Below are 55214 nucleotides of genomic sequence, written 5' to 3'. Positions count from 1 at the left end.
CTATGAACGACGGCGCCCTCGCGAAGGTCACCGGCTCCCCGCTCGGGCAGATCCTGATCCTGCTCTCCCTCGGCCTGTACGCGGCCGGGTTCGTCGTCATCCGCCGCCTCGGCAAGATCGAAGTGTGAGGGCCCGAGCTGTGACTGTGAGGTCTGAGCTGTGATGTGGGCACTGCTGCCGGCCGCGTTGTCGGGGCTGGCCGTCCTGGGCGCCTTCCTCGGCGTACGCATGTACCGCTCCGAGACGAAACTCCCCGACGACCTGGCCCTCGCCCTGGAGGTCGGCTCCTCCCGCGTCTCCGCCGCCGACTCGGCCGTGGACCGCCTCGGCATGCGCTTCGCCCCGGCCGTGCTCCGCCTCATGGGCCCGAAGCGGGTCGACGCCAAGCGCCGCAAGATCGACCAGGCGGGCAACCCGGGCGGCCTGACCGTCGACCGGTACGCGGCCCGCCGCGCCGTCTACGGCATCTTCGGCGCGCTCTGCGCCCTGTCCCTGTTCGGCGGCGGCGTACCCCTCCTCGGCTTCTGCGCCCTCGCGTTCGGCCTGTTCGCCGCGGACGCGCTGATCTGGCAGGCGGTACGGGAGCGCAAGGACGAGATCGAACGCATACTTCCGGACTTTCTCGACGTACTGGCCGTCGTCGTCTCCGCAGGACTCGGCTTCCGCCAGGCCCTGGAACGGGTCGCGGAGCGGTACGAGGGGCCGTGGGCGGACGAACTCGCCATCACCCTGCGGCAGATGGACATGGGCGTCTCCCGCCGCCAGGCCTTCGAGGAACTGCGCAGACGCAACACCAGCGAACAGGTCGGCCAGTTCGTCACCGCCCTCCAGCAGGGCGAGGAGCTGGGCGCCCCGATCGCCGAGACGCTCATCCAGATCGCGGCCGACATGCGCCGCACCGACGCCCAGAACGCCCGCCGCCGCGCCGCCAAGACGGTCCCCAAAACCACGCTCGTCACGCTGATCTTCATGGTCCCGGCGACGCTGATCCTGATCGTCTGCGGAATGTTCCTCGGCTCGGACACGGACTTCTTCACGATGCTCGGAGGCTGAGGATGTTGCCGTACGGCAGGTGCTGGGCCAGTCTCGAATTGGCATCAACTCGACGGCCCCGCTTCGCGGTTGCAACGGGCTGTGCGAGAGTCTCTGCGAGGCGTATCCGGTCCACGCACGGGGGAGGAGACCGCACATGAACCAGGCGGCACACCGCCGTGACCGGAGTTGGCTCCGGGCCCCCTCTGGAAATCACCGGATTTCGGCGTACGTTTCTCCTGTACGGGCGGAGTGGGCCCGAAGGGCCGGAGGGGAAAGCCATGTCGAGGATCCGCACCTGGAAGAACGCGGTCATCACGCGCATGCGCGGAGAGAAGTCCGACGCGGGGGCGGGGTTCGTCGAGTACGCGGGGTTGTTGATCCTGATCGCGGCGATCGTTACTGCGGTTATGGGGTTGGGGTTGGACGAGACGATCTCGTCGGCGATCGGCGACGCCGTGAACGAGATCACCGGCGGCGGCTGAGCCGTCGTTCCCTGCGCGACGACCGGGGCTCGACGATTCCGCTGTACATCTGGCTGGTCGGCGTGCTCCTTTTCGTGGCGTTCATCTTCTTCGTCTTCGCCAAAGGGGCCGTGGCGCGCAACGGCGCCCAGTCCGCTGCCGACGCAGCGGCTCTCGCAGCGGCGCAAGAGGTGCGTGACGAACTCACGGACGGTTTCCTGGACGGTCTCGAATCCGGCGACTGGGAAGAGTGGCTGGAGGGCGAGGAGTTCCTCGGCGACGGCCGCGCGGCCGCTGTCGACCTGGCGTCCGCCAATGATGCGACCCTTACCGACCTCGGCACCGGCACTCTGGACGGAAAGCCCTCCTTCGAGGCCGGAGTCGAGACCAATTACGCGGTCGGCGACTCCCTGATCCCCGGCACGGAGAACATCCGCGCCAAGGCCAGGGCGACCGCTGTGATCGAACCCCGCTGCACCGTCGACGTGGACATCGACCCGTCGAAAAAGGTGAAGTTCATGTGCGACGGCAGCGGCGACTGGGAGATTGACCCGAAGGACCCGGGGGATGTCGAACTCCCCGAGGCCAAGGACCTGTTCGCCGTCCATCTGGCCGACTGACGTCTACGAAGGAGTCTCGATGAAGGCCCGTAGGGCTCTGACCGCAGCGGCGCTCGCGACCGGCCTGGTGCTCACGCTGGCAGGGTGCGGTGGTGAGGACGGCAGCGGAAAGAAGAGGGCAAGCTCCGAGTCGACATCGGCCGCGAAGAACGACGACGGTGACAAGAAGCCGTCGCACGAGCCGACCGAGGAGAAGGTCCTCGCCGAGGTGTCCAACAGCGATGCCCGGCTCGTCATCACCTCGGCCGTCCGCGATCAGGGCGGATTCCTCACGGTGTCCGGAACGGTGACGAACGCCGGCGGAAAGTTCTGGAACCCCTCGCAGTGGCGGGGCGACGAGAAGGAACTCAACGCCAACGGCGCCTCCATGGCCGGCGCCGCCCTCGTGGACAAGGCGGGCAAGAAGCGTTACCTGATCCTGCGCGACACAGACGGACGCTGCCTCTGCACGCAGTTCACCGGCGGCCTCAAGCCGAACGAGGAGAAGTCCTTCTTCGCCCAATTCCCCGCCCCACCCGAATCCACCACCGACATCACGTTCCAGATCGCGGACATGCCCCCCGCCGACATCCAGATCACCGAGGGCGAGTGAGCGCCCATGCCCTCCACCTCGCGCACCCTCGCCGTCATCACCCTGCTCGCCGCGGCGACGACGCTCCCCGTGCCCGCGTACGCGGACGACGAACCGAGCGTGCCGCCCGGGTCCGTGAGCAGTGAGCCGCCGCCGGAGGTGGACCCGGACGCGCCGGGTCTGAAGCTCGCCGACGGGGCGACGCTCGCGCCTGCCAAGGTGCTCGACATCAAGTCCGTCGTCGAGGACATGGGCGGCACCGAGCGCCGTGAGGACACCAACTCGGACGTGAAGTTCGCGCTGCAGGCGGAGGTGCTGTTCCCGAAGGACAGTGCGAAGCTCAACCCCGAGGCGGATGCGCGGATCAGGGCGATCGCCGAGGAGATCAAGGCGCAGGACTCGACGAAGGTCCGCGTGTTCGGCTTCACGGACGACCTGGGTTCGTACGCGCACGGCAAGAAGCTGTCCAAGGAGCGTGCCGACGCCGTGCACGACCAGCTCAGCAAGGACCTCGGCCCGGAGATCACCTTCGAGGTGCGCGGGTACAGCGAGGACTACCCGATCGCGGACAACTCCTCGGAGGAGGGCCGCAAGAAGAACCGCCGGGTCGAGGTGTCCTTCCCGCGCGGCACGGAGTGAGCGGCGCTCAGCGGTGGTGCTTCAGGCCCCGCCGCAGCGCCGCCTCCGACCGTTCGCGGTCGATCTCCGCGCGCTGCTCGGCGAGGTAGTCGCGGGCCGCCTCCATCTGCCGCTCGCGTTCCTCGCACGGAATCGCCTCGTACGCGCGGCGTCCCTCGGCGAGCTTCTCGCCGAGTGCGTCCGCGTACGCGCCGACGCGCATCGCCTCCCGCAGCCCGATCCGCCCGGACAGCACCTCGCGGGCCATCTCCTGCAGTGCGGGCCCGGCCTTGTCGCTGTCGGCGAGCCGCTGCAGCGTCTTGCGCAGCGCGCGGGCGCGGGCCTCGTCGCCGCCGGTCATCGTGGTGAGGTCGGCGTCGCCGATCTGCCGGTCCCGGTGTTCGTCCGTCATCGGGTCATCTCCAACTCTTCGGTACGTACGTACGTGCGTACGTACGCGAGTTCAGGCGATCGCCTTGTTCGGGTGGTCGTACGCGGCGCCGGGCACGGGGAAGTTCTTGAACGTGTCGCCCAGGTCGTTGGCGAGGTTCTCGACGGCGCTCGCGGTGAGCTGGGCGAGCTGCTGGGCCTGCGTGATGGCCTCGGTGGCGGTGCCCCACTGGCGCAGGATGTTGGCGATCTCCAGGGCGGCGAGCCCGTACCCGACGGCCGCGCCGACGCCCGTCCAGGACAGGGCCGTACCGGCGGCGATCTCCAGGCCGACGATCAGCAGCCCGTCGATGATCCCGGACAGGATGCCCTTGACGCCCTCGGCGCTCAGATACGCGGAGTGCGCCATGTGCGCGTAGGACTCCTGCAGTTTGTCGAGCGTCTCCTGCTGCTCGGTGAGCTTCTTCGCGAGCTCGTCGAAGTAGACGTACGCGGCGTCGGCGGCGTTGCCGTTCCAGGTGTTGTCGAGCGCGCTGTTGCCGGACTTCACGTTGGCGGCGACGGCTTCGCAGGCCTTGCCGACGTTCGTCCAGACCTCGCCGCACCTGAGGAAGGTCTCCCAGTCGCCGCTGTACCAGTCGATGACTTCTTCGAGCGGATTGAAACCGAAGACGAGATTGATGGCCTCGGTGACGTACCAGGTGGGGCTCATCAGATCGCCGAGATCATTGAAGATGTCGACGAGAACGCCCTGCGAGAACTCTTCCGGGGTCTCGTTCGGGGCTTTCAGAAGGCTCGAAGGATCCGAGACGTCGCTGAATCCGGACATGCGAGTCGAACTCCTGGGGAATTACGGGGAGATGGGGCCGGTGGTGTGCTCGTCGCCGCGAACTACCGTTTGCTTTCCGGGTACTTGGCGTCGAGGTCGGCCGCATTTCCGCGGTCGGTGTCCCGGTAGTACGCGGAGACCGCGGTGAGCTCGGTGCGGCAGGCGCGGAGGATCGACTCGGTCCGGGTGAGCGCCTCGCCCAGCTGCTGGACCAGGCTGTTGTGCGAGTTGGCGAGGTTGCTGATCAGGCCGTTGTCGTACCAGCCGACCTCGGTGTGGGCGTCGACGTACTTCTTCGCGGCCTGCAGGTCGTCCGCGGCGCGGCCGATCTGGGCCGAGTAGCTGCCGATGTCCCCCGGCTCGACCTTGAAATCCGTCACGTCGCCCTCGCTCGCTTTTCTCGCACGGGAAAGCCGCCGCGTAATGTGATCTTGAATGCGGTTCCCTTGTCCGGCGTTCGGTGATCAATTCACATCACGTAGCCTGCCGAACATGCTGATGAACGATATGGGCGACAACTCGCGGGCACAAGTTTGGGATCGCATTTGGAATCGAATGGCGATGCTTGCGGGCGGCATCGGCGGATTGCTGGCGTTTGCCGGAATTGCCGCGCTGGTGGCGCCGGGCGTCCCGGCCGGGGCCCGTCTCGCGGGCCTGGCACCGGTCGCCGTCGGCGGCCTCGCGATCCTCTTCGCCGTACGGGCGCACCGCGCGCGCAGCCGGAAGCTGATGGCGTGCGCGTTCGCCTGTGTCCTCGGCGGCGGCGCGCTCACCGCGATCCTGCAGAGCGCCACGGCCTGACCGCCCGCCTGTACGCGGAGCCTGTACCACCGCCCGGAGCAGCGGCCGAGATGATCCGCGGAGGGCCCTGTGAGCCGCTTACAGTGGATCGGAGGAGGAGACCATGACCGCAGAATTGCCCGACTGGATGTATCCCCCCCGTCCGAGTGGATGGGAGGCAGACGACCTCGACCACCTCTCCCAGGCGCCCCGGCACACCGAACTTATCGATGGAGCGCTGATCTTCATGATGTCCCCACAGCGGTACTGGCACTCCCGCTTCGTGGAGAACCTGACCTTCGCCCTTCGTCAAGCCGCTCCCGACGGGTTCGACGCGGTGCGGGAGATGACCGTCCGCCTGGACAAGAAGAGCAGGCCGGAGCCCGACATCCTGGTCGCCACCGTGATCTCTGAACCGGACCGGACGAGCTACCGCCCCGAGGAGGTCGCGCTCGTGGTGGAGGTCGTCTCCGAGGAGTCGGTCGACCGCGACCGCAACATCAAGCCGTTCAAGTACGCCCAGGCGGGCATCGCACACTTCTGGCGCGTGGAGGACGAGAAGGGCGAGCCGGTCGTGCACGTCTACGAGCTCGACCGCCTCACCCGTGCCTATGTGGCGACCGGCATCCACCGAGGGCGCCTCAAGGCGACGGTGCCGTTCTCGATGGACATCGACCTGGAGAGCCTGACGCCCTGACCGCAGCGGCCCTCCTGTCCGGACCTAGCGGATCTCGGTCCGGGTGCGCCGGTACGTGGACCGCCGGTCGTCGATCGCCGCGCCCGCCTCCCCGTACACGTTGTCCACGATCTGCTGCTCGCGCAGGAAGTCGTGCGGGAAACCGAGCGGGACCGCGCTCGCCTCGTCGAGGCGGCGGAGCGCGGCGTCGTCGAGGGTGACGTCGGCCGAGCCCAGATTGTCCGCGAGCTGCTCCGGCTTCGTGGCGCTGATCAGCGGGATCACCGTGCCGGGCCGGCTGCGCAGCCAGGCGAGGGCGACCTGGGCGGGGCTGGCCCCGGACTGCTCGGCCACGTCGAGGACGGCGGTGACGGTGGCCGCCTCGCGCGCGTCCTGCTCGGCCGACCCGGAACCGCCCTCGACGGCACCGCTGCCGCCCGCCGCGCTCAGCCGGCCGCTCTCGCCGCGCCGGTACTTTCCGGTCAGCTTGCCCGCGGCGAGCGGGGCCCAGGCGAGCACGGCCTGGTCGAACGCCCGCGCCTGCGGCAGGAGTTCACGTTCCGGGGTGCGTTCGAGCAGGTTGTAGCGCAGCTGCGAACCGGCGAACGAGGTCCAGCCCTTCAGCTCCGCCAGAGTGTTGGCGGTGGCGATCTCCCAGGCGGGCCAGTCGGAGACGCCGAGGTAGAGCACCTTCCCGGCGCGCACGACGTCGTCGAGGGCGCGCATCACCTCGTCGACGGGGGTGAAGTTGTCCCGCGCGTGCACCCACAGGACGTCCAGGTGGTCGGTGCGCAGCCGGCCGAGACTGTCCTCGACGGCCCGCACGAGGCTCTTGCGGTGGTTCCCGGCCGAGTTGACGTCACCGGGGTGGGTGGCGCAGGTGTACTTGCTGGCCAGTACGTACGAGTCGCGGCGCCCTTCGAGGAGTTCGCCGAGGATCGACTCGGAGCGGCCGGCGGTGTAGATGTTCGCGGTGTCGATGAAGTTGCCGCCCGCGTCGGTGTACGTGCGGAGGATCTTCGCGCTGGTCGAGGCGTCGGCCCCGAAGCCGGGGTCCCCGCCGAACGTCATGGCGCCCAGGCTCAGTTCGCTGACCCGCAGCCCGGTCCTGCCGAACAGTGTGTAACGCACCGTGTCCCTCTCGTCGCTCCTGCACGGGCTACGGACGCTAGACGCTGAAGCCCACTCGAAGGCAACCCCGCACGAACGCACCCCGCGCCTCCACGCCGAGACGCGGCAACGGCACGAGCTCGTACCCGTACTCCGGATAGACCTCCGCCATCACGTCGTACGTCCGCACGGCTTCGTCGTACGACTGCTTCCGCTCGGCGTCCTGCTGATAGATCTCGGGCCAGGGCGGGGCGATGAACACCCGCTGGTGATACCGCAGCCGACGGGCCGCGGCGTCCACGCGGGCGGGGACGGGCAGCCCTTCGAGCCGCAGATAGCCGACGAGGTCGGGGAGCCCGCGGTCGCACACGACGGGAGCGCGGCCGGCCTGCGCACGGGCCTCGCGGTACGAGCGCAGCTCCCTGCGGAACATCAGCTCGGCGAAACGGGCCCGGTCGGCCCAGGGCAACGCGTCGCCGCCGAGGGCGAGTTGCTCCTGGATCACGGCCCGCCCGGCTTCCACGCTGCGCGCGAACCCGAGTTGTTCCAGGTGGTCGACAAGAGTGCTCTTTCCCGTGCCGGGGCCGCCGGTGACGACGACGGGTCGGGTGGCCATACGTGTCCCTCCGGGTGGGGTGCGGTGTCCATCCGCCTGCAGCGCCGCCGGGGTTGCTCGCGCAGTTCCCCGCGCCCCTAACGGGGCGCACCTGGCTGTGGGCAGGCGTTCCGCAGGGCGGAACGGGTGGGCACAGCCCACCCGCGGCGGGAAAGCCGAACGACGACCTGGGAAGCCCCTCCGGCGCTTGAGGAGCGGGGGGCCGGGGGCGGAGCCCCCTGGGGGTGCCGGGGTGGCGGGTCCGGAACTACGTCGCGTCCCGCAGCCCGAGTCTCAAGTGCTCCACATGGAACAGCGCCTGTTCCAGCAGTTCCGCCACATGGTGGTCGTACAGCGCGTACACGATCGACCGCCCGCGCCGCTCCCCGGTCACGAGCCCCAGGTTCCGCAGCAGCCGCAGCTGATGGGAGCACGCGGACTGTTCGAGTCCCGCCGCCTCCGCCAGCTCGCCCACCGCGCACGGCCCTTCCTGCAGCCGCGCCAGGATGCGCAGCCGGGACGGGGTGGCCAGGGCCTGCAGTGTCGCGGCGACATCGGCCGCGCCGACGGTGTCCAGACGTGCGCGCGTGCCGGCGCGCTCCTTGTCGACTCCGTGGCCCATACGCACATCGTAGCGACCGAACCCGACCAACCATCGGAACGAATGAAGACCTGTTCATGCATGCGGGTATGGTGAGAGAGTCCTGCCCGCCGCCAAGCTGAGGGGCCACTTCGCCATGCCCTCGTCCGTACGGGAAACGACCGCCGAAGACCCGGCGCCCCCCGCCGCCCCACCGCGCGCCCCCGCCCCCGCCTCCGTACGCCGCACCAAGCTTCTCGCCCTGCCCGAGGTCCGCTGGGCCGGCGCCGCCACCCTCGCGTTCCTGCTGGCCCTGCCGCTGCATCTGGCGGGGCTGAGCGCGTGGTGGTGGGCGCCGCTGTACGCCGTGGCCTATGCGGCCGGCGGCTGGGAGCCGGCGCTCGAAGGGCTTCGCGCGCTGCGCGAACGCACCCTCGACGTGGACCTCCTGATGATCGTCGCGGCGCTCGGCGCGGCCGCGATCGGGCAGGTCATGGACGGCGCCCTGCTCATCGTCATCTTCGCCACGTCCGGCGCCCTGGAGGCCCTGGCGACCGCCCGCACCGAGGACTCCGTACGCGGTCTCCTCGACCTCGCCCCCGAGACCGCCACCCGCGTCACCGGCGACGGCCGCAGCACCGAGGAAGTGCCCGCCGCCGAGCTGCGCGTGGGCGACGAGATCCTGGTCCGGCCCGGTGAGCGGATCGGCGCCGACGGCGAGGTCGTCGACGGTGCGGGCGAGGTCGACCAGGCCACCATCACCGGCGAGTCCCTGCCCGTGCCGAAGGCCCTGGGCGACGAGGTGTTCGCGGGCACGGTCAACGGCCCGGCCGGCGCCCTGCGCGTGCGGGTGCAGCGGGACCCGTCGGACACGGTGCTCGCCCGGATCGTCACGCTCGTCGAGGAGGCGTCCCGGACGAAGGCGCCGACGCAGCTGTTCATCGAGAAGGTCGAGCAGCGGTACGCGGTGGCCGTCGTGGTCGCCACGCTCGCCGTGTTCGGCATCCCGCTGGCCTTCGGCGCGGACCTCACGAGCGCCCTGCTGCGCGCGATGACGTTCATGATCGTGGCGTCGCCGTGCGCGGTGGTCCTCGCGACGATGCCGCCGCTGCTCTCCGCGATCGCCAACGCGGGCCGGCACGGCGTCCTCGTGAAGTCCGCCGTGGCGATGGAACGCCTCGGCCAGATCGACACGGTCGCGTACGACAAGACCGGCACGCTCACCGAGGGCACCCCCCGGGTCGTGTCCGTGACGCCCGAAGACGGTTACGACGAGCGGGAGTTGCTCACCCTCGCCGCCGTCGTCGAGCACCGCAGCGAGCATCCCATCGCCCGTTCCGTGACCGAGGCGGCCCGCGAGCGCGACCTGCGGCTCCCGGAGGCGTACGACTTCACGTCCACGCCCGGCCGCGGCGTCGCCGCCACCGTCGACGGCCGCAAGGTCGAGGTCGGCGCCCCCGCCCGCCTGCTGCCGGACGCGCCCGCCCCGAAGGCCGACGGCACGACCACCGTCCTGGTCCTGGTCGACGGCGCCCCCGCCGGCCGCCTCGCCCTCGCCGACCGGCCCCGCCCGGACGCCGCCGCGGCGGTCGCCGACCTGGCCCGCCTCACCGGCACGCCCCCGGTCCTGCTCACCGGCGACGGCCCGGGCGCGGCGGCGAACGTGGCGTCGGCGGTCGGCATCGAGGACGTACGGGCGGGTCTCCTGCCGCACGAAAAAGCGGCAGCCGTAAAGGAGTTGGCGGGCCCGGACGGCGCCTGCCGGAAGGTCCTCGTCATCGGCGACGGGGTCAACGACGCCCCGGCCCTCGCCGCCGCCCACACCGGCGTCGCCATGGGCCGGGCGGGCTCCGACCTGGCCCTGGAGACCGCGGACGCGGTCGTCGTACGCGACGAACTCGCCGCCGTCCCGAGGGCGGTGCGCCTCTCCCGCCGCGCCCGCCGCCTGGTCACCCAGAACCTGGTGATCGCCGGCACCTGCATCGCGATCCTCACGGTCTGGGACCTGGTCGGCCACCTCCCCCTGCCGCTCGGCGTGGCCGGGCACGAGGGCTCGACGATCCTGGTGGCGCTCAACGGCCTCCGCCTGCTGCGGGAGAAGGCCTGGTAGTCCCGAGCGCGGGTGGGGCCGCAGCGTCCGAGTGCGGGGTGGGCCCGGCAGGCGCCCGGCGTGCGACTCCGCCGGGGCTCAGGCGTGCGGCCCCACCCCCACCGCCCCCACCGTCAGCTCCGCCGTCCCCTCCAGGGCCTCGCCGACCCGCCGTACCCGATGCTCCAACTCCCGTGCCCGGCTTGCCGTCAGGGGGCGCAGGGGCTCGACCGTGACCGTGATGCGGCGGCCCGATCGGCGGTGGTGCCAGACTCCGGCGACCTCGTCGTCCACAAGGAGCAGCGGGTAGTTGCCCGCCTGGCCGCCCGACAGGGCGCGTGCGCGGGCAGGCCCGGGGAAGAGCCGTTCGCGGGGGTGGGCGGCGATGCCGAAGGCGTCGAAGTACGGCAGCAGCCACACCCCGCGCACCGGCGCCTCCGCGAACTCCGCGTCCCCGGCCGCCACCCACGCCGCCTCGCCCTCGAAGTCGACCCGCTCAAGGCGTCCTTCGAGCGAGGCGAACAACGACTTCGCCCAACCCGGCGGCACGGCGAGCCACTTCGCGAAGGACGCCGGCGTCGCGGGCCCGTACGCGTGCAGATAGCGCCGCACCAGCTCCGCGAGCGCGGCCTCGCCCGGCTCGGGCACCACCCCGCGCGGCCGGGTGTACGTCACCTTGCGGCCGCGGTTCGGGCCGAAGCAGAGCGCGCCGCGGTGCGCCGCCAGGTACGTCACGGTGCGCCAGCGCGGCCACGCCCCCTGGAACGCGGGCACCTTCGCCTCCCCGGCCCACGGCCCGGTGCGCTGGACGATCGCCTCGGTCAGCTCGTCGGCCGTCAGGCACGCCCCGTCCAGCGCGTCCGCGATCGCCGCGACCACCTCGTCGGCCTGCCCGGCGGAGAGCCGTACGCCCTCCGGGTGCGGGCTGCGCGCCACCGGCAGCGCGCTCAACGCGCCGGTCCAGAAGGGGAGTTCGGCGGTCGGCAGCAGATGCACGGTGCCGCGCGGCCCGTACGTCTTCGTGAGCGTCCCGGTCTCCCGGAGTGCGGCCCGTACGTCCGTGCGCGTCGCCTCCGTGTGCCGCAGGCACAGCGACAGTTCGGCGGCCGAGAGGACCTGCGCGTGCGCCCCGAGCATCGCCCCCGCCGTACGGGCCAGGCCCTCGGGCGCACCCCCGGCGGCCGGAGCGGTGAGGAACTGCCGGGCGAGACGGCGGGAATGGGCGGCGGACCATGCGACGCTGACAGTCATGGCCCCGATTATCGGCACCGGGCCGGGCAACTGGGGGCCGACACGGAGGAGTTGGGATGGCGAGAGCGCAGGGCCGCTATGTGTGCGGCCTCGACGCGGCGGTGGACGTGGTGGGCGGCAAGTGGAAGCCGATGATCCTGTGGGCCCTGCACGATCACGGCACGCTGCGCTTCGGGGCGCTGCGGCGCGAGGTGGCCGGCGTCACCGAGAAGGTGCTGAACCAGCAGCTCAAGGAGATGGAGGCGGACGGCATCGTGCACCGCGAGGTGTACCCCGAAGTTCCGCCGCGCGTCGAGTACTCGCTGACGGGGCTCGGCGAGACGCTCAACGCCGCCCTGATGCCGCTCGGCGACTGGGGTGAGACGTTCATGGACCAGATCGTCGCCAACAAGACCCGGGCCGCCGAATCCGCCCTGAAGAAGGGGGTCACGGGGCCCGCCCCACGCGTTAGTTCAAAACGGAACAACAAGGAGAACCCCGCCCAAGAAGACGCCGCCTAGCGCCGACATAAGCCAACAACTCGGACAACTCGCCCTCTTCGATTCCGCATTGTTATCTGAACGGGTCGATCAGCATGTAGGCATCACGTAAGTTCAGACCAAGGCTAATTCGCGTCGGCAAAGCCACGCGGTGCGGCACCGCGCGGTGGAGGGGGCTGCGCGGTGCCGCAAGCCTCTCCCCTTCTCGGTCGGCCGCTCTCTACCCCCGCCGCCGCACCCCCTCTAGAGTCACCCCGTGCCCGCGCTGCTCGCCGTCCTCGCCGCCGTCTACGGCGCACTCGCCGGAGTGCTCCTGCCGCGCGCCGCCCACCGCCTCGCCGTCACTGCCGGACAGCCCTGGCGCTCCGACTGCCCCCAAGGCCACCCCCTCACCGGCCCCGCGAACGGCTGGCTCGGCACCGCCCGCTGCCTCAACTGCCCGCCCCCCGCGCCCCGTTGGTACGGCCCCAGCACCCCGCTGCTCGCCACGCTCACCGCGCTCCTGTGCGCCGCGCTCACCACCGCGGCCGGACCCCGCCCCGAACTCGCCGTCTGGCTCGCCCTCGTACCGTTCGGCGTGCTCCTCGCCGTCGTCGACCACGCCGTGCACCGGCTGCCCGACGTCCTCACCCTGCCGCTCGCCGCCGCCGCCCTCGTCCTGCTCGGCGCCGCCGCCGCACTCGACGGCGCGGCCGGCTCCTGGACCGGCGCCCTCCTCGGCGGCCTCGCCCTCGGCGGCACGTACCTGCTGCTGTTCCTCGCCCACCCCACCGGCATGGGCTTCGGCGACGTCAAGCTGGCGGTCGTCCTCGGCGTAACCCTTGGGTGGTACGGCTGGGGCGTGCTCGTCCTCGGCTTCGTCGCGGGCCTCGGCTACGGCGGCGGATACGCCCTCTCCCTTGTGCTGCGGGGCCGCGCGGGCCGCAGAACGGCCATGCCGCTCGGGCCCTGCATGCTCGCCGGAGCCGTCACCGGACTCCTCTGCGGCGCCCTCGCCGCCTGAGCCGCGAAGACCCCGCCGCGCCGCTGCACGCCGCGCCCCTCACGAAGGGTTATGGTGGAAACCCCCCCTCGGGCCGGTCCATCTCCCCCCCCATGGACCGGCCCGTTTTTCATGCCCGCACGCAGGCGCCGTACGGGCTCCGCGCCGCTACTGCCGCCCGGCCCAGATGTTCGTCCCCGGCGTCGAGACCGCGAACTCGTCGATCTCGGCCAGCTCCTCGTCGGTGAGCTTCGCACCGCTCAGCGCCGCCACGTTCTCCTCCAGCTGCCGCACGCTGGACGCGCCGATCAGCGCCGACGTCATCCGCTCGTCCCGCAGCACCCAGGTCAGCGCCAGCTGCGCCAGCGACTGGCCGCGCCGGACCGCGATGTCGTTCAGGCCGTTCAGCCGGCGCAGCACCTCGTCGCTCAGCAGGTTCGGGTCGAGCGACTTGCCCTGCGTCGCCCGCGAACCCTCCGGAATGCCCTTCAGGTACTTCCCGGTCAGCAGCCCCTGCGCGAGCGGCACGAACGAGATGCAGCCCATGCCCGCCTCCTCCAGGACATCGAGCAGCCCGTCGTCCTCGGTCCAGCGGTTGATCATCGAGTACGAGGGCTGGTGGATGAGCGGCCGTACGCCCATCTCCTTCAGGATGCGCACCGCCTCCGCCGTCTGCTCACTCGTGTACGACGAGACGCCCACGTACAGCGCCTTGCCCTGCTGCACCGCCGACGCCAGGGCGCCCATGGTCTCTTCCAGCGGGGTGTTCGGGTCGAAGCGGTGCGAGTAGAAGATGTCGACGTAGTCCACGCCCATCCGCTTCAGGGACGCGTCCAGGGACGACATCAGGTACTTGCGGGAGCCCCACTCGCCGTACGGGCCGGGGTGCATCAGGTAGCCGGCCTTCGTGGACAGGACCAGCTCGTCCCGGTACGGCGCGAAGTCCTGCTTCAGGAGCTTGCCGAAGTTCAGCTCGGCCGAGCCGGGCGGCGGGCCGTAGTTGTTGGCCAGGTCGAAGTGCGTGACGCCCAGGTCGAAGGCGCGGCGCAGGATCGCGCGCTGGTTGTCGAGGCTCTTGTCGTCGCCGAAGTTGTGCCACAGGCCGAGCGAGATCGCCGGGAGCTTCAGGCCGGAGCGGCCGGTGCGCCGGTACTCCATGGTGTCGTAACGGTCGCCGGCGGCGCGGTACACACGGTTGTCGTTCATGGCCACGAAGCTACCCCCAGGCCGGAAGCACCCTGGGACGGAGACCGCCCCGACCGGCGGTAAGGTGGCGCCTTCGGGGGCCGCATCTGCCATCTGCACGGAGGGGCTGAAGAGAGTGAACCTGCGCGACCTGGTGTACGGGCTTTACGCACGCCGGGTGGAAGGCCGCCTCGACCACTCCGCCGTGCCCAAGCACATCGGCGTCATCATGGACGGCAACCGGCGCTGGGCGAAGGCGTCGGGCAGCACGACCGTGCACGGCCACCAGGCCGGGGCCGAGAAGATCTCCGAGTTCCTCGGCTGGTGCTCCGAGACCGATGTCGAGGTCGTCACTCTCTGGCTGCTCTCCACCGACAACTTCGACCGCCCGCAGGCCGAACTCGGCCCGCTCCTCGGCATCATCGAGAACGTCGTCCGCACCCTCGCCGCCGACGGCCGCTGGCGCGTGCACCACGTCGGCACCCCCGACATCCTGCCCCCGCACCTGCGCGAGGCGATCAAGGAGGCCGAGGAGTCCACGGCGCACGTCGACGGCATAACGGTCAACGTCGCGGTCGGCTACGGCGGCCGGCAGGAGATCGCCGACGCGGTCCGCTCGATGCTGCTCGACCACGCGGAGAAGGGCACCTCGATGGAGGCCCTCGCCGAGATCGTCGACACCGACCTGATCGGCCGCCACCTCTACACCAGCGACCAGCCCGACCCGGACCTCGTCATCCGTACCAGCGGCGAGCAGCGCCTGTCCGGCTTCATGCTCTGGCAGACCGCCCACTCCGAGTACTACTTCTGCGAAGTGTTCTGGCCCGCCTTCCGCAAGGTCGACTTCCTGCGCGCGCTGCGCGACTACGCGGCTCGCCACCGCCGGTACGGCTCCTGACGGTCCGTCGGGACCGCAGGTCACCTGACGTTCACCGACGCGACTGCATGGCTCGGCTCGTTCGAGGGCATACCCAAGTCAAGTGACCCCCCGGCCAGGGGAGTCGCACCTCAGCGGGTGGCTCGGGGCCGCCCGCCCGGGAGGCCCTTTGCACCAGAAGGACCGTACGCCGTACGGACTCGTGGAGGGCCGGCGCTCGGCCCGTGCAATCGGCCAGGGCCCGGTCCAGTCCGTCCGCGACGCCGTCGCTCCCCTACCTCTTCCGAGGGGGTACGTCCTTCCGTGGTGACCAGCACAAAGCGCCGCACTCCCGACAGGCGCACCTACGTTCTCGACACCAGCGTGCTGCTGGCTGACCCGAACGCCATGAACCGCTTCGACGAACACGAAGTAGTGCTTCCGATCGTGGTGGTCACGGAACTAGAGGCCAAGCGGCACCATCCCGAACTCGGTTACTTCGCCCGGCAGGCCCTGCGCATGCTGGACGACTGCCGGATCAGGTACGGGCGGCTCGACGCCCCCATCCCGATCGGCGACCTGGGCGGGACGCTGCGGGTCGAGCTCAACCACTCGGATCCCGGAGTGCTTCCGGCCGGCTATCGAATGGGGGACAACGACTCCCGCATCCTCGCGGTCGCCCGCAACCTGCAGGCGGAGGGGTACGACGTGACGGTCGTCTCCAAGGACCTGCCGCTGCGGATCAAGGCGTCCTCCGTCGGACTCCTCGCCGAGGAGTACCGCGCGGAGCTCGCCATCACGGACTCCGGCTGGACCGGAATGTCCGAACTCGCCCTGTCCGGCGAGCAGGTGGACCTCCTCTTCGAGCAGGACACCCTGTACGTGCCGGAGGCGGCGGAGCTGCCCGTGCACACCGGGCTCACGCTGCAGTCGGAGCGCGGCAAGGCCCTCGGCCGGGTCACGCCCGAGGGCAACGTCCGCCTCGTGCGCGGCGATCGTGAGGCGTTCGGCATCAAGGGCCGCAGCGCCGAACAGCGGATCGCGCTCGACATGCTGCTCGACCCGGACATCGGCATCGTCTCGATGGGCGGCCGGGCCGGCACCGGCAAGTCGGCGCTCGCGCTCTGCGCGGGGCTCGACGCGGTGCTGGAACGCAGGCAGCACCAGAAGGTGATGGTCTTCCGGCCGCTGTACGCGGTGGGCGGGCAGGAGCTCGGCTATCTGCCCGGCACTGAGGCCGAGAAGATGGGCCCGTGGGCGCAGGCGGTGTTCGACACGCTGTCGGCGGTCACGAGCCGCGAGGTCATCGAGGAGGTCACGGCGCGCGGCATGCTGGAGGTGCTGCCGCTCACCCACATTCGCGGCCGCTCGCTCCACGATGCGTTCGTCATCGTGGACGAGGCGCAATCCCTGGAACGGAACGTCCTGTTGACCGTTCTGTCCCGTATCGGGGCGAATTCCCGGGTCGTCCTCACTCATGACGTCGCCCAGCGCGACAACCTCAGGGTGGGGCGGTACGACGGAGTCGTGGCCGTGGTCGAGAAGTTGAAGGGCCATCCGCTCTTCGCGCACGTGACCCTGAACCGCTCCGAGCGTTCGCAGATCGCGGCGCTGGTGACCGAAATGCTGGAGGACGGTCACATCTAAGGGAGTACGGCGGGGCATGTGTGCGATGCCCGAATTGCTGTACCTCCGCATATCTACGCGGTAGTTGGCGCCGCCCGGCGAGCCGAAGAGCTTAGCCGGGCGGCGTCGCGACGTACGCGCATTTCCTCAAAACTCCTGGGGCAAACGGGGTGTGAGCTTTCACACGCAACACAGAATTGCTTCACGGCGTCCCGGTCCGGCAGCATCGTGGTCCTGTCAGGCCCCGCATGCGGCACTTGCGTACCCCCAGCGGTACGGAACACCAGAACTTCATAGAGACCGCCGCATGCCACCCGCTTCACAGGAGGCCGCTTCCGTAAGGGAATTGCTTCCTGGGGTCCGTGCTGCCCGTGACCATGTCTCAAGGGGCGGCCAGTGCCAGGGGCACGATTGCGCCCGAAAGGTCACCGACCGGGCGATGCTGGAAGGAATGCATGTGAGCCGGATTTCGGTCCGGGGATTCGCGGTGGCTTCGGCCACGGCGGTCACCACTGTCGGCGCCGTCGTGGGCGTTGCCTCGGGCAGCACCCAGCCCTCCAACGACATGGAGGCGACGGCAGCGTCGAGCGAAGGGACGCTGCTCGCCGACATCCCCGCGGGCCAGCAGGCCGAGGTGCAGACCGCATCTCTGGCCCAGCAGGCCGACGCACAGGCTGTCGCCGCCGATGCCGCCGCGCAGAAGTCCGCGGAGGAGTCGGCGCGCAAGAAGGCCGCCGAGGACGCGGTCGCCAAGAAGGAAGCCGCGGAGCAGAAGCTCGCCGAGGAGAAGGCCGCCAAGGAGCGCGAGGCCGAGCTCAAGGCCAGCCGTTCCGAGGCGCGCGCCGACATCTCCGACATCGCGAAGCAGAGCTCGTACAGCATCGCGGAGACGCAGGCGATCGCCCGTCAGATGGTCCCCGCGGACCAGTTCCAGTGCTTCAGCAACATCGTGGACCACGAGTCCAGCTGGAACTACCGGGCCTCCAACCCGTCCTCCGGCGCCTACGGCCTCGTGCAGGCGCTGCCCGGCTCCAAGATGGCCTCGGCCGGCGCCGACTGGCAGACCAACCCGGCCACCCAGATCAAGTGGGGCCTCAACTACATGAACGACCGGTACGGCAGCCCCTGCGGTGCCTGGGACTTCTGGCAGGCCAACAACTGGTACTGAGATACGGCTGTTACGCCTGACGCTCAACGTCGTGGAGCCCTCCACCGTCCTACGGTGGAGGGCTCCACGCGTGTACGGTCACAAGAAAATTCCGGGGGACGAGGGAAAGCTGATGACGAGAGTGCCAGGGTGGCTGGGTCGGATCGGGGGCCGGCTGACCCGTATGGGAGAGCGCCTGGAAGAGCGCCGGGCCGCGGCCGAGCGGGAGCAGGACGCCGCCTACGAGATGCCCGCACGGCCCGACGCCCCGCCCGCGCCCGCGTACCCGCCCAAGGAGCCGGCCGAGCGTGCGCCCGAGTCCCGGACCGACCACGTGCCCGCGCCGCCCGCCTACGCGCCCGCCGTCGCCGCCCGGCCCGAACCCGTGGCCGCCGTGCCGTGGGGGCTGCGGGTCGCGGCCGAGGCCGGCTGGCGGCTGCTCGTACTGGCCGCCGCGCTCTGGGTGTTGGCGCGCGCCATCACCTCGATCCAGCTCGTCGTCATGGCGTTCCTCGCGGCGCTCCTCATCACCGCGCTGCTGCAGCCGACCGTCCAGCGCCTGCGCTCCCTCGGCCTGCCGCGCGGGCTCGCCACCGCCGTCGCGTTCATCACCGGCTTCGTCATCATGGGCCTCGTCGGCTGGTTCGTCGTCTGGCAGGTCCTGGAGAACGCCGACACCCTCGCCGAGCGCGTCCAGGAAGGCATCGACGAACTCCAGAAGTGGCTCCTGGAGAGCCCCTTCCACGTCACCGAGGACCAGATCAAGGACATCGCGAAGAACCTCCGCGAGGCCGTCGGCACCAACACCGAGGAGATCACCACCGCGGGCCTCGAAGGCGTCACCGTCATCGTGGAGTTCATGACGGGCATCCTGCTCGCGATGTTCTCCACGCTGTTCCTGCTCTACGACGGCAAGCGGATCTGGAACTGGACCCTCAAGGCCGTCCCGGCACAGGCCCGTCCCGGAGTCGCCGGGGCCGGCCCGAAGGCGTGGCGCACCCTGACCGCGTACGTCCGCGGAACGGTGATCGTCGCGCTCATCGACGCGATCTTCATCGGCATCGGCATCTACTTCCTCGACGTGCCGATGGCCGTGCCGCTCGCCGTGTTCATCTTCCTGTTCGCGTTCATCCCGCTCGTCGGCGCGGTGATCTCCGGCGCGCTCGCGGTGGTCGTCGCGCTGGTCACGCAGGGCGTGTTCACGGCGCTCATGGCGCTGGTCGTGGTGCTCGCCGTCCAGCAGATCGAGGGCCACGTCCTGCAGCCGTTCATCCTCGGGCGGGCGGTACGGGTGCACCCGCTGGCCGTCGTGCTGTCCGTCGCCGCGGGCGGGATGGTCGGCGGGATCGGAGGAGCGGTGGTCGCGGTGCCGCTGGTGGCCGTGGCGAACACGGTGGTGGGGTACTTGCGGGCGTACTCACAGGAACAGGCCCTTGGCCGGGGGGAGTTGGCCTCGGCGCCGGGGGCGGTCGACGGGCCGTCGCCGTCGGCCCCGCCTTCGGCGGACTGATCCCCTCCCCGCCCCTTCCCGAAAGACTGCCGTCGGCTTCGTCGTTCGGCTTGCGCGCCGTCGTGGTTGCTCGCGCAGTTCCCCGCGCCCCTTTCGGGGCGCGTACAACGAAGTGGCCCCCACCGGTACGTACCGGTGGGGGCCACTTCGTGTGGTCTTACGCGAGGACTTCCTCGGCGTCCAGCGTCGCGCCGACCGCCTGGAGGACCGCGGCGATCTTCACGGCCTCCTGGATCGTCTCGCGGTCGACGCCCGCCTTGCGGAGGACCTGCTCGTGCGAGTCGAGGCACATGCCGCAGCCGTTGATCGCGGACACGGCCAGCGACCACAGCTCGAAGTCGACCTTGTCGACACCGGGGTTGCCGATGACGTTCATCCGCAGGCCGGCGCGCATCGTGCCGTACTCCGGGTCGGAGAGCAGGTGGCGGGTCCGGTAGAAGACGTTGTTCATCGCCATGATGGCCGCCGCGGACTTGGCCGCGGTGAACGCCTCCGCCGACAGGTTCGCCTTCGCCTCCGGCTCCAGCTCCCGCAGCACGCGCGGCGAACGCGAGGCGATCGCGCAGGCGAGGACCGTGCCCCACAGCTGCTGCTGCGGCAGGTCGGAGTTGCCTATGACCGAGCCGAGGTTCAGCTTCAGGTCCTTGGCGTAGTCCGGTACGGCGGACTTCAGCTCGTCGAGTGCCATGTCAGATCACTCGCCCGACAGGAGCGCGACCGGGTCGAGGGTGTCGTCGCCCTTCGACCAGTTGCAGGGGCACAGCTCGTCCGTCTGCAGGGCGTCGAGGACCCGGAGGACCTCCTTCGGGTTACGGCCCACGGAACCGGCGGTCACCATCGAGAACTGGATCTCGTTGTTCTGGTCGACGATGAACACGGCACGCTGCGCGAAGCCGTCCTCGCCCTCGACGCCGCAGTCGCGCATGAGCTCGTGCTTGGAGTCGGCCAGCATCGGGAAGGGCAGGTCACGCAGGTCGTCGTGGTCCTTGCGCCAGGCGTGGTGCACGAACTCCGAGTCGCCGGAGACACCGAGGATCTGGGCGTCGCGGTCGGCGAACTCGTCGTTCAGCTTGCCGAAGGCGGCGATCTCGGTGGGGCAGACGAAGGTGAAGTCCTTCGGCCAGAAGAACACCACGCGCCACTTGCCCTCGTAGGACTTGTGGTTGATCTGCTCGAACTCCTTGCCGCTCTCCAGCGACACGCAGGCGGTCAGGTCGTACGCGGGGAACTTGTCACCGACAGTGAGCACGCGCTCTCCTTGCAAATGTCGAGAGACCCCGGGTGAGGGTCTCTCTGAGGGTTGGACTGACGCCGATCCTGGCACAACGTGCATTGATCGCAGAAATAGCTAGACTCGGTGTTGCTGATCGGAGGTGGTTATCAGTGACCCTTAGTAAGAGGAGTGCCGCGCGCGGCGGCAAGCAGCCGAGCCTCGCGCAGCTGCGCGCGTTCGACGCCGTCGCCGAGCATCTGCACTTCCGGGACGCGGCCGCCGCGATCGGCATGAGCCAGCCCGCCCTGTCCGGCGCCGTCTCCGCCCTGGAGGAGGTCCTCGGCGTGCAGCTCCTGGAGCGCACCACCCGCAAGGTGCTGCTCTCGCCCGCGGGGGAGCGGCTCGCTGTACGGGCCAAGGACGTGCTCGAAGCGGTGGGCGCGCTGATCGAGGAGGCCGAGGCGGTGCGCGCGCCGTTCACCGGGGCGCTGCGGCTCGGCGCGATCCCGACCGTCGCCCCGTATCTGCTGCCGACCGTGCTGCGGCTCGTCCACGAGCGCTATCCGGAGCTCGACCTCCAGGTGCACGAGGAGCAGACGGCCTCCCTCGTCGACGGACTGCTCGCCGGCCGCCTCGACCTGCTGCTGCTCGCCGTGCCGCTGGGCGTGCCCGGGGTGACCGAACTCCCGCTGTTCGACGAGGACTTCGTGCTGATCACGCCGCTCGACCACTGGCTCGGCGGCCGCGAGGGCATCCCCCGCGAGGCGTTGCGCGAGCTGAACCTGCTGCTGCTCGACGAGGGCCACTGCCTGCGCGACCAGGCCCTCGACATCTGCCGGGAGGCGGGCCGCGGGGACGTTCCGGTGACGACGACCGCGGCCGGGCTCTCCACGCTCGTGCAGCTGGTCGCGGGCGGGCTCGGCGTGACGCTGCTGCCGCGCACCGCGGTCAAGGTGGAGACCAGCCGTTCCAGCCAGCTCCTCACCGGGTTCTTCGCGGAGCCCGCGCCCACCCGCCGCATCGCCCTCGCCATGCGGACGGGGGCGGCGCGGGGGGCGGAGTACGAAGCGCTGGCCGCGGAGTTGCGCCGGGCGATGGACGTACTGCCTGTACGTGTGGTGCCCCGATAGGGGCGCGGGGAACTGCGCGAGCGGCCACGACGAAAGCCGCAGTCGCATCTGCGTGGTGCATGAGCAGACGCGTCTGCGGCTTTTCTGGGGCTGAGCGCGCAGTTCCCCGCGCCCCTACAGGCTAGGGCGACTTCGGAGGGCGGCCCCTCCGTGGCATCGGGCGGGCCTCGCCCGGGAGGCGGCCCGCCTCCGACAGCGCCCTGCGCAGCAGGAACTCGATCTGCGCGTTCGTGGAGCGCAACTCGTCGTTCGCCCAGCGCGCGAGCGCGTCGTGCACGGACGGGTCGAGCCGCAACAGCACCTGCTTGCGCTGCTGTTGCGGCTTCCGCTTGGGGGCGGGCTCCCCGGCGTCGGACGGCGTCACTGGTACAGCGACCCGGTGTTGAGGACCGGTTGGGCCGCGCGGTCCCCGCACAGCACCACCATCAGGTTGGACACCATCGCCGCCTTCCGCTCCGAGTCGAGCTCCACGATGTCCTGCTCGGTGAGCCGGTTGAGCGCCGCCTCGACCATGCCGACCGCGCCGTCCACGATCTGCCGCCGCGCCGCCACCACCGCGCCGGCCTGCTGGCGCTGCAGCATCGCCGAGGCGATCTCCGGAGCGTACGCGAGATGCGTGAAGCGGGACTCGATGATCTGCACACCGGCCGCCTCCACGCGCGCGTGCAGCTCGACCGCCAGCTTCTCGGTGATCTCCTCCGCGTTGCCGCGCAGCGACAGACCCTCCTCGTCGTGCGCGTCGTAGGGGTACTCGATCGCGATGTGCCGGACGGCCGCCTCGGTCTGCGTCGAGACGAACTCCAGGAAGTCGTCCACCTCGAACGTGGCCTGCGCGGTGTCCTGCACCTTCCACACGACGACCGCGGCCAGCTCGATCGGGTTGCCGTACGCGTCGTTGACCTTCAGGACGGCCGTCTCGTGGTTGCGGACCCGGGTCGAGATCTTCGTACGGGACGTCAGCGGGTTGACCCAGCGCAGGCCGTCCGTGCGGATCGTGCCGCGGTACCGCCCGAAGAGCTGGACCACGCGGGCCTCGCCCGGCGCCACCATGTTCAGCCCGCACATCGCGAGGAACGCGGCGACGCCGACCAGTACGCCGGCGACGATCAGGGCGGCCTTCGCGCCCGCGGACCCGGCGGCCGTGGCGAGCACCACAAGGCCGGTGCCCGCGGCCAGGCCGAGCAGGCCGAGGAGGAGGGCGAGGCCGCCGCCGATGGAGTGCGCCGCGAACTCGCGGACCCGCGGCTCGGGCATCTCGGGCGCGTCCGTCGCGACGGATCCGGTGGCGGTTCCGGCGGGCTCGGTGAGGGCGGCTGGTGTGCGGTCGCTGCGGTCGTCGCGGTTGTTGCTGCTCATGGCGGTCCCCGTATTTCCGTGGTCGGTCGTCAAGCACTTCGCCGGTCTAGCAAAGTGATATCACTTTAACGCATCTCGGCGGCCGTGCACACCGCTTGCCGACTCACCCGTCGCCAACCCTCCACACCTCCCGCGGGCAACCCTTCGTACGTCCGGGGAGTCGGTTCCCATGGGACAGGTGCTGATTGTCACGTCCGGAAAAGGCCGGATCGGGAGTCCTTTGTCCGCATGGCCGGTGTTAGCTTCATGAGCTGACCCGGGGGAGCCGAACTGACTGGAGCGACGGAGCAATGGGCCGAGCGGAAGCGAGACGAGCGCGGCAGCGCGGCGGGGCACGCCGGGCGGCGGCGCCTTCGCGGTCCGAAGGCATACGCCCCCGCGGCGGCCGCCGGGCCGCCAGGAGCAAGGGCGGCATACGCCGCTTCTTCACCTTCAAGCGGGTCCTCGGCACCCTCTTCGGGCTCTGCCTGCTCGCGATGGGCGGATTCGTCGCCCTCTACCTGCTGGTGCCGGTCCCGGAGGCCAACGCCCAGGCCGAGCAGCAGTCCAACGTCTACAAGTACGCGGACGGCAGCGTCATCACCCGTACCGGAGAGGTGAACCGGGAGATCGTCGGGCTCGACCGGGTGCCGAAGGGCGTGCAGAAGACCTTCGTCGCCGCCGAGAACAAGTCCTTCTACCAGGACCAGGGCATCGACCTGAAGGGCACCGCCCGCGGCGTCGTCAACACCCTGACGGGCAAGGGCAAGCAGGGCGGTTCGACGATCACCCAGCAGTACGTCAAGAACTACTACCTGAACCAGGACCAGACGGTCACCCGCAAGCTCAAGGAACTGGTGATCTCCCTCAAGGTCGACCAGAAGAAGAGCAAGGACGAGATCCTCGCGGGCTACATCAACACCAGCTACTACGGCCGCGGCGCCTACGGCATCCAGGCCGCCGCCCAGGCCTACTACGGCGTCGACGCCGAGGAGCTGTCGGTCGAGCAGGGCGCCTACCTCGCGGCGCTGCTGCAGGCCCCCAGCCAGTACGACTGGGCCGTGGCGTCCCCGGCCAGCAAGAAGCTCGTCGAGCAGCGCTGGAACTACGTGCTCGACAACATGGTCGAGAAGAAGTGGCTGGACGCCGGCGAGCGGGCCGGCATGAGGTTCGACAAGCCCGACAAGCCCAAGCCGGAGGCGGGCAAGGCCGGTCAGGCCGGGTACCTCGTGGACGCCGCCAACCAGCAGATCGTGGACGAGCTCGTGCGCCGCGGCGACACCAGGGACGACGCCCTCGGCAAGGTCGAGGCCGGCGGCTGGACCGTCACCCTGAACATCCAGCCGAAGAAGCAGAAGGCCCTGCTCAAGGCCGTCGACCGGCAGCTCAACGACAAGCTGGACGCGGACGAGCGGAAGGTCGACGCGGCCGTGCAGGCCGGCGCGGTCTCCGTGGACCCGAAGACCGGCGAGGTCATCGCGCTCTACGGCGGCGAGGACTACCTCAAGCACTACCAGTCCAACGCCACCCGCCGGGACTACCAGCCCGGCTCCACGTTCAAGCCCGTGATCCTCGCCGCGGCCCTGGAGAACGACGCCACCACGCAGGACGGCACACCGATCCGCGCGAGCACGGTGTACGACGGCACCAGCGGCCGCCCGGTCGAGGGCGGCGAGAAGCCGTACGCCCCGCCGAACGAGGGCAAGAAGGACTACGGCGACATCACCGTCCAGCGGGCCATGGACCACTCGGTGAACTCGGTGTACGCGCAGATGGGCGCCGACGTCGGCATGGACCGGGTCGCGCAGACCGCCTCCGACCTGGGCATGGAGAAGATCACCACCGACCCGGCGATGACGCTCGGCTCGATGGGCGCGAGCCCCCTTGAGATGGCGGGCGTCTACGCGACGCTCGACAACCACGGCAAGAAGGTCACGCCGTCCATCCTGAAGACGGCCTCGCACAAGGACCGCGAGCAGATCCGGCCCGAGCCGCTCGGCGAGCAGGTCGTCCAGCGCTCCACCGCCGACTCCGTGACGTCCGTCCTGCAGGGCGTCGTCAACGACGGCACCGGCTCCGTGGTGAGCACCGGGCCGTACGCGGGCAAGTACGAGGCCGCGGGCAAGACCGGTACGTCCGACAACAACGTGTCGGCCTGGTTCGCGGGCTACACCCCCGAAATGGTCACCGTGGTCGGCATGTTCGGCGAGGCGCCCGACGGGGGCGGCGGTCTGAAGCGGCCGGACAAGACGCCCGCGAAGACCAACGACCACGTGTCCCTCGCGGGCGCGGGCGGCGACGGCAAGATCCACGGCAGCGGCTTCCCGTCCCGGATCTGGGCCGCGTACACACTCGGCGCGCTGAACGGCGGGTCGGACGCGGAGTTCGACCTCGACACGGACATGGGCGCGGGCGTGGAGCCCCCGCCGTCCGCGACGACCGAGCCGCCGTCGGAGGACCCGAGCGACACACCCTCGGCGCCGCCGACTTCCCAGGACCCGACGACCACGCCGCCGACGTCGGAGCCGCCGACGGACGGGCCGACGACCGAGCCGCCGACGGACGACCCGACGATCCAGCCCCCGACCGACGAGCCGTCCGGCTCCTGGGGCATCCCGACGGACCCGGGCGACGGCGACAACGAACGCAAGCCGGGCCGCGACTAGGCTCCGCGCAGGTCGCCTCGTCCGGGCGACCTGCGCGGCTCAGCCCCGGTTCAGCTCGAACCACACCACCTTGCCGGTCGACAGGCGCGTCGCGCCCCAGCGCCTGGCCATCCGGTTGACCAGGTACAGGCCGCGCCCGCCCTCGTCCGTGGCGCGGGCCTGCCGCAGCCGGGGCAGCTGCGGCACGTCGTCCCCGACCTCGCAGCGCAGCACGTCCGTACGGAGCAGCCGCAGCGTGATCGGCCGCGAGGCGTACCGCACCGCGTTCGTCACGACCTCGCTGACCAGGAGCTCCACCGAGTCGGTGAGGTCCTCCAGGTCCCAGTTGGCGAGCGCGCGGCGGGCGAGCCGGCGGGCCCGGCCGGGCGCGGAGTCCTCCGGGTCCAGCTGCCAGTACGCGACGTCGCTGGGTGCGATGCCGTCGAAGCGGGCGGCGAGCAGCGCGATGTCGTCGTCCCGGTCGCCGGGGCCGAGCATGTCGAGCACCTCGTCGCAGAGCGCTTCGAGGGGCGGCGCGTGGTCCGGGCCGGTCAACTCGGCGGTGGCGGCGAGCCGTTCGCGGAGCTGCTCGATGCCGGTCCACACGTCGCGGAGCCGGGACTCGACCAGGCCGTCGGTGTAGAGCAGCAGCGTCGCGCCCGCGGGGGCGTCCAGCTCGACGGCCTCGAAGTCGACCCCACCGACGCCGATCGGCGCCCCTGCCGGTACGCGCAGGACCTCGGCCCGGCCGCCGATGTGCAGGAGCACGGGCGGCGGGTGGCCTGCGTTGGCGATGGTGATGCGGTGCGCGACCGGGTCGTAGACCGCGTACATGCAGGTCGCCATGCGGTCGCTGCCGAGGCGCTGGGCCTGTTCGTCGAGGTGGTGCAGGACCTCCTGCGGCGGCAGGTCGAGTCCCGCCAACGTCTGTGCGGTGGTGCGGAGTTGGCCCATGATCGCGGCGGAGGTCATGGAGTGGCCCATGACGTCCCCGACGACCAGGGCGACGCGGCTGCCGGGCAGCGGAATCGCGTCGTACCAGTCGCCGCCGACGCGGGCGGTCTCGGCCGCCGGGAGGTACCGGCTGGCGAGGCGGACGCCGGTGGGCTGCGGCAGCGTCTCGGGGAGCATGGTGCGCTGCAGCTCGTCCGCGATGTACGCCTCGCGGCCGTACAGCACCGCCTTGTCGATGCCGAGGGCCGTGTGCGTGGCGAGCTGCGCGGCGACCAGCAGGTCGTCCTGCTCGAACGCGGCCCGCTCGGGACGGCGCAGGAACACGGCCGCGCCGATCACCCGGCGGCGGCCGCGCAGCGGGGCGAGGATCGCGCGCCGGTCGTCCGGCAACTGCAGCTCGTCGCCGAGGAGTTCGGGCAGCGCGGCGCGGGCGGCCGGGGTGTCGCCGAAGACCGGCCGGACACCGCGCAGCACCTCGGCGAGGGCGCCGCCGATCTGCACCTCGCACAGCTCGGCGGCGTTCGGCTCGCCCCGGCTCCAGCGCAGCTGCAGCGTCGGCGTCGGGTCGGGCTGCGGGGGCAGCAGGGCGCCGCCGTCCGAGACGGTGTCGTCGATCTCGTCGGGTATCCGGTCGGTACGGCGCAGGCGCAGTACGACGGGGCCGACGGGGCGCTCGTCGCCGACCGGGAGGGGGTCGCGGAGGTAGACGAGGATCGCGTCGGAGAACGTGGGCACGGTGGCCCGGCACAGGCCCATGACGATCTCGTCGAGGTCTATGCCGCGGGCGATCCGCCGGGTCGCGGCGCCCACGAACCGCAGCCGGTCCCCACCGTGCCGCGCCACACCGCCCCCGGCCCCGGCCGGGGGAACGGGCGGTACGGGCGGCGCCGGCGGCACACCGCCCGCGGCACCGGCAGAGGCGGGGCCCGGCCCGCCGGGCCGAGGCACGGAGGCACCGGCTTGCGCACCGGGGTGCCCGGCGTTGCCGGTGCCGTCGGGGTGCGCGGCGGCGGACGCGTCCGTGTGCCCGGGGTTGCCGTCGCGCCCCGCGCCGCCCGTGTGTCCGGGATCGTCGGCCTGCGCGCCGGAGTGCCCCGGCGCGGCGTCGCCGTGTCCCGGCCTGCGGTCCGCGTCCTCGGACGTGCCGTCCGGCTGCGGCTCGGGTGTGCGGGCCGGCGGTACGGGCAGGGGGCGGGGGCGGTGCGGGTCGGGGCTGTCGGCGGGGCCGGTCTTGCGGTGTTCGGCGGCGCGCTCGTCGTCGTCGCCGTGGCGTCCCTGTGCCGGTAAGGCGGCGGCGGTCCGGGGCGCGGCCCTGCCGGGCTTGTCGGCGGCGCGGGCGCCGGTGGACTCCGAACCGTCGCCGTGGCCCGGGGTGTCCGGTCCCTCGGCGGAGTCCGGGGAACGCAGCAGCGCCCCGCGGGGGTCAGCGGGGGCGGTCGGCCGGGCAGCTCGTGGCTGCCTGCCCTCGTGCGAGGTGGGGTGCTCCGTCACGCGTCTTGAATCCGTCCGTCCGGGGCCGCGCGCGGCGCGCGCCGAGAAGTGGTGCCGTCGGTGCCTTCGATGCCGTCGTTGTGCCGCCTCACGCGCGGCAGTTGAGGAACAGCTGGTGTTCGGGCCGCGCGCCCGGCTCGGCCGGATCGTACGCGTACACGTCCTCGCCGGTGATCTCCAGGCCCGCCTCCCGTACGACCTCGCGCAGGGCGGCGCGCGGGTGGCCCGAGACGCGGATCGTCTGCCCGAGGAACGGGATCGCCGTGTCGTCGAGGTCCGCCTCGACCATCGACAGGGCGAGCAGTCCGCCGGGCCGCAGCAGGGAGCGCAATGTCGCGAGCGCGTACGGGAGCTCCGCGCGCGGCAGCATCAGCAGCGTGAAGAAGCAGGCGATGCCGTCGAACGTGCCGAGCCCGTCCGGCCCTTCGGCCCGCAGCGCGGCGACGTCCCGCTGATGGAACTCGGCCTCGGGCACCCGCTGCCGCGCGAGGTCCAGCATGGTCCGGGACAGGTCCACGCCGACGACGGTGTGCCCGGCGTCGACGAGCTGCCGTGCCGTGGGCGTGCCGGTGCCGCAGCCCACGTCGAGCACCCGGGAGCCGGGCGCCAGCGTCTTCGCGAGCCATTCGCCGGCGGCGAGCTGGCCCTCCTTGTGCGGGAAGGCGTCGTCGTACCGCGCGCCGATGGCGTCGAAGGCCTCGGCCTGTCCGGTACGGTCCGGCGCGGCGCCGCCGTACCCCTCGTACCCTTCGCTCACGTCCCTGCCGCCCCTCGGTGACGTACGGCCGGACGGCTCGAAGGCCTGGTCAGTCGCCCTCGCACCGCGCCGTACTACGCGCCCTTGTGGACGACGATCCTACGTTTGGACCATGGGGGCGCAGCAAGGGTCTCATGGGGACACATGCGCGGGCGTACGATCCCAGTCCACCGGCAGGACCGGCACATTCCACTCCGGATCGGGACGCCATTCCTCCCAGCCCGACGTGAACGGCGGGCCCCACCCCTCGATCGCCTCGACCGCCGCGCGGCCCGCCGACCGCACCGCACGGGCCTGCGCGGCGCTCATCAGGCCGTCCCGCTGGGCCTGCGCGAACTCGTCCTCGTCGTGCCAGCGCCAACTCCGGTCCGGGCGCACGGAGATGTCCAAAAAGTGATCCTGGGAGTCGACGCCGTGCGACCAACGGGTGCGCGGTTCCTCCAAGTTCACGTACCAGCTCCGGAACTTCCACCCGGGTTCCCAGAACAGCCATACGGACCAGGGCTCGCCGGGCCGGGCCAGTTTGAGGACGCCGGTGCCGAACCAGTGGTCGCGGCGGACGGTGCGCGGCTTGGTGTACCGGGTGGCGAGCGGCTCCTCGTGCACCGGAGTGCCGTCCGCGAGCACGGGCTTGACGCATTCGGTGCCGGGCGCGAGCCAGACGGCGAGGAGCTCGTCGCTGTCCTGGACGACGGTGACGGGACGGCAGATGTGGAATCGGGGGCTCGCGTTGTCCCGGTACCGCCACAGCACGGGGGTGCCCGGGGCCCAACGCCCGCTCGTCGTGTGTGTCATGCACAGATGCTAGTCGCGGGGAGGTGGGCGATTTTCGGCCGCCGAGGGCCCGGCCCCCCCCGTCGCGTGCGCGGCTCCCGCCGGGCCCTGCTGCCGGTCACGGACGGGTCATGCTGCCCGTCACGGACGGGTCATGCGCAGCACGTCCAGCGCCGAGTCCAGCTCCTCCAGGGTCAGGTCCCCGCGCTCCACGTACCCCGCGTCGAGGACGACCTCGCGAATGGTCCGCCGCTCGGCCAACGCCCGCTTGGCGACCTTCGCGGCCTCCTCGTACCCGATGTACTTGTTCAGCGGGGTCACCACGGAAGGGGACGACTCGGCGTACTCCCGGGCGCGTTCGGCGTTGGCGGTGATGCCGTCGACGGTGCGGTCGGCGAGCAGGCGGGCGGCGTTGGCGAGCAGCCGGACCGACTCCAGGACGTTCTTGGCGAGCACCGGCAGCATCACGTTCAGCTCGAAGTTGCCCGCCGCGCCCGCCGTGGCGACCGTCGCGTCGTTGCCCATCACCTGCGCGGCGACCATGAGGACGGCCTCCGGGATCACCGGGTTGACCTTGCCGGGCATGATCGACGAACCGGGCTGCAGATCGGGCAGGTTGATCTCCGCGAGGCCGGTGCGCGGGCCGGACGCCATCCAGCGCAGGTCGTTGGCGATCTTCGTCAACCCGACGGCGACGACCCGGAGTTGGCCGCTGGCCTCCACGAGCCCGTCCCGCGCCCCCTGCGCCTCGAAGTGGTCCCGCGCCTCCGTCAGCGGCAGCCCCGTGGCCCGCGCGACCTCGGCGATCACCGCGGCGGAGAAGCCGGCCGGGGTGTTGATGCCGGTGCCCACGGCCGTGCCGCCGAGCGGGAGTTCGGCCAGGCGCGGCAGCGCGGACCGCAGCCGCTCCACGCCGTACCGCACCTGCGCCGCGTACCCGCCGAACTCCTGGCCCAGGGTGACGGGCGTGGCGTCCATGAGGTGCGTGCGGCCGGACTTGACGACCTCGGCGAACTCGGCGGACTTGCGCTCCAGGGCCGCGGCGAGGTGGTCGAGGGCGGGGATCAGGTCGCGGGTGACGGCGGCGGTGGCCGCGATGTGGATGGAGGAGGGGAAGACGTCGTTGGAGGACTGGGACGCGTTCACATGGTCGTTGGGGTGCACGTCCTGCCCCAGGCGTTCGGTGGCGAGGGTGGCCAGGACCTCGTTGGTGTTCATGTTGGACGAGGTGCCGGAGCCGGTCTGGAAGACGTCGACCGGGAAGTGCGCGTCCCAGCGGCCCTCGGCGACCTCCTCCGCCGCCTCCTGGATGGCCCGTGCGCGGTCCGCGTCGAGCACGCCGAGGTCGGCGTTGACCTTCGCGGCGGCGCCCTTGATGCGGGCCAGGGCCTCGATGTGGGCGCGCTCCAGGCGCTGACCGGAGATCGGGAAGTTCTCCACGGCCCGCTGGGTCTGCGCCCGCCACTTGGCGTGGGCGGGGACGCGGACCTCGCCCATGGAGTCGTGCTCGACGCGGTACTCGGCGCCGCCGCCCCGCTGGTCGCCGCCCTGCCGGACGCCGGTCTGCGGGTCGCCGGTTTGCTCGTTCGTGTGGTCGCTGGTCATGTCCGTCACCTCTGCGTTCCCGTGAACTCGCCTCAAAAAGGTGAGCAGTTGTCTTGTTCGGCGTATTCCCATCGGCTCTACCGCCGAGTAAATACCGGGGGTAACAGCGAACCCGGGGAGGCAGCATGCACCGAACGCAGCGCGCAAGACCCAGGCACACCGGCCGACGGAACGCCGTCGCCGTCCTCGCGGCGGCAGCGGCGGCCCTGGTCGGGCTCCATGCTCCCGCCGCCCAGGCCGCACCGTCGGCCGCCACGCCCTCGGCGAGTACCACTCCGCTGCCGCCGGAACTGGAGAAGATCCGCGCGGCCGAGGCGACCCGGCTCTACGGCGACCCCGCCGAACGCCCCCTCACCGAGCGGAAGTCGGCGCTGATCTCGCTCGGCGACAGCGAGATCTCCGGCGAGGGCGTCGGCACGTACGAGCCGCCCACCAACGGCCCCGACAACTGGTGCCACCGCTCCCCGGACGCCGCGATCCACCGCACCGGCATCGCCGCCGACGTCACGTACAACGTCTCCTGCTCCGGCGCCTCCACCGCCAACATCCGCATCGGCGGCAGCAAGCAGTACGCGGACGAGCTGGTGCAGAGCGACAACCTCGCCGTGAAGGCCCGCAACACCAGGATCAAGATGGTGCTGCTGGTCGCGGGCGCCAACGACGACCTGCAGTTCGGCCCCGTCATGACCGACTGCGTACAGCGCTATCTGCTCAGCCAGGGTCCGTGCGAGCCCAAGTACGCGCCCGGCTGGCAGTCCCGCGTCGACGGCCTCGTGCCCAAGGTCGAGCAGACCGTGCGCGACCTGCGGACCGTGATGCGCGACGCCGGGTACGCGGACGACGCGTACAAGCTCGTCGTCATGGGCTACCCCAGCCCCATCGGCCCGGACTTCCGCGACAACCCCGACTTCAACGGCAAGCTCGCCTGCGGCGGCATGGGCTACGACTCCGACACCGTGTGGGGCCGCAACGCCGCCGTGCCCGCCTTCGAGCGCGGCATGCGCAAGGCCGCCGCGAACACCGGCGCCACCTACCTCGACAACTCGCGGCTCTTCCACGGCCACGAGGTGTGCATGGAGGACACCTGGGCCCGCGGCCTCTACATCGACCTCTCCAAGCCCGGCATGCCCGACGAGAACTCGGTGCGCCAGTCCTTCCACCCCAACAAGGCGGGCCACGCGGCCTTCGCCTCCTGCCTCACCCAGCTCTACAACTCCCGGGCCCGTGAGGCGAGTTGCGCCGACGTCAACTCCTCGGGCAAGCCGCAGCTGGTCTCGTACGCCTGGGACGACGTGTTCGAGCCGCTGAGGAACACCGGCACCGGCAGCTGTCTGGACGTCGACGGCTCCGTCACCTCCAACGGCACCCGCGTCCTCGGCTGGGACTGCCACGACGGCCGCAACCAGAACTGGTGGTTCGACTCCGCGCGCGGCACCCTCCACACCGAGCTCACCCAGGACCGCTGCCTGGACGCCAAGTCGGTGACCGCCGGCACGGACGCGGTGCTGTGGAACTGCCACGGCGGCGCCAACCAGCGCTTCGTCCGCCAGGGTTCGACGATCCGCCCGGCCTCCGCGACCGGCCTGTGCCTCACCGTCCCGGCCGCGAAGCAGGCGGTCCGGCTGCAGGCCTGCGACGGCTCGGCGAGCCAGCAGTTCAGCGCGTAGAACGGCGGACGGGCGCCGTACGGACCGGTCGGCTGCGGTCCGTGCGGCGCCCGACGGCCGTACGAGCGGGGTTACGCGAGGCCGGGGCCGCGCACCGGGATGTGCGTGAACGTCGGCTCGGGCGCCGGGTTCTGGAAAAAGTCGTTGCCCTTGTCGTCCACGACGATGAACGCCGGGAAGTCCTCGACCTCGATCTTCCAGACGGCCTCCATGCCGTCCTCCTCGTTGTCCAGGACCTCGATCTTCTTGATGCAGTCCTGGGCGAGGCGGGCGGCCGGGCCGCCGATGGAGCCCAGGTAGAAGCCGCCGTGCGTGGCACAGGCGTCCGTGACCTGCTTCGACCGGTTGCCCTTCGCGAGCATCACCATCGAGCCGCCCGCCGCCTGGAACTGCTCCACGTAGGAGTCCATGCGGCCGGCCGTGGTCGGGCCGAAGGAACCGGAGGCGTACCCCTCGGGGGTCTTCGCCGGGCCCGCGTAGTACACCGGGTGGTCCTTCAGGTACTGCGGCATGTCCTCGCCGGCGTCGAGTCGCGCCTTGATCTTGGCGTGCGCGATGTCGCGGGCCACGACCAGCGAACCGCTCAGCGACAGACGGGTCTTGACCGGGTACTTGGTCAGCTCGGCGCGGATCGCGTCCATCGGCTGGTTCAGGTCGATCTTCACGACGTCGCTCGACTCGTCGAGGTGCTCGTCGGTGGTCTCCGGCAGGAAGCGCGCCGGGTCCGTCTCCAGCTGCTCCAGGAAGACGCCCTCGGCGGTGATCTTCGCGACGGCCTGGCGGTCCGCCGAGCAGGACACGGCGATCGCGACCGGGCAGGACGCGCCGTGCCGCGGCAGGCGGACCACGCGCACGTCGTGGCAGAAGTACTTGCCGCCGAACTGCGCGCCGATGCCGATCTTCTGCGTCAGCTCGAAGACCTTCTCCTCCAGCTCCTTGTCCCGGAAGCCGTGGCCGAGCTCGGAGCCCTCGGCGGGGATCTCGTCCAGGTAGTGCGCGGAGGCGTACTTGGCGGTCTTCAGCGCGTACTCCGCGGAGGTGCCGCCGACGACGATCGCCAGGTGGTACGGCGGGCAGGCGGCCGTGCCCAGCGAACGGATCTTCTCCTCCAGGAACTTCATCATGGAGGCCTCGTTCAGGACGGCCTTCGTCTCCTGGTAGAGGAACGACTTGTTGGCCGAGCCGCCGCCCTTCGCCATGAAGAGGAACTTGTAGGCGCCGCCGTCCGTCGCGTACAGCTCGATCTGCGCGGGGAGGTTGGAGCCGGTGTTCTTCTCCTCCCACATGTTCAGCGGGGCCATCTGCGAGTAGCGCAGGTTCAGGTTCTGGTACGCGTCGTAGATGCCCTTGGACAGCGACTTCTCGTCCTCGCCGGCCGTCAGCACGTTCTGGCCGCGCTTGCCCATGACGATCGCGGTGCCGGTGTCCTGGCACATCGGCAGCACGCCGGCCGCGGCGATGTTCGCGTTCTTCAGCAGGTCGAGCGCCACGAACTTGTCGTTGCTCGACGCCTCCGGGTCGTCCACGATCCGGCGCAGCTGCGCCAGGTGGGCCGGGCGGAGGTAGTGCTGGATGTCGTGGATGGCCTCCTCGGCCAGCTTGCGCAGCGCCTCCGGCTCGACCTTCAGGAACGTACGGCCGTCCGGCCCCTCGACGGTCGAGACGCCCTCCGAGGTCACCAGGCGGTACGGCGTGGTGTCCTCGCCCTGGGGGAGCAGATCGGTGTACGCGAACTCAGGCATCTCGCCCATTCCTCTTTCGGCCGGGTAGCAGCTGGCATCCGTTGGCAGCGCCAACCAGCGTAGAACCTGACGCCGCGCCCGGGCTTGTGAGGTAAGGCGCAGTTCGTTCCCCTCGGATCGTTCCCGCTCGATCCCGCTCGTTCCCGCGTACGCCTGTCGCGATCTATCGCGTTTGGGTACGCTGGGCGGGTGGACCTCGAAAAGCGCCCCCAGCAGACCGCCCCGGCCCAGCCGTCCGACCTGCGCGCCTCCGACGCCGACCGGGACCGCACGGCGGACATCCTGCGCGAGGCCCTCGCCGAGGGCCGGCTCACCGCGGAGGAGCACGCCGAGCGCATCGAGGGGGTGTACGGCGCGAAGACCCTCGCCGAACTGGAGCCGTACGTAAGGGACTTGCCCGGAGCGCACCAGTCGCGCCCCGCCCCCGCCCCGCACGCCGACGCGCCCCCGCCGGGCACGGTCCCCGCGGGCCCGGCGGTCGCGGACGAGAACCTGGTCGCGGTCCTCAGCAGCTCGACCCGCAAGGGCCGCTGGCGCGTGGGCCGCAGGACGCACGCGTACGCGGTGTTCGGGAACGTGGAGATCGACCTGACCGAGGCCCTCTTCGAGCACCCGCAGATCGTCGTCAGGGCCTGGTCGGTGTTCGGGAACGTCGAGATCACCGTCCCGGAGAACGTCACGCTCCGCGGCACCGGCAGCGGTGTCTTCGGCAATTTCGAGGTGGACACCCTGGAGGCGGCGGACCCCGGCGCCCCGGTGGTCTTCGTCGACGGCTACTCGGTCTTCGGCAACATCGAGGCCAAGCCGAAGCGCGGCAAGGTGATCGCCGACCTGCACAAGTACGTGGGCCGGCACGTGGCGAAGCACCTGCGCAAGCACCTCTGACGGGGCCAACCGGCTTGAGCACGCGGGGAGTTGATCCGGCCGCCGCATGGGAACTCAGTGCTTAGGGACGCGTACAGCGGGTAGGGACTGCTGCGTCGCCTTCTTCTCGCTCGCGAAGCCGTCGTCAGGAGTAGACCGTGCTGCAAACGCCGCATCAGTCCCTGCAGGTTGCCGTCGTTCCGGCGCAGCGGGGACCGACGCGAAGTCAGGATGAGCGGGAGGTTCCGGCGCGGGACCAGGACGTTCCCTGGCACACCGACGCCGTCTGCCGCCGGGACGAGGCCGGCCTCTTCTTCGCCCCCTCCAAGGAGCCCACGGCCGCCCGCCTGGCCCGCGAGGAAGCGGCGAAGCGGGTCTGCGCCCGCTGCCCCGTCATGGTCGAGTGCCGCGAGCACGCCCTGCTGCAGCCCGAGCCGTACGGCGTGTGGGGCGGGCTCACCGCCGCCGAGCGCCGTGTCGTCCTCGCCCGCCGCAGGCGCCGCGACATGGAGCTGAAGAAGGCCGCGCGCCAGGCGGACGCGATAGCCGCCGCCGGCTGACACCCGGCCCGTACGCGAACGGGGTGCCCCTCCGCACAAGGGACACCCCGGTCGTGTCGTATCCGCTCGCTCCCGCGAGAGCGGGCTACTTCGCGCGGTCGAAGTCGATCGCGCTGTAGGCGCGCAGCTTCTCCAGGCGGTGCGTGGAGTCGATCTGCCGGATCGTGCCGGACTTGGAGCGCATCACCAGGGACTGCGTGGTCGCGGTCTCCGCGCGGTAGCGCACGCCGCGGAGCAGCTCGCCGTCGGTGATGCCGGTGGCGACGAAGAAGACGTTGTCGCCGGAGACCAGGTCGCCGGTGTAGAGCACCCGGTCCAGGTCGTGCCCGGCGTCGATGGCGCGCTGCTTCTCCGCCTCGTCCTTGGGCCAGAGCTTGCCCTGGATCGTGCCGCCCAGGCACTTGATCGCGCAGGCCGAGATGATGCCCTCGGGCGTACCGCCCACGCCCATCAGCAGGTCGACGCCGGTGCCCTCGCGGACCGCCATGATCGAGCCGGCCACGTCGCCGTCCGAGATGAACTTGATGCGGGCGCCGGTCTCGCGGATCTCCTTGACGATGCCCTCGTGCCGCGGCCGGTCCAGGATGACGACGCACACGTCCTCGGGCGCCGACCGCTTCGCCTTGGCGACCCGGCGGATGTTCACCGACACCGGGGCGTTGATGTCCACGTAGTCCGCGGCCTCCGGGCCGGTGACCAGCTTGTCCATGTAGAACACCGCGGACGGGTCGAACATCGTGCCGCGGTCCGCGGCGGCCAGGACGGCGATCGCGTTCGGCATGCCCTTGGCGTTCAGGGTGGTGCCGTCGATCGGGTCGACGGCGATGTCCACCTCGGCGCCGGTGCCGTCACCGATCCGCTCCCCGTTGAAGAGCATCGGGGCCTCGTCCTTCTCGCCCTCGCCGATGACGACGACGCCGTTCATCGACACGGTGGAGACGAGGGTGCGCATGGCGCGCACGGCGGCGCCGTCGGCGCCGTTCTTGTCGCCGCGCCCGACCCACCGCCCGGCGGCCATGGCGGCGGCCTCGGTGACCCGGACCAGTTCCAGGGCGAGGTTGCGGTCCGGGGCCTCGGGAGAGACCTCCAGGGCGGACGGCAAGTGATGCTCGTTCATCGGAGCGCACCTTTCTGATACGACCAGCAGGCCGCGCCCGAAGTGCCGAGGGGCGGTGGCGGGCGTCGGGTGGGCGGCCGGTGAGGGTGTGCTTCGCACTCTATCCGGAGGCCGACAAATTGAGCAGTGGCCCCCACGCATGAGCAGAGGGGGCACCTGCGACGATGGTGGGCGTGGCAGGTATGAGAGGCACCAAGACGATCCGGGACATGGTGCTGTCCCTCGCGGTGATCGGCGCCGTCGTGGCGGTCATCTACATGTTCATCCCGCACGACGAGTCCCAGAACCCCGTCAAGACGGTGAACTACGAGATCGAGCTGAAGACGGCCAAGCGGGCGGCCGCCTACCCGGTGCTCGCGCCGGAGGGGCTCGGCAAGGACTGGAAGGCGACCTCGGTCCGCTTCAACGGCGCCGAGCGCGACCACTGGCACCTGGGCTTCCACGCCCCGGACGGCCAGTACGTCGCGGTCGAGCAGTCCACCGAGAAGACCCCCGTCTTCGTCGACCAGGTCACCCGCGGCGCCGAGGAGACCAGCCGTACCGAGAAGATCTCCGGCACGACGTGGACGCGCTGGAAGGGCGAGACGTACGACGCGCTCGTCCGCACCGAGAAGGGCGCGACGACGGTGGTCACCGGCTCCGCCTCCCTCGACCGGCTCACGGAGATGGCCGCCGCCCTGAAGTGATCGCGGACGGCGAGCAGACATGAAGCTGCCCCCGGCCTTCGGGCCGGGGGCAGCTTCATGTCCGGAACCGTCCGGAACCGCTCGGGCGGGTGGCTCGGGCGGTGGCTCAGACGGTGGTGATGACCTCGTCGTACTCCAGGCGCGGGGAGCGCGGGAACCAGGCGTCCTCGCCCGGCTTGCCGATGTTCACGACCATCAGCGGGGTGTGGTCGTCGTCCAGGAACTCCTTCTGGACGCCGGCGAAGTCGAAGCCGGTCATCGGGCCGGCGGCCAGGCCCGCGGCACGCACGCCGACGATGAAGTAACCGGCCTGCAGCGCACCGTTGAGGGCGGCGGCCTGCTCGCGCACCGGGCGCTCGGAGAAGAAGGCGTCCTTGGCGGCCGGGAAGTGCGGGAACAGCTTCGGCAGCTCCTCGTGGAACTCGTTGTCCACGGAGAGGATCGCGACCAGCGGGGCGGTGGCGGTCTTCGGCTGGTTGCCCTCGGCCATGTGCCGCACGAGGCGCTCGCGGGCCTCGGGGGAGCGGACCAGCGTCACGCGCAGCGGGGAGTTGTTGAAGGCGGTCGGGCCGTACTTCACCAGGTCGTAGATGGCCTGCACCTGCTCCTCGGTCACCGGCTCGTCGGTGAAGGTGTTGGCGGTGCGGGCCTCGCGGAAGAGGAGGTCCTGAGCGGCGGCGTCGAGGGCGAGGGACATGCGGTCAACCTTCTTCGAAGTCGAGCGTGGGGGCTTGCACGGACGACAGTACGACCCAGAGGTTTAAATTTCAACCAAAACGGGGGCAGGGTGATCGGCTTCACAGACGCGACGGCTCGCGCCTACTCGCCGCCGTCCTCCTCGACCCCTTCCCCCCGCTCCGCGAGCGCCGCGTCCAGGCGGGCCCGGGCGCCGTCGAGCCAGCGGCGGCACACCTTCGCCAGCTCCTCGCCCCGCTCCCACAGGGCGAGCGACTCCTCGAGCGACGTGCCGCCCGCCTCCAGGCGCCGCACCACGTCGATCAGTTCGTCCCGCGCCTGCTCGTAGCCGAGCGCGCTCTCGGTCGCGGTCCCGGTACCCGTACTGCTCATGTGCTCCACCCTAGATTTCCGATACGAAGACGATGTTGCGGCCGTGCTAAAGCTGCTGGGCCGACGGTGCTCGGCCGACGCCGCCGGCTAACGCTGCTCGCCGGAGTCCCCGCCCGGCGCCTCAGCCCCGCTGCCGCTGGCGCTGGCGCTGCCGTTCCCGCTTTCGGCGTTCCCGCTGCCGCTCTCGCCGCTGCTCCCGCTCTCGCCACTGCTCTCGCTCACCGTGACTCTGAACTCGCCGCCCGAGACCCGGGCCCGCAGCGCGTCCCCCGCCTCGACCTCGCCCGGGTCGCGGACCACATGGCCGTCGGCGCGCTGCAGCACCGCGTACCCCCGCTGGAGCGTGGCCGCCGGGGAGAGGGCCACCACGCGCGCGTGCGTGTGCGTCAGCTCCGAGTCGGCGCGGTCCAGGAGGTGGCCGAGCGTGCGGCGGCCGCGGTCGAGGAGGGCCGTGACCTGCTCGTGCCGCTCCTCGATCATCCGGTGCGGATGCGCCATCGAGGGGCGGGACATCGCCACGTCCAGGCCGCGCTCCTCCCGCTCCAGGTGTATGCCCACGGCCCGCCTGGCCCGCTCCTGCAGCAGCCGCACCCGGTCGTACTCCTCGCCCACGTCCGGCACGACCTTCTTCGCCGCGTCCGTCGGCGTCGAGGCGCGCAGGTCGGCGACCAGGTCGAGGAGCGGCGAGTCCGGCTCGTGCCCGATCGCGGACACCACCGGCGTACGACAGGCCGCCACCGCGCGCACCAACTGCTCGTCGGAGAACGGCAGCAGGTCCTCCACGCTGCCGCCGCCGCGCGCGACGACGATCACGTCCACGCCCTCGTGCTCGTCCAGCTCCTTGACCGCCTGCACGACCTGCGGCACCGCGTGCACCCCCTGCACCGGGACGTTCCGCACCTCGAAGCGGACGGCCGGCCAGCGGTGCCGCGCGTTCTCCAGGACGTCCCGCTCGGCGGCCGACGCGCGCCCGCACACGAGCCCGATCAGCTGCGGCAGGAACGGCAGCGGCTTCTTCCGGTCGGCCGCGAACAGCCCCTCGCCCGCCAGTGACTTCTTCAACTGCTCGAGCCGCGCGAGCAGTTCACCCACGCCGACCGGCTTGATCTCGGCCGCCCGCAGCGACAGCTGGCCCCGCGGCGCGTACCACTCCGGCTTCGCCAGGACCACCACGCGCGCACCCTCGGACACCACGTCCGCCACCGCGTCGAACACCTGGCGGTAGCACGTCACGCTCACCGAGATGTCGTACGACGGGTCGCGCAGCGTCAGGAAGACCACGCCGGCGCCCGGGCGGCGGTTCAGCTGCGTGATCTGCCCCTCGACCCACACCGCGCCGAGCCGGTCGATCCACCCGCCGATGAGCCGGGAGACCTCGCCCACGGGCAGGGGCGATTCGGGGGAGGTGTTCAGAGCCATGGGGGGAGCGTAGTCGCCGCCACCGACAGCGCGTCCGGCCCGCGAGCTGACCCGACGCGGTTCCGGCCGCGCACCGTCACGCGGGCGCTGCCGGGTCCCGCCGTCCGCGCTGCACCAGGAGCACCACGAGCCCCACCACGAACCAGATCGCGCCGACGATCTGCGCCGTGTGCGAGGCCTCCACGATCACCGCGACCGTGATCGCCGCACCGAGCACCGGCGCAAGCACGTGCTTCCACCAGATCACCGGGCCGCCCGCCTTGCGCACCGCGAACCACGACACCACCGACGCGTGCAGCATCGTGAACGCGACCAGCGCGCCGATGTCGACCACCGACACCAGGTGGTCCATCCCGTCGTCCCGCCGCGCCGCCCACACCGCGGCCACCAGCGTGATCACCGCGGCCACCCCGATCGCCACCCGCGGAACTCCGGAGTCCGTACGGGCGAGCACCTTCGGCAGCCGCCGGTCCCGGGCCATCGCGAAGACCAGCCGCCCGGCCGCCGCCTGCCCGGCGAGCGCCGCGAAGGCCGCGCCGACCGCCTTGCTCACCGCCACCAGGTCGTGCAGCCACGTGCCGACCGAGACGTCCACCGCGTCGTAGAACGCCGAGCCCTGCTTGGCCGGTTCGGCCGCGAGCTGCGCCGACGACACCGGTTCGAGCAGCGCCACCAGATACGTCTGCGCCACGAACAGGAAACCCGCCAGGGCCAGGCAGAACAGCACCGCGCGTGCGACCTTCGCCGAGCCCCCGGTGACCTCCTCCGCGAACGTCGCGATCGCGTCGAAGCCCAGGTACGACAGCACCGCGATCGACACCGCCCCGAGCACCGCGCTCACCGCGAACGTCCCGTCGCCCGTCAGCGGCGACAGCCACCCGCGCTCCGCCCCGTCCCGTACGAGCACCACCACCGCGGCGACCACGAACACCAGGAGGACGACGATCTCCATCGCGAGCACCGCGAAGCCGACCCGCGCCGCGGCCCGTACGCCCCACAGGTTCAGGGCCGTCGTGATCACCACCGCGAGCGCCGTCCACACCCACTGCGACACCGACGGGACCAGCGCGTTCATCGCGATACCGGAGAACAGATAGGCCACCGCAGGGATCAGCAGATAGTCCAGCATCGCCATCCAGCCCGCGATGAACCCGGGCCCGTTGCCGAGCGCCACACGCGCGTACGCGAAGACCGAGCCCGCCTGTGGGACCACCTGGACCATCTGCGCGTAGCTGAACGCGGTGAACGCCATCGCGACCGTCGCGACGACATAGACGAGCGCGACCGCGCCGTGCGACTTCGCGTCGAGCGTGCCGAAGACGCCGACGGGGGCCATCGGGGCGATGAACAACAGCCCGTAGACCACCAGGTCCCGGAAGCCGAGGCTGCGCCGCAGACCCGTGTGCGTGTCGCCGCCGGCCACCGGCGGCTCCGTGGTGCTGTCAGCCGACATGGGTGGGCCTTTCCGACATGGGTGCGCCTTTCTGCCGCCGCGCGCCCGGTGGCGGAGCGGCTGCTTCAGTCTCCCCAAGGTGTGGATCTCTGACGCGCCGAGCACGCCCTTACGATGGGGGCATGACTGCACAGACCCAAGCCCGCCGCGTCCTGCTTGCCGCCCCCCGCGGCTACTGCGCGGGCGTGGACCGCGCCGTGATCGCCGTCGAGAAGGCCCTGGAGCAGTACGGGGCGCCCGTCTATGTCCGGCACGAGATCGTGCACAACAAGTACGTGGTGCAGACGCTCGAGAAGAAGGGCGCGATCTTCGTCGACCAGGCGACCGAGGTCCCGCCGGGCAACATCGTGATGTTCTCCGCCCACGGCGTCGCCCCCTCCGTGCACGAGGAGGCCCGCGAGGGCAGGCTCGCCACCATCGACGCCACCTGCCCCCTGGTCACCAAGGTCCACAAGGAAGCGGTCCGCTTCGCCAAGGAGGACTACGACATCCTCCTCATCGGCCACGAGGGCCACGAGGAGGTCATCGGCACCTCCGGCGAGGCCCCCGACCACATCACGCTCGTCGACGGCCCCGAGGACGTCGCGAACGTCGAGGTCCGGGACGAGTCGCGGGTGGTCTGGCTCTCCCAGACGACGCTCTCTGTCGACGAGACGATGGAGACCGTCGACGCCCTCAAGGAGAAGTTCCCGAACCTGATCTCCCCGCCGTCGGACGACATCTGCTACGCCACGCAGAACCGCCAGACCGCCATCAAGGAGCTGGCCAAGCAGTCCGACCTGGTCATCGTGGTCGGCTCGAAGAACTCCTCCAACTCCCAGCGCATGGTCGACGTCGCCAAGCAGGCCGGCTGCCCCGCGGCGTACCTGGTCGACTTCGCCAGCGAGATCGACGAGTCCTGGCTGGACGGCGTCGGCACGGTCGGCGTCTCCTCCGGCGCCTCGGTCCCGGACGTCCTCGTCGAGGAGGTCCTGGCCTGGCTCTCCGAGAAGGGGTACGGCGACGTCGAGATCGTGAAGACCGCCGAGGAGTCCCTCACGTTCTCCCTCCCGAAGGAGCTCCGCCGCGACCTGCGCGCCGAGGCGGCCGCCCTGATCGAGGAGCGCACGGGGCGGTCCACGGAGGCCTGACGCCTGCTGCCGGGCGCGCCTTTCGCGAGCCGACCGAAGCCGCCGTACGAGGTCACGGACCCTGCGGCGGCTTTCGCGTCGTGACTGTCAGTTCCGCGTCGTAACGTGGGGTCCATGCAGATCTTCGGCGTGGACATCGGCGGATCCGGCATCAAGGGCGCCCCGGTCGACCTGGACCGCGGCGAGCTGAGCGAACCCCGGCACAAGGTCCTGACCCCGCACCCGGCGACGCCGGACGCGGTGGCCGACGGCGTGAAGCAGGTCATCGGCCACTTCGGCTGGTCGGGCCCGGTCGGGGTCACGTTCCCCGGAGTCGTCACCGGCGGCAGCACGGTCCGCACGGCGGCCAACGTGGACAAGGCCTGGATCGACGTCGACGCCCGCGCACTGCTCGCCGAGCGCACCGGCTGCGGACAGGTCACGGTCCTCAATGACGCGGACGCCGCCGGAGTCGCCGAGATGCACTTCGGCGCGGGCCGCGGCCGCACGGGCACGGTCCTGATGCTCACCCTCGGCACGGGCATCGGCAGCGCCCTCTTCACCGAAGGCGTGCTCGTCCCCAACACCGAGCTGGGCCACCTGGAGCTGCACGGTCACGACGCGGAGAAGCGCGCCTCCACCAAGGCCCGGGACGAGGAGCAGCTCAGCTGGGAGCACTGGGCCCGCCGCCTGCAGAAGTACCTGGCGCATGTGGAGATGCTGTTCTCGCCGGAGCTGATCGTCATCGGCGGCGGAGTCAGCCGCAAGGCCCACAAGTTCCTGCCCCTGATCGAGGGCGTCAAGGCCGAGCTCAAGCCCGCGGAACTCCTCAACAACGCGGGAATCGTCGGCGCGGCGATGGCAGCAGCGGAGCACGCGCCCTCGCCGGGCACCTGAGGCTACTGAGGTGGGCGTCAGGAGTGCTGGGCCGGCATACGACGGCGCTGCGGCGAACGTCCGGAACCGTTACCGGAGCCGGAGCCGTTACCGGAGCTGGAGCCCGGGGCGGAGCCGCTGCCGGAACCGGAACGCGAGGCGGAACCAGCACCCGCGCCGGAACCAGCCCCGGAACCCGAACTCGACCCCGGACCCGGACCCGAACCCGCCCGCAGAGCCCGCCGGCGCCCCATGAGCCGGACCTTCCGCACGGAAGCGATCACGCCGGCGATCAGCGTCCCGCCGTACAACCAGCCCGCGTGCACCGCCAGGGACGTGAAGAGGCCCATCACCTGGCCGCCGAAACCGCCCGAGCCGCCCGAGATCGGCAGCATGCCGACGGCGAACGCGAGCGGAACCGCCACCGGCGCCGTCACCAGGTCCGCGGGCCGCACCCACACCGCGGTCAGCGCGCTGACCGGCAGGAACAGCAGCCCGTACGCGAGCGCCGAACCGTCGAGCAGCAGCCGGTCGAGGCACGCGATCAGCAGCATCAGGGCCGTGCAGAACACCCCGCTGCCGAGTCCCGTCAGCCGCGGATTCGGCAGCGCGCGCACAGCGAGCACGAAGCGCCGTACGGGACCCGCCACCGCGCGCACCCCGCGGGCCACGGGCGGGCCGCCGGGGATGCGGGGCCGGGGCGCGGCCCGGTAGACGGTCCCGTCGCTGCCGCGGCTCACCGGGCGGGGTCCGGCGGGCGGTCCGCCGGCCTGCGGTCCGCCGGCTTGCGGGGGGAGGGGTGCGGTTCGTCGCGCTCTGTCCCTGGGCGGTCGCGTCCTGTGTTGCTCCACCGCTCCAACCTAGGTCGGTCCGGCCCGGAAAACCGCCGTTGGACACGCGTTTTGGCGCACCTTGGCCCTGCGTTCGACGCGTACCGGCCACCTCCGCCCACGGGCGGGCGGCGGCGGTCCGCGCGGCGCGCCGTAGACTGGTGGATCGGCCCGGCAGCCATCGGGTCTCCCACCAGACCTCACGTACGGGAAGTCGCAACGTGTCGCTCACGATCGGAATCGTCGGCCTGCCCAATGTCGGCAAGTCGACCCTGTTCAACGCCCTGACCAAGAACGACGTGCTGGCGGCCAACTACCCGTTCGCCACCATCGAGCCCAACGTCGGCGTCGTGGGCGTCCCCGACAGCCGCCTCGACAAGCTGGCCGAGATCTTCGGCTCACAGAAGATCCTCCCGGCGACGGTCGACTTCGTCGACATCGCGGGCATCGTGCGCGGCGCGAGCGAGGGCGAGGGCCTCGGCAACAAGTTCCTCGCGAACATCCGCGAGTCCGACGCGATCTGCCAGGTCATCCGCGCCTTCCAGGACGAGAACGTCGTCCACGTCGACGGCAAGGTCTCCCCGAAGAGCGACATCGAGACGATCAACACCGAGCTGATCCTCGCCGACCTGCAGACCATCGAGAAGGTCCTGCCGCGCCTCCAGAAGGAGTCGCGGATCAAGAAGGACATCGCCCCGAAGGTCAAGGCCGTCGAGGAGGCCAAGGCCATCCTGGAGGAGGGCCGCACGCTCTTCTCCGCGGGCATCGTCAACGGCGGCGACAACGAGGAGCTGCTGCACGACCTGCACCTCCTGACCACGAAGCCGTTCCTGTACGTCTTCAACGTCGACGAGGACGAGCTGACCGACGAGGCGTTCAAGGAGGAGCAGCGCGCCCTCGTCGCCCCGGCCGAGGCGATCTTCCTCAACGCCAAGCTGGAGGCGGACCTCGCCGAGCTGGACGAGGAGGACGCGATGGAGCTCCTCCAGTCCGTCGGCGCCGAGGAGCCCGGCCTCGCCACGCTGGCCCGTGTCGGCTTCGACACCCTCGGCCTGCAGACGTACCTGACGGCAGGCCCGAAGGAGTCCCGAGCCTGGACCATCAAGAAGGGCGCGACGGCCCCCGAGGCGGCCGGTGTCATCCACACCGACTTCCAGAAGGGCTTCATCAAGGCCGAGGTCATCTCCTTCGCCGACCTCGTCGACCAGGGCTCGGTAGCCGACGCCCGCGCGGCCGGCAAGGCGCGCATGGAGGGCAAGGAGTATGTGATGCAGGACGGGGATGTGGTGGAGTTCCGCTTCAACGTCTAGGCGTACTCAACGTCTGCGCGTACGACGCCTCAAAGGGGCCCGGCCTTCTGGTCGGGCTCCTTTTGCGTTGCGTGCCCGCTCTCGGCAGGCAGCATCGACCGCCCGCCAGTCTCCGGCATCCGGGCGATGACCAGCAGGGACGCGACCGAGACCGTCACGACGTACCAGGCCGGGGCGATCGTGGTGCCGGTCTGTTCGATGAGGTAGATGAAGAGGAGCGGGGCCGTGCCGCCGAAGAGGGTGAAGGCCAGGTTGTAGCTGACGGAGGCGCCCGAGTAGCGGGTCCGGGCGGGGAACAGTTCGACGAACGCCGCGCCCGCCGGGCCGAAGAACAGGCCCAGGGTGAGGGCGAGGAGGCCCTGGCTGACGATGGCGCCCGGCAGGTCCCCCTGGCCGGCGAGCAGGTACGCGGGCACGGCGACCAGTGCGTTCAGGGCCGCGGCGAGCTGCAGTCCGCGTTTGCGGCCGATGCGGTCGGAGAGGGCGGCGGCGAGCGGCACCGTCAGGAACGTGACCGTCAGGGCGATGCTGTTGGACAGGAGCGCGGCCGACTCGGTCAGGCCGATGGTGACCGTGAGGTATGTGAAGAAGTAGCCGGTCAGCGAGTAGTAGCCGAGGCTGGCGACGGCCGCGATCGCGAAGCAGACGGCCATCTCCTTGCGGTGCTCGTGCCACACCGTGCGGATCGGCGCGGCCGGGACCCGCTTGGCTTCCCGTACGGCGGCGAAGGCGGGGGACTCGTCGACGCGGGTGCGGATGTAGAGGCCGACGACGGCGAGCGGGGCGCCCAGCAGGAACGGCACGCGCCAGCCCCAACTCTCGTACGCGCTCTCGCTCATGGCGCCGGTGAGGAAGTACACGAGCAGGGCGGCGAGGACCGGGGGCAGGTTGGACCATGTGTAGACCATGCCGACGGCGAAGCCGCGGCGGGGCTGCGGGGCGTGCTCGGCGACGAACGAGTTGGAGCCGATGGTCTCGCCCGCGGCGGAGAAGCCCTGCGCCAGGCGGAGCAGCACGAGCAGCACCGGGGCGAGCACCCCGATCTGCGCGTACGTGGGGAGCAGGCCGATGCCGGTCGTCGCGCAGCCCATGATGAGGATGACGCCGGCGAGGACCCGTTTGCGGCCGATCCGGTCGCCGAGGCTGCCGAGCAGGAACGCGCCGACGGGCCGCATCACGAACCCGACCGCGTACACGGCGAAGGTGGAGAGCAGGGCGACGAAGGTGTGCGCGTCGGGGAAGAAGAGGGTGGCGATCACCGGGGCCGCGTAGGCGTACACGGCGAAGTCGTACCACTCGACGAAGTGGCCGATCGCCGAGGCCGTCATCACCTTGCGGACGGTTCGCGGGTCGGGGGCGGGGGCCGCGTCCGGGGCCGAGGCGGGGGCCGGGTCCGGCGTCGGGGGCCGTTCGGCGCTCATGCGGAGGGTCCTTCCGTCGCGGGCGAACTCGGCCTGTTCTCCGCCGAGTTGCGGAAGCCGAACGCGAAGTAGAGGACGAGGCCGACGGCCATCCAGGCCGCGAAGCGGAACCAGGTCACCGGGTCCAGGCTGGAGATCAGCCACACCGAGAAGGCGACCCCGACGGCCGGTACGAGGGGGACGAGCGGGGTGCGGAAGGTGCGCGGCAGGTCCGGGCGGGTCCGGCGCAGCACGACCACGGCGACCGCGACGACCGAGAAGGCCGCGAGGATGCCGATGTTGGTGAGGTCGGCGGCCTCCCGGATGGGCAGGAACCCGGCGATGAACGCGGAGCCGATGCCGACGGGCCAGATCACCCGGGTCGGCACGTGCCGCTTCGGGTGGTTCTTGGCGAACCAGCGCGGCAGCAGCCCGTCGCGGCTCATGGAGAACCAGACCCGGGACACGGCCAGCATGTTGGCGAACGCCGACGTGGTGATGCCGATGATCGCGCCGACCGCGACGACGATCCCGAGCCCGCCGAGCCCGACCGCGCCGAGCGCGCTGGAGAACGGGCTCTGCAGGTCGATCTCGCGGTAGTCCTGCATGCCCAACAGCACGACGCAGACCAGGAGATAGACGACCGCGGCGATGCCGAGCGAGATCAGGATCGCCTTCGGCAGCACCTTCTTCGCCTCGGCGCTCTCCTCGGCGGCGGCGCTCATCGCGTCGTACCCGTACACGGCGAAGAACGCGGTCGCCGCGCCCGTGAACGCGCCGCCGATGCCGAACGGCAGGAACGGGGAGTAGTTGCCGGCCGAGATGTGGAAGGCGCCCGCGATCACGACCAGGGCGACGATGCCGAGCTTGACGACGACCAGGACCGTCTCGAAGCGCGCCGACTCCTTCGTGCCGCGCGACAGCACGAATGCGAGGAGCAGGCAGAGCAGCGCGGCGAACAGGTCGACCTTGTGGCCGGGGCCGGTGCCGGGCGCGCCCAGCATCCAGGTCGGCAGATCGACGCCGACGCGCTCCAGGATGTACGAGAAGTAGCCGGACACCGCGATGGCCACGACCGCCACGATCGCGGTGTACTCCAGGAGCAGGTCCCAGCCGATCAGCCAGCCGACGACCTCGCCGAGCGCCGCGTACGAGTACGTGTAGGCCGAGCCGGCCTTCGGGATGGCACCGGCGAACTCGGCGTAGCAGAGGGCGGCCGCGGTGCTGGCGACGATCGCGATCAGGAACGAGATCATCACGCCCGGCCCGGCGTCCTCGTGCGCGACGACGCCGGCGAGGGAGAAGACGCCCGCGCCGACCAGGCCGCCGAGGCTGAGGGCGACCAGTTGCCACAGGCCCATGGTCCGGCGTAGGCCGCCGGTGCTTTCCTCTTCCGAGGAGTCGACGGGTTTCAGGCGGAAGATGCCGTGCCTGGAGAGGACGCCCTGGCCGGGCGGGGTTCTCCCGTCACGGGGTGGTGCTTGTGTCGTACGGGACATGGGGGTCCCTTCGTCGCGTGCGGGTTGTCGGGTGTGCCCCCTGCGGGGTGCGTCCGGGGGCTCTTTGTGCGTTGCCGGGTGCCGGTTTCGTCGTGGCTGGTCGCGCAGTTCCCCGCGCCCCTGGGGAGGCGCTCCTGGCGGGGCGTCCCCCTGGAGCCCCCTGCCCCTACAGCACGAAGCCGTGTGGGAACGGGTCCGTCGGGTCCAGGAGATAGTTCGCTGTGGCCGTGATCCAGGCGCGTCCGGAGAACTCCGGGACCACCGCGGGGAGTTGGGCCACCTCCGTCGTCTCCAGGAGCCGGCCCGTGAAGCGGGTTCCGATGAACGACTCGTTGACGAACGGGGTGTTCAGGGGGAGTTCGCCGCGCGCGTGCAGCTGGGCCATGCGCGCGGACGTGCCGGTGCCGCACGGCGAGCGGTCGAACCAGCCGGGGTGGATGGCCATCGCGTTGCGGGAGTGCCGGGCGTCCGAGCCGGGCGCGATGAACTGGACGTGTTTGCAGCCCGAGATGAGGGGGTCGGCCGGGTGCGCCGGGCGGTTCCGCTCGTTGATGTGCCGCATGATGGCGAGCCCCGCCGCGAGGATCTCCTCCTTGCGGGACCGGTCGAACGGCAGTCCCAGCTGGTCGAGTTGGGCGATCGCGTAGAAGTTCCCGCCGTACGCCATGTCGTAGCGGACCTCGCCGAGGCCGGGCACCTGGACCGTCGCGTCGAGTTCGAGGGCGAAGGAGTCGACGTTCCGCAGGGTGACCTTCTCGGCGTGGCCGTCGCGGACCGTGACCCGGGCCTCGACCAGGCCGGCGGGGGTGTCCAGGCGGACCAGCGTCTCCGGCTCGCTCACCTCGACCATGCCGGTCTCGACGAGGACGGTGGCCACGCCGATCGTGCCGTGGCCGCACATCGGCAGGAAGCCGCTGACCTCGATGTACAGCACGCCCCAGTCGGCGTCCGGGCGGGTCGGCGGCTGCAGGATCGCCCCGCTCATCGCGGAGTGCCCGCGCGGCTCGTCGACCAGGAACCGGCGCAGGCCGTCCAGGTGCTCCACGGCGTACCGGCGGCGCTCGGCCGTCGTAGCGCCGGGGATCGGGCCGACGCCGCCGGTGACGACCCGGGTCGGCATGCCCTCGGTGTGCGAGTCGACGGCGCTGAGCGTACGGATCGACCGCATCAGGCGGCCCGGCCTTCGAGGGCGGCGATGGCGCGGGCCATGTCCGCCTCGACCTGCTCGCGCATCTCGGGCGTGAGCGGGCCGCGCGGCGGGCGGCAGGGCCCGCCGTACCGGCCGACCTGCTCCATGCCCAGCTTGATGGCCTGCACGAACTCGGTGCGTGAGTCCCAGCGGAACGCGGCGACCAGCGGCTCGTACAGCGCCCGCGCCTCCTCCAGCTTGCCGCCGACGGCCAGCTCGTACAGGCGCGCCGACTCGGCGGGGAAGACGTTCGGGAACCCGGCGAACCAGCCCGTCGCGCCCATCAGGAGGCTCTCCAGGACGACGTCGTCGGCGCCGCTGATCACCTCGATGCCGGGGGCCCGCTCGCGGATCTCCAGGACGCGGCGGACGTCGCCGGAGAATTCCTTGACCGCCACGACGTTGTCGATCTGCGCGATCTCCCCGACGAGGTCCGGGGTCAGGTCGACCTTGGTGTCGATCGGGTTGTTGTAGACCATCACCGGCAGGCCGACGGAGGCCACGGCCTCGAAGTGGGCGAGGACCTCGCCGCGGTTGGCGCGGTACAGGGTGGGCGGCAGGCAGAGCAGGCCGTCCGCGCCGTCCTCGGCGGCGAGTTCGGCCCAGCGCCTGGCCTGGTGCGAGCCGGGCCCGTGCACGCCGACGACCACGACGCCCCGGTCGCCGACGGCTTCCTTCGCGGTACGGGCGACCCGGCGGCGCTCGTCGTCGGTCAGCGAGGAGTACTCGCCGAGCGAGCCGTTCGGGCCGACGCCGCGGCAGCCGTTGTCGACGAGCCAGCGGCAGTGCTCGGCGTACCGGTCGTGGTCGACGGCGAGACCGGCCGGGGCGGACGCGTCCTCGTAGTAGGGGAGTGCGGTGGCCACGACGACGCCGCCGAGAGACAGGGCGGGCGAGTTGGGCTTTTCGGACATCAACGGGGCTCCTTGGAGAGGGAGTTGACGGCGGAAGCAGTGGTTCAGGGGTGGTGCGGGCGCGGCCCGTCCGGCCGGGGCGGCGCGGGCTCCGGCGCGGCAGCGAGTTCGCCGAGCCGGATGGGCTGGGCGACAGGCCGGCGGTGCGGGGCGGGGGCCGGCAGGCCGTCGGCGGGGCGGTCGGCGGGCGGTCCGGTGAGGCGGGCGGTCAGCTCGGCGACGGTCGGGCCGCAGACGCGTGCCTGGCAGGGACCGAGACCGGCGCGGGTCTCCAGCTTGGCGACGCGGGCGGCGGAGCTCGACGGGTCGGCGGCGGCCCGGCACAGCGAGGCGTAGTCGGCCTCCTCGCAGCGGCAGACGACCGTCTCGGGGCGCAGCCAGCCCGGCCAGGCCGCGCCGACCGGGTGCGCGCGGGCCAGGCGCTCGGCGAACGCGCGGCCCTGGTCGCGGCTGCGCCGGAGGCGGCGTACGACGGTCGTGTCCGGGGGGCCGCCCGCGGCGAGCCAGCCGGCGAGGGCCCCCTCCGCGCGGGCGGCCGGGGCGCCCGCGACGCCGGTGATCTCACCGGCCGCGTACACGCCGGGCGCGCTGGTGGCCTGGTCGTCGTCGACGGCCGTGAACTCCCCGCCCGGGCCGGTCCGCAGGGCGCAGCCCGCGGCCACGGGCAGCTCCAGCTGCGGGCTGAAGCCGTGCGTGACACAGACCGCGTCGACGGCGACCGTGCGCTCGCTGCCCGGCACCACCGACCAGTCCGCCCGCAGCTGCGCCGTCACGACCTCCTCGACCCGTCCGTTCCCGCGCGCCTCGACGACGGCGCGGCCGGTGCGGTACGGGACCCGGTGTCGCGCCAACCCGGCGGCGTACGCGGCGAGTTCGGCGCCCTTCCCGGCCTGCGCGGCGAGCTGCCAGGGGCGCCGCGACCAGCCGCGGGCGAGCGTGCCCGGCGGGTTGGCCTCCAGGACCGCGAGGACCCGGGACCCGGCCTCCAGGAGCGCGGCGGCCACGGGCAGCAGGAACGGCCCGGCGCCCGCGACGACGACCCGGTCGCCGACCACGACCCGCTCACCCTTGGCGAGGGCCTGCGCGGCACCGGCGGTGAACACCCCGGGCAACTCCCAGCCGGGGAAGGGCAGGACGCGGTCGTGCGCGCCGACCGCGAGGACCAGGGCGTCGCCTTCGAGCACCGTACGCCGCCTGCCCGCGCCGTCGGCGGGCCCGCGCAGCACGTGCACGCGCGGCGGTCTTCCTCCCTCCGCCTGTTCGAGCGCCCACACCGAACTCTCCGCCCACCAGGCGCAGTCGGCGTGCCCGAGCACCCGGCCGAGGCGTCGTCGGTACGCCCGCCAGCCGTGCTGCAGCCGCTCCGGGCGGGCCGCCGCGTACGCCTCGGGCAGCATGCGGTGGTACTGGCCGCCCGGCTGGTCCGCCGCGTCGACGAGCGTCACCCGGGCCCCGGCGGCGAGCGCCCCCTCGGCGGCGGCGAGCCCGGCAGGGCCCGCGCCCACCACGACGACATGACGGGCTGTCATACCGCCTCCGTTCCATGGGAGTTGGCGTCGTCGGGGAGACCGGGGCGGTCCGCGCGGCTCTGCGTCGTCACCGCGTCGCCGTCCCGGGCGCGGCGGCGGCACGCCCGTACGTCGCGTTCCCCGCCCACCGTCACCAGGCAGTCGAAGCAGACGCCGATGCCGCAGAACACCCCGCGAGGCGCGCCCGAGCGGCCGCGGCGCCAGGCGAGGCGGCCGTCGGAGAGCAGGACCCCGGCGAGGGTCTGGCCCTCGACGCCGTCCACCGGCTCGCCGTCGACGGTGATCCGCAGCGGCCGTTCCCGGCGGCCGACGGCGTCGGACTCGGCGCGGACACGTCTGGGACTCATGCGCTCTCCTCGCTCTCCGGTACGGCCCAACTCCCCAAGAACTGCGGACGGTTGACGTCGAGAACGGCGGGGCGGTCGACGCGGAACGGAGTCGCGTCCATGACCGGCTCCTCGCCGAGCAGCAGGTTCCGCAGCAGCCGGCCGGTGCCCACGGACAGGCCGATCCCGGCGCCCTCGTGCCCGCCCGCGTGCCAGAGCCCGTCGAGCCGCGGGTCGGCGCCGATCACCGGCAGGTGGTCCGGGACGTACGGCCGGAAGCCGCCGTACGCGCGCATCACCGGGACGCCCGCCAGGGACGGGAAGAGACGGAGGGCCTTCGCGGCGACGGCGGAGAGGACCTCGGGGCGCAGCCGGTCGTCGAAGCCGACGCGGCGGCGCGACGAGCCGATCAGAACGCTCCCGCCGCGCGTCGACTCCACGACCGCCGACGCCTGCAGCTCCTCGGCGCTGCTGCCGACCGCGCCGACGTAGTCCGCGTCGTACACCTTGTGGAAGACCGTCGGCGGCAGGGGAGTGGTGACGAGGACGTCGCCGCGCCGGGGGCGTACGTCGACGGGGGCGCCGAGGCGGGCGGAGAGTTCGCCCGCCCACGGGCCCGCCGCGTTCACGAACAGGTCGGCCTCGACGGGGCCCGCGGAGGTGCGGACGGCGGTGATCCGGCCGCCGCGCACGACCGCGCCGAGCACCTCGCGGCCGGTGCGCAGGCGGGCGCCCGCCGCGAGCGCGTCGCCGAGCAGCGCGGCGGCCGCCCCGGCGGGCTGCACCTGCGCGTCCTGCGGGTAGTGCAGGGCCGCGGTGTGGTCCCGGGTGACGTGCGGTTCGGCCCGCGCCAGCGCGTCCGCGTCGAGGACGTCCGCGCGCACGCCCGCCGTGCGCTGGGCCGCGGCGAACTCCGCCAGGCCCCGCGCGCCCGCCTCGGTGGTCGCGACGACGATGCCGCCCTTGGGATCCCACTCCACGGCACGCGCCGCGTGCGCGGAACGCTCGGCGGTACGGGCGAGAACCTCGGGCCACAACTGCCGAGAGATGAGGGCGAGTTCGAGCTCCGGGCCGGGCCCCTTGTCGGAGACGAGGACGTTGCCCTCGCCGTGCGCGGTGGTCGCGGAGGCGGGGGCGCCGCGGTCGACGACCGTGACGTCGAGCCCCGCGAGGGCCAGCTCACGGGCACAGGCGGATCCGACGATCCCGGCGCCGAGCACCACGACCCGCGTTCCGTACATCGAACCCTCCTCGTTCGTTAAACCGAACGCAAGGAAACGTACGACGGGGCTATGGGGGTGTCAACGGTCGCGTCAGGGCGAAGTGCCGGGCGGGGCAGGGGCGTTCAGTCCTGCGCGGTCCGGTGGCTCGCCGGGGCGGCGGGGGCCGCATCCGCGAGGTGCAGGCGCTGGTCGGCGCGGTACTGCAGGAGCAGCACGGAGCGGACGGCCTCGCCGGCCGCCGCGTAGCTGTGCGGAAGGGAGGCGTCGAAGCCGACGTAGTCGCCGGGGCCGAGCTCGACCTCCTGGCTCTCGACCTGCACGCGCAGGCGGCCGGACTGCACGATGGTGTGCTCGGTGCCCACGTGGCCGAGCGAGTCCTGCCGGCAGCCGGCGCGAACCTGCTGGTCGAAGACCTCGAAGACGGTGTCGCCCGACTCGATCCGCTGCAGCTGGCGCAGGTCCACGCCCTCCCCGCTGAGCACCTCCTGCTGCTCGGCGCGCACCACGGTCAGGCCGCTGGTCGGCCGGGCGTCGAGGAGGTCGGAGATCGGCACCTCCAGGACGCGGGAGAGGCTGAACACCGTCTCGATCGTGGGGTTCCCCGCCCCCGACTCCAGCTGCGAGAGGGTCGCCTTGCCGATCTTCGAGCGCCGGGACAGCTCGGAGATCGACAGGCCCCGCTCGGTCCTGGCCCGCCGGAGATTCGTGGCCAGCATGTCCCGGACCGAGCCCTCGGAGACGCTCACGTCCTCCCCCTTCACCTGACAGTCTTCGTTCGGTATAACGTACGAGCGCTTGTGGTGTCGTTCGTTGACCCGATCAGCATCGGGCTTCGGCTCCCGCGCTGGCAAGCGGGGCGCCGGGCGGGCACTTTTCCCCTCCCCGCCCCTTCCCGAAGACCTCAGCGGACGGCTCCGGGGGCTGCCGCCCCCGGGCCCCGCTTTTGTCGGCGCCCTCGATCGCGTCGACGCGGCCGGGGGGGCGGGCAGGAAGTGCCGGATCGCCGGATCGCCGCTTCGCGCGAGGGCAGGCCGGGCGGCTGCGGCGGCGGCTCGATGCCGAGTGGCACCGTGACGGAGAGGCGGGCGGGTGCTTTTCCCCTCCCCGCCCCTTCCCGAAGTCCTCAGCGGACGGCTCCG

Annotated in this window: 55 protein-coding genes (1 of these 55 cut by a window edge); 24 read left to right on the top strand and 31 right to left on the bottom strand. The window is 71.6% G+C overall.

Annotated features, from left to right (window positions below; all coding sequences use genetic code 11):
* The 6 genes from ACIDOF_RS28635 to ACIDOF_RS28610 form a co-directional block, all read left to right on the top strand.
* Positions 1–128, top strand: the end of a protein-coding gene (locus tag ACIDOF_RS28635; protein WP_409009027.1) for a type II secretion system F family protein. Its footprint begins 808 nt before the window's first position; 128 of the gene's 936 nt are visible here — the last part of the coding sequence; its start codon lies beyond the left edge, outside the window; its stop codon occupies positions 126–128.
* 34 nt (positions 129–162) lie between these two features.
* Positions 163–1053: a DUF5936 domain-containing protein gene (locus ACIDOF_RS28630; protein ID WP_409009026.1), complete on the top strand. Its 891-nt coding sequence runs from the start codon at positions 163–165 to the stop codon at positions 1051–1053.
* A gap of 260 nt (positions 1054–1313) precedes the next feature.
* Positions 1314–1517 carry a hypothetical protein gene (locus tag ACIDOF_RS28625; protein WP_409009025.1) on the top strand — a complete coding sequence of 68 codons (204 nt, stop codon included), beginning with the start codon at positions 1314–1316 and terminating at the stop codon, positions 1515–1517.
* 62 nt (positions 1518–1579) lie between these two features.
* Complete coding sequence (locus ACIDOF_RS28620; RefSeq protein ID WP_409009024.1) at positions 1580–2116, top strand: pilus assembly protein TadG-related protein; 537 nt, start codon at positions 1580–1582, stop codon at positions 2114–2116.
* Positions 2117–2135: 19 nt separating this feature from the next.
* On the top strand, positions 2136–2708 hold the full coding sequence (locus ACIDOF_RS28615; protein ID WP_409009023.1) for a hypothetical protein: 573 nt from the start codon (positions 2136–2138) through the stop codon (positions 2706–2708).
* A gap of 6 nt (positions 2709–2714) precedes the next feature.
* A complete protein-coding gene (locus ACIDOF_RS28610; protein ID WP_409009022.1) occupies positions 2715–3326 on the top strand; it encodes an OmpA family protein in 612 nt (203 codons plus the stop codon).
* 7 nt (positions 3327–3333) lie between these two features.
* Here ACIDOF_RS28610 and ACIDOF_RS28605 read toward each other — a convergent pair whose 3' ends face one another.
* The 3 genes from ACIDOF_RS28605 to ACIDOF_RS28595 all read right to left on the bottom strand — a co-directional run bounded on the left by ACIDOF_RS28605 (position 3334) and on the right by ACIDOF_RS28595 (position 4904).
* Positions 3334–3717 carry a hypothetical protein gene (locus ACIDOF_RS28605; RefSeq protein WP_409009021.1) on the bottom strand — a complete coding sequence of 128 codons (384 nt, stop codon included), beginning with the start codon at positions 3715–3717 and terminating at the stop codon, positions 3334–3336.
* A gap of 51 nt (positions 3718–3768) precedes the next feature.
* Complete coding sequence (locus tag ACIDOF_RS28600; RefSeq protein WP_409009020.1) at positions 3769–4524, bottom strand: hypothetical protein; 756 nt, start codon at positions 4522–4524, stop codon at positions 3769–3771.
* A gap of 62 nt (positions 4525–4586) precedes the next feature.
* Positions 4587–4904, bottom strand: coding sequence for a type VII secretion target (locus tag ACIDOF_RS28595; RefSeq protein ID WP_409009019.1), 318 nt, complete (start codon positions 4902–4904; stop codon positions 4587–4589).
* A 112-nt stretch (positions 4905–5016) separates the two neighbouring features.
* Between ACIDOF_RS28595 and ACIDOF_RS28590 the strand changes: the two genes are divergently transcribed.
* Entirely contained in the window at positions 5017–5325 is a 309-nt protein-coding gene (locus ACIDOF_RS28590; protein ID WP_409009018.1) for a hypothetical protein, read from the top strand.
* A gap of 103 nt (positions 5326–5428) precedes the next feature.
* Positions 5429–6001: a Uma2 family endonuclease gene (locus ACIDOF_RS28585; protein ID WP_409009017.1), complete on the top strand. Its 573-nt coding sequence runs from the start codon at positions 5429–5431 to the stop codon at positions 5999–6001.
* Positions 6002–6025: 24 nt separating this feature from the next.
* Here the strand turns inward: ACIDOF_RS28585 and ACIDOF_RS28580 are convergent, their stop codons facing one another.
* The 3 genes from ACIDOF_RS28580 to ACIDOF_RS28570 all read right to left on the bottom strand — a co-directional run bounded on the left by ACIDOF_RS28580 (position 6026) and on the right by ACIDOF_RS28570 (position 8307).
* Positions 6026–7111, bottom strand: coding sequence for an aldo/keto reductase (locus ACIDOF_RS28580; protein ID WP_409009016.1), 1086 nt, complete (start codon positions 7109–7111; stop codon positions 6026–6028).
* Positions 7112–7148: 37 nt separating this feature from the next.
* Entirely contained in the window at positions 7149–7706 is a 558-nt protein-coding gene (locus ACIDOF_RS28575) for an AAA family ATPase (protein WP_409009015.1), read from the bottom strand.
* 247 nt (positions 7707–7953) lie between these two features.
* Positions 7954–8307 (bottom strand): ArsR/SmtB family transcription factor, encoded by a 354-nt coding sequence (locus ACIDOF_RS28570; protein ID WP_409009014.1) that lies wholly within the window; start codon positions 8305–8307, stop codon positions 7954–7956.
* A 115-nt stretch (positions 8308–8422) separates the two neighbouring features.
* Between ACIDOF_RS28570 and ACIDOF_RS28565 the strand changes: the two genes are divergently transcribed.
* Positions 8423–10375, top strand: coding sequence for a heavy metal translocating P-type ATPase (locus ACIDOF_RS28565; RefSeq protein WP_409009013.1), 1953 nt, complete (start codon positions 8423–8425; stop codon positions 10373–10375).
* A 78-nt stretch (positions 10376–10453) separates the two neighbouring features.
* On the opposite strand, the gene ACIDOF_RS28560 is transcribed toward ACIDOF_RS28565, so the two are convergent.
* Positions 10454–11605 (bottom strand): winged helix DNA-binding domain-containing protein, encoded by a 1152-nt coding sequence (locus ACIDOF_RS28560; protein WP_409009012.1) that lies wholly within the window; start codon positions 11603–11605, stop codon positions 10454–10456.
* Between the two features lie 56 nt (positions 11606–11661).
* Between ACIDOF_RS28560 and ACIDOF_RS28555 the strand changes: the two genes are divergently transcribed.
* Positions 11662–12105, top strand: a complete 444-nt coding sequence (locus tag ACIDOF_RS28555; protein WP_409009011.1) for a winged helix-turn-helix transcriptional regulator — start codon at positions 11662–11664, stop codon at positions 12103–12105.
* A gap of 235 nt (positions 12106–12340) precedes the next feature.
* On the top strand, positions 12341–13087 hold the full coding sequence (locus ACIDOF_RS28550; RefSeq protein WP_409009010.1) for a prepilin peptidase: 747 nt from the start codon (positions 12341–12343) through the stop codon (positions 13085–13087).
* Between the two features lie 147 nt (positions 13088–13234).
* Here ACIDOF_RS28550 and mgrA read toward each other — a convergent pair whose 3' ends face one another.
* Entirely contained in the window at positions 13235–14272 is a 1038-nt protein-coding gene (gene mgrA / locus ACIDOF_RS28545; protein ID WP_409009009.1) for an L-glyceraldehyde 3-phosphate reductase, read from the bottom strand.
* Positions 14273–14387: 115 nt separating this feature from the next.
* Here mgrA and ACIDOF_RS28540 point away from each other — a divergent pair, with 115 nt between their 5' ends.
* The 4 genes from ACIDOF_RS28540 (at position 14388) to ACIDOF_RS28525 (ending at position 19390) form a co-directional block, all read left to right on the top strand.
* Positions 14388–15149, top strand: coding sequence for an isoprenyl transferase (locus ACIDOF_RS28540; protein ID WP_409009008.1), 762 nt, complete (start codon positions 14388–14390; stop codon positions 15147–15149).
* Between the two features lie 282 nt (positions 15150–15431).
* Entirely contained in the window at positions 15432–16754 is a 1323-nt protein-coding gene (locus ACIDOF_RS28535; RefSeq protein WP_409009007.1) for a PhoH family protein, read from the top strand.
* 418 nt (positions 16755–17172) lie between these two features.
* Positions 17173–17901, top strand: a complete 729-nt coding sequence (locus ACIDOF_RS28530; RefSeq protein ID WP_409009006.1) for a transglycosylase SLT domain-containing protein — start codon at positions 17173–17175, stop codon at positions 17899–17901.
* A 112-nt stretch (positions 17902–18013) separates the two neighbouring features.
* Complete coding sequence (locus tag ACIDOF_RS28525; RefSeq protein ID WP_409009005.1) at positions 18014–19390, top strand: AI-2E family transporter; 1377 nt, start codon at positions 18014–18016, stop codon at positions 19388–19390.
* 157 nt (positions 19391–19547) lie between these two features.
* On the opposite strand, the gene ACIDOF_RS28520 is transcribed toward ACIDOF_RS28525, so the two are convergent.
* Complete coding sequence (locus tag ACIDOF_RS28520) at positions 19548–20078, bottom strand: alkyl hydroperoxide reductase (RefSeq protein WP_409009004.1); 531 nt, start codon at positions 20076–20078, stop codon at positions 19548–19550.
* A 6-nt stretch (positions 20079–20084) separates the two neighbouring features.
* Positions 20085–20639 carry a peroxiredoxin gene (locus ACIDOF_RS28515; RefSeq protein ID WP_409009003.1) on the bottom strand — a complete coding sequence of 185 codons (555 nt, stop codon included), beginning with the start codon at positions 20637–20639 and terminating at the stop codon, positions 20085–20087.
* 134 nt (positions 20640–20773) lie between these two features.
* Here ACIDOF_RS28515 and ACIDOF_RS28510 point away from each other — a divergent pair, with 134 nt between their 5' ends.
* Positions 20774–21733, top strand: a complete 960-nt coding sequence (locus ACIDOF_RS28510) for a LysR substrate-binding domain-containing protein (protein ID WP_409009002.1) — start codon at positions 20774–20776, stop codon at positions 21731–21733.
* Positions 21734–21854: 121 nt separating this feature from the next.
* Here ACIDOF_RS28510 and ACIDOF_RS28505 read toward each other — a convergent pair whose 3' ends face one another.
* Both ACIDOF_RS28505 and ACIDOF_RS28500 read right to left on the bottom strand, forming a co-directional pair.
* Positions 21855–22097, bottom strand: coding sequence for a hypothetical protein (locus ACIDOF_RS28505; RefSeq protein ID WP_409009001.1), 243 nt, complete (start codon positions 22095–22097; stop codon positions 21855–21857).
* Complete coding sequence (locus ACIDOF_RS28500) at positions 22094–22987, bottom strand: SPFH domain-containing protein (RefSeq protein ID WP_409009094.1); 894 nt, start codon at positions 22985–22987, stop codon at positions 22094–22096. Before ACIDOF_RS28500 ends, ACIDOF_RS28505 begins: the two co-directional genes overlap by 4 nt.
* Before the next feature lie 392 nt (positions 22988–23379).
* Between ACIDOF_RS28500 and ACIDOF_RS28495 the strand changes: the two genes are divergently transcribed.
* Entirely contained in the window at positions 23380–25734 is a 2355-nt protein-coding gene (locus tag ACIDOF_RS28495; protein WP_409009000.1) for a transglycosylase domain-containing protein, read from the top strand.
* A gap of 39 nt (positions 25735–25773) precedes the next feature.
* Here ACIDOF_RS28495 and ACIDOF_RS28490 read toward each other — a convergent pair whose 3' ends face one another.
* The 4 genes from ACIDOF_RS28490 to ACIDOF_RS28475 form a co-directional block, all read right to left on the bottom strand.
* On the bottom strand, positions 25774–28158 hold the full coding sequence (locus tag ACIDOF_RS28490) for a SpoIIE family protein phosphatase (protein ID WP_409008999.1): 2385 nt from the start codon (positions 28156–28158) through the stop codon (positions 25774–25776).
* An 88-nt stretch (positions 28159–28246) separates the two neighbouring features.
* A complete protein-coding gene (locus tag ACIDOF_RS28485) occupies positions 28247–28915 on the bottom strand; it encodes a class I SAM-dependent DNA methyltransferase (RefSeq protein ID WP_409008998.1) in 669 nt (222 codons plus the stop codon).
* A 132-nt stretch (positions 28916–29047) separates the two neighbouring features.
* The gene (locus ACIDOF_RS28480; protein WP_409008997.1) at positions 29048–29710 is read right to left on the bottom strand and encodes a DUF402 domain-containing protein; all 663 of its coding nucleotides are present in this window, start codon (positions 29708–29710) and stop codon (positions 29048–29050) included.
* A gap of 120 nt (positions 29711–29830) precedes the next feature.
* Entirely contained in the window at positions 29831–31294 is a 1464-nt protein-coding gene (locus ACIDOF_RS28475; protein WP_409008996.1) for a class II fumarate hydratase, read from the bottom strand.
* 125 nt (positions 31295–31419) lie between these two features.
* Here ACIDOF_RS28475 and ACIDOF_RS28470 point away from each other — a divergent pair, with 125 nt between their 5' ends.
* A complete protein-coding gene (locus ACIDOF_RS28470; protein WP_409008995.1) occupies positions 31420–32961 on the top strand; it encodes a ricin-type beta-trefoil lectin domain protein in 1542 nt (513 codons plus the stop codon).
* Between the two features lie 71 nt (positions 32962–33032).
* On the opposite strand, the gene ACIDOF_RS28465 is transcribed toward ACIDOF_RS28470, so the two are convergent.
* Entirely contained in the window at positions 33033–34703 is a 1671-nt protein-coding gene (locus ACIDOF_RS28465) for a fumarate hydratase (protein WP_409008994.1), read from the bottom strand.
* 189 nt (positions 34704–34892) lie between these two features.
* On the opposite strand from ACIDOF_RS28465, the gene ACIDOF_RS28460 reads away from it, so the two are divergent.
* Together ACIDOF_RS28460 and ACIDOF_RS28455 are read left to right on the top strand one after the other, a co-directional pair.
* Positions 34893–35588, top strand: a complete 696-nt coding sequence (locus tag ACIDOF_RS28460; protein WP_409008993.1) for a DUF1707 domain-containing protein — start codon at positions 34893–34895, stop codon at positions 35586–35588.
* 137 nt (positions 35589–35725) lie between these two features.
* On the top strand, positions 35726–36127 hold the full coding sequence (locus tag ACIDOF_RS28455; protein WP_409008992.1) for a WhiB family transcriptional regulator: 402 nt from the start codon (positions 35726–35728) through the stop codon (positions 36125–36127).
* 85 nt (positions 36128–36212) lie between these two features.
* On the opposite strand, the gene glpX is transcribed toward ACIDOF_RS28455, so the two are convergent.
* Positions 36213–37244 carry a class II fructose-bisphosphatase gene (gene glpX / locus ACIDOF_RS28450; protein ID WP_409008991.1) on the bottom strand — a complete coding sequence of 344 codons (1032 nt, stop codon included), beginning with the start codon at positions 37242–37244 and terminating at the stop codon, positions 36213–36215.
* A 173-nt stretch (positions 37245–37417) separates the two neighbouring features.
* On the opposite strand from glpX, the gene ACIDOF_RS28445 reads away from it, so the two are divergent.
* Positions 37418–37930 carry a DUF4245 domain-containing protein gene (locus tag ACIDOF_RS28445; RefSeq protein WP_409008990.1) on the top strand — a complete coding sequence of 171 codons (513 nt, stop codon included), beginning with the start codon at positions 37418–37420 and terminating at the stop codon, positions 37928–37930.
* A 106-nt stretch (positions 37931–38036) separates the two neighbouring features.
* Here ACIDOF_RS28445 and ACIDOF_RS28440 read toward each other — a convergent pair whose 3' ends face one another.
* From ACIDOF_RS28440 to ACIDOF_RS28425, 4 genes are all read right to left on the bottom strand, one after another.
* Positions 38037–38627: a malonic semialdehyde reductase gene (locus ACIDOF_RS28440; protein ID WP_409008989.1), complete on the bottom strand. Its 591-nt coding sequence runs from the start codon at positions 38625–38627 to the stop codon at positions 38037–38039.
* A 122-nt stretch (positions 38628–38749) separates the two neighbouring features.
* Positions 38750–38998, bottom strand: a complete 249-nt coding sequence (locus ACIDOF_RS28435; protein WP_409008988.1) for an exodeoxyribonuclease VII small subunit — start codon at positions 38996–38998, stop codon at positions 38750–38752.
* Positions 38999–39085: 87 nt separating this feature from the next.
* Positions 39086–40417, bottom strand: a complete 1332-nt coding sequence (gene xseA / locus ACIDOF_RS28430) for an exodeoxyribonuclease VII large subunit (protein ID WP_409008987.1) — start codon at positions 40415–40417, stop codon at positions 39086–39088.
* Positions 40418–40493: 76 nt separating this feature from the next.
* On the bottom strand, positions 40494–41870 hold the full coding sequence (locus ACIDOF_RS28425; RefSeq protein ID WP_409008986.1) for an APC family permease: 1377 nt from the start codon (positions 41868–41870) through the stop codon (positions 40494–40496).
* A gap of 122 nt (positions 41871–41992) precedes the next feature.
* Here ACIDOF_RS28425 and ACIDOF_RS28420 point away from each other — a divergent pair, with 122 nt between their 5' ends.
* Positions 41993–43000, top strand: a complete 1008-nt coding sequence (locus ACIDOF_RS28420) for a 4-hydroxy-3-methylbut-2-enyl diphosphate reductase (RefSeq protein WP_409008985.1) — start codon at positions 41993–41995, stop codon at positions 42998–43000.
* 114 nt (positions 43001–43114) lie between these two features.
* Complete coding sequence (ppgK, locus tag ACIDOF_RS28415) at positions 43115–43876, top strand: polyphosphate--glucose phosphotransferase (RefSeq protein WP_409008984.1); 762 nt, start codon at positions 43115–43117, stop codon at positions 43874–43876.
* A gap of 17 nt (positions 43877–43893) precedes the next feature.
* Here the strand turns inward: ppgK and ACIDOF_RS28410 are convergent, their stop codons facing one another.
* Positions 43894–44595, bottom strand: coding sequence for a DUF6542 domain-containing protein (locus ACIDOF_RS28410; RefSeq protein WP_409008983.1), 702 nt, complete (start codon positions 44593–44595; stop codon positions 43894–43896).
* Between the two features lie 311 nt (positions 44596–44906).
* On the opposite strand from ACIDOF_RS28410, the gene ychF reads away from it, so the two are divergent.
* A complete protein-coding gene (gene ychF, locus ACIDOF_RS28405; RefSeq protein ID WP_409008982.1) occupies positions 44907–45995 on the top strand; it encodes a redox-regulated ATPase YchF in 1089 nt (362 codons plus the stop codon).
* Positions 45996–46024: 29 nt separating this feature from the next.
* Here ychF and ACIDOF_RS28400 read toward each other — a convergent pair whose 3' ends face one another.
* The 8 genes from ACIDOF_RS28400 to ACIDOF_RS28365 all read right to left on the bottom strand — a co-directional run bounded on the left by ACIDOF_RS28400 (position 46025) and on the right by ACIDOF_RS28365 (position 54821).
* Positions 46025–47416 (bottom strand): MFS transporter, encoded by a 1392-nt coding sequence (locus ACIDOF_RS28400; protein ID WP_409008981.1) that lies wholly within the window; start codon positions 47414–47416, stop codon positions 46025–46027.
* Positions 47413–48894, bottom strand: a complete 1482-nt coding sequence (locus ACIDOF_RS28395) for an amino acid permease (protein WP_409008980.1) — start codon at positions 48892–48894, stop codon at positions 47413–47415. Before ACIDOF_RS28395 ends, ACIDOF_RS28400 begins: the two co-directional genes overlap by 4 nt.
* A gap of 166 nt (positions 48895–49060) precedes the next feature.
* Positions 49061–50062 (bottom strand): proline racemase family protein, encoded by a 1002-nt coding sequence (locus tag ACIDOF_RS28390; protein WP_409008979.1) that lies wholly within the window; start codon positions 50060–50062, stop codon positions 49061–49063.
* Positions 50062–50997 (bottom strand): dihydrodipicolinate synthase family protein, encoded by a 936-nt coding sequence (locus tag ACIDOF_RS28385; RefSeq protein ID WP_409008978.1) that lies wholly within the window; start codon positions 50995–50997, stop codon positions 50062–50064. Before ACIDOF_RS28385 ends, ACIDOF_RS28390 begins: the two co-directional genes overlap by 1 nt.
* Before the next feature lie 44 nt (positions 50998–51041).
* A complete protein-coding gene (locus ACIDOF_RS28380) occupies positions 51042–52526 on the bottom strand; it encodes an FAD-dependent oxidoreductase (protein ID WP_409008977.1) in 1485 nt (494 codons plus the stop codon).
* Positions 52523–52873: a (2Fe-2S)-binding protein gene (locus tag ACIDOF_RS28375; protein WP_409008976.1), complete on the bottom strand. Its 351-nt coding sequence runs from the start codon at positions 52871–52873 to the stop codon at positions 52523–52525. The genes ACIDOF_RS28380 and ACIDOF_RS28375 overlap by 4 nt, the downstream gene beginning before the upstream one ends.
* On the bottom strand, positions 52870–54093 hold the full coding sequence (locus ACIDOF_RS28370; RefSeq protein ID WP_409008975.1) for an NAD(P)/FAD-dependent oxidoreductase: 1224 nt from the start codon (positions 54091–54093) through the stop codon (positions 52870–52872). The genes ACIDOF_RS28375 and ACIDOF_RS28370 overlap by 4 nt, the downstream gene beginning before the upstream one ends.
* A 104-nt stretch (positions 54094–54197) precedes the next feature.
* On the bottom strand, positions 54198–54821 hold the full coding sequence (locus ACIDOF_RS28365) for a helix-turn-helix domain-containing protein (protein ID WP_409008974.1): 624 nt from the start codon (positions 54819–54821) through the stop codon (positions 54198–54200).
* Positions 54822–55214 lie beyond the last annotated feature (393 nt).

The sequence above is a fragment of the Streptomyces sp. Da 82-17 genome (assembly GCF_046098215.1).
In the GTDB taxonomy this organism is placed as follows: domain Bacteria; phylum Actinomycetota; class Actinomycetes; order Streptomycetales; family Streptomycetaceae; genus Streptomyces.
This window is presented reverse-complemented; position numbering and strand designations above follow the sequence as displayed.

What these genes read in the sequence shown, in the direction of transcription:
- ACIDOF_RS28630 (WP_409009026.1), top strand. Translation starts at nt 163, where the DNA reads ATGTGGGCACTGCTGCCGGCCGCGTTGTCGGGGCTGGCCGTCCTGGGC.
- ACIDOF_RS28625 (WP_409009025.1), top strand. Translation starts at nt 1,314, where the DNA reads ATGTCGAGGATCCGCACCTGGAAGAACGCGGTCATCACGCGCATGCGC.
- ACIDOF_RS28615 (WP_409009023.1), top strand. Translation starts at nt 2,136, where the DNA reads ATGAAGGCCCGTAGGGCTCTGACCGCAGCGGCGCTCGCGACCGGCCTG.
- ACIDOF_RS28610 (WP_409009022.1), top strand. Translation starts at nt 2,715, where the DNA reads ATGCCCTCCACCTCGCGCACCCTCGCCGTCATCACCCTGCTCGCCGCG.
- ACIDOF_RS28605 (WP_409009021.1), bottom strand. Translation starts at nt 3,717, where the DNA reads ATGACGGACGAACACCGGGACCGGCAGATCGGCGACGCCGACCTCACC.
- ACIDOF_RS28600 (WP_409009020.1), bottom strand. Translation starts at nt 4,524, where the DNA reads ATGTCCGGATTCAGCGACGTCTCGGATCCTTCGAGCCTTCTGAAAGCC.
- ACIDOF_RS28590 (WP_409009018.1), top strand. Translation starts at nt 5,017, where the DNA reads ATGCTGATGAACGATATGGGCGACAACTCGCGGGCACAAGTTTGGGAT.
- ACIDOF_RS28585 (WP_409009017.1), top strand. Translation starts at nt 5,429, where the DNA reads ATGACCGCAGAATTGCCCGACTGGATGTATCCCCCCCGTCCGAGTGGA.
- ACIDOF_RS28575 (WP_409009015.1), bottom strand. Translation starts at nt 7,706, where the DNA reads ATGGCCACCCGACCCGTCGTCGTCACCGGCGGCCCCGGCACGGGAAAG.
- ACIDOF_RS28570 (WP_409009014.1), bottom strand. Translation starts at nt 8,307, where the DNA reads ATGGGCCACGGAGTCGACAAGGAGCGCGCCGGCACGCGCGCACGTCTG.
- ACIDOF_RS28565 (WP_409009013.1), top strand. Translation starts at nt 8,423, where the DNA reads ATGCCCTCGTCCGTACGGGAAACGACCGCCGAAGACCCGGCGCCCCCC.
- ACIDOF_RS28560 (WP_409009012.1), bottom strand. Translation starts at nt 11,605, where the DNA reads ATGACTGTCAGCGTCGCATGGTCCGCCGCCCATTCCCGCCGTCTCGCC.
- ACIDOF_RS28555 (WP_409009011.1), top strand. Translation starts at nt 11,662, where the DNA reads ATGGCGAGAGCGCAGGGCCGCTATGTGTGCGGCCTCGACGCGGCGGTG.
- mgrA (WP_409009009.1), bottom strand. Translation starts at nt 14,272, where the DNA reads ATGAACGACAACCGTGTGTACCGCGCCGCCGGCGACCGTTACGACACC.
- ACIDOF_RS28530 (WP_409009006.1), top strand. Translation starts at nt 17,173, where the DNA reads ATGCTGGAAGGAATGCATGTGAGCCGGATTTCGGTCCGGGGATTCGCG.
- ACIDOF_RS28525 (WP_409009005.1), top strand. Translation starts at nt 18,014, where the DNA reads ATGACGAGAGTGCCAGGGTGGCTGGGTCGGATCGGGGGCCGGCTGACC.
- ACIDOF_RS28520 (WP_409009004.1), bottom strand. Translation starts at nt 20,078, where the DNA reads ATGGCACTCGACGAGCTGAAGTCCGCCGTACCGGACTACGCCAAGGAC.
- ACIDOF_RS28500 (WP_409009094.1), bottom strand. Translation starts at nt 22,987, where the DNA reads ATGCCCGAGCCGCGGGTCCGCGAGTTCGCGGCGCACTCCATCGGCGGC.
- ACIDOF_RS28495 (WP_409009000.1), top strand. Translation starts at nt 23,380, where the DNA reads ATGGGCCGAGCGGAAGCGAGACGAGCGCGGCAGCGCGGCGGGGCACGC.
- ACIDOF_RS28480 (WP_409008997.1), bottom strand. Translation starts at nt 29,710, where the DNA reads ATGACACACACGACGAGCGGGCGTTGGGCCCCGGGCACCCCCGTGCTG.
- ACIDOF_RS28475 (WP_409008996.1), bottom strand. Translation starts at nt 31,294, where the DNA reads ATGACCAGCGACCACACGAACGAGCAAACCGGCGACCCGCAGACCGGC.
- ACIDOF_RS28470 (WP_409008995.1), top strand. Translation starts at nt 31,420, where the DNA reads ATGCACCGAACGCAGCGCGCAAGACCCAGGCACACCGGCCGACGGAAC.
- ACIDOF_RS28465 (WP_409008994.1), bottom strand. Translation starts at nt 34,703, where the DNA reads ATGCCTGAGTTCGCGTACACCGATCTGCTCCCCCAGGGCGAGGACACC.
- glpX (WP_409008991.1), bottom strand. Translation starts at nt 37,244, where the DNA reads ATGAACGAGCATCACTTGCCGTCCGCCCTGGAGGTCTCTCCCGAGGCC.
- ACIDOF_RS28440 (WP_409008989.1), bottom strand. Translation starts at nt 38,627, where the DNA reads ATGTCCCTCGCCCTCGACGCCGCCGCTCAGGACCTCCTCTTCCGCGAG.
- ACIDOF_RS28435 (WP_409008988.1), bottom strand. Translation starts at nt 38,998, where the DNA reads ATGAGCAGTACGGGTACCGGGACCGCGACCGAGAGCGCGCTCGGCTAC.
- xseA (WP_409008987.1), bottom strand. Translation starts at nt 40,417, where the DNA reads ATGGCTCTGAACACCTCCCCCGAATCGCCCCTGCCCGTGGGCGAGGTC.
- ACIDOF_RS28425 (WP_409008986.1), bottom strand. Translation starts at nt 41,870, where the DNA reads ATGTCGGCTGACAGCACCACGGAGCCGCCGGTGGCCGGCGGCGACACG.
- ACIDOF_RS28420 (WP_409008985.1), top strand. Translation starts at nt 41,993, where the DNA reads ATGACTGCACAGACCCAAGCCCGCCGCGTCCTGCTTGCCGCCCCCCGC.
- ppgK (WP_409008984.1), top strand. Translation starts at nt 43,115, where the DNA reads ATGCAGATCTTCGGCGTGGACATCGGCGGATCCGGCATCAAGGGCGCC.
- ACIDOF_RS28400 (WP_409008981.1), bottom strand. Translation starts at nt 47,416, where the DNA reads ATGAGCGCCGAACGGCCCCCGACGCCGGACCCGGCCCCCGCCTCGGCC.
- ACIDOF_RS28395 (WP_409008980.1), bottom strand. Translation starts at nt 48,894, where the DNA reads ATGTCCCGTACGACACAAGCACCACCCCGTGACGGGAGAACCCCGCCC.
- ACIDOF_RS28390 (WP_409008979.1), bottom strand. Translation starts at nt 50,062, where the DNA reads ATGCGGTCGATCCGTACGCTCAGCGCCGTCGACTCGCACACCGAGGGC.
- ACIDOF_RS28385 (WP_409008978.1), bottom strand. Translation starts at nt 50,997, where the DNA reads ATGTCCGAAAAGCCCAACTCGCCCGCCCTGTCTCTCGGCGGCGTCGTC.
- ACIDOF_RS28380 (WP_409008977.1), bottom strand. Translation starts at nt 52,526, where the DNA reads ATGACAGCCCGTCATGTCGTCGTGGTGGGCGCGGGCCCTGCCGGGCTC.
- ACIDOF_RS28375 (WP_409008976.1), bottom strand. Translation starts at nt 52,873, where the DNA reads ATGAGTCCCAGACGTGTCCGCGCCGAGTCCGACGCCGTCGGCCGCCGG.
- ACIDOF_RS28370 (WP_409008975.1), bottom strand. Translation starts at nt 54,093, where the DNA reads ATGTACGGAACGCGGGTCGTGGTGCTCGGCGCCGGGATCGTCGGATCC.